Genomic DNA, 57,671 nt, shown 5'->3' on the forward strand with positions numbered 1-57,671 from the left:
ACAATAACTAAGCGTTCGTGTGGCCGGTACGGCCGAACATGAACGCACTGTTGACTAAACCGGTTCTTTGCTGGTTAATTATATATGGGGATTAGCCTGTTTTTGAGAGATTGATTTTTTAGAGTAGAAGACTGAAACCTCTTTCCTGGATTTCAGATTTTGATTATTGAGGGAAGGTGCAACTCCTTTTTGCAATGTTTTCCATAGCACTTTTGGTATTTCATGCTATTTTGATCGTTTTAGGCCATAGGTTTCCTGTTACGCATTGAAGGATCGTTTTTTTATACTCATTTATTTGATTGTTTTCTTAGTTTTTCCATCCAGTATCCAGGTGGGCCTCGTGCCGTAAAAGTAGTAAGGGTCACCAATTTTCCTTTCTTGCACACCGGGCACAGCCGGTGTTGTAATGGTTTTCGTTTTTCGAGTTGTACCCGTCCCAGGCTTTGCCGTAGCTGGGTAAGCGTGATTTTCTTGTGGTAGGAACTCAAGATCCCGTAATGTCGGATGCGAACAAAGCCTTTAGGGAGTACGTGAAGTGCGAACCGCCTGATGAACTCTGCATCGGATAAACGTAGTAAGGATTTTCTTCCCCCGTGGCGGTAGTCCTTTACAGCAAATGTAACGCCTTCATTATCCAGGTTTTTTATCCGATGGTTACTGATGGCGATCTTATGGGTATAACGGCCAAGATATTCCACCACCTGGGCGGGACCTAAAAAGGGACGTTTGCAATAGACTACCCAATCATTTTTAAACAGGCTCTCATAGAATTCAGAAGGCTGTTCCTTTTTCAGGATTTTCCGGAGTGCAGCCACAAAACGTGCCCTGAAGACTTTGCTCATTGCCTTTACAGGAAACAGGTATTTACCTTTGCTTTTTGCAGATTTCCATTTACCGCTTTGGGCAATACCACCGCCGGGAACAATACAATGCAAGTGGGGATGTAAAGACAGGTTTTGTCCCCAGGTATGCAGGATGGCGATCATCCCTGGTTTAGCACCCAGAAATTTATGGTTGGAGGAAAAACCCTGGATCACCTGCCAGGCTATTTTAAACAGTAAACCGTACATGTTTTTAGGTTCATACAGGCATAAGCCGTTGAGCTCTGATGGCAATGTGAAGACCACGTGGAAGTAAGGCACATTTAGGAGTTCTTCTTCCCGCGCCCGGATCCATTCCTCCTTTTTATGTCCCTGGCACTTGGGACAATGGCGGTTCCGGCAACTATTGTAACTAAGGTGAAGCCTATGGCAGGAAGGGTTGTTACAACGGTCGATATGGCCACCCAGGGCAGCAGTGCGGCATTTGCGCAAGGCGTGCAGGGTTCTTGTCTGCCAGCTGTTGTAACAATAGTTGGATAAAGATTCCGTATTCCTTTCCAGCACCTGGGCCACCTCGTGAGCAGCAGGTTTCACGCCTACTCCTTGTAGAGCCGATCCAGAGGACTGAAGGGCTTCTGCCTACCGAGTTGTGCCACGTGTAGGTAGGTGAGGGTAGTCTGGATATCTGCGTGTCCAAGAAGTTCCTTGACACTAATAATATCCAACCCCATCTCCAAAAGATGGGTGGCATAGCTGTGCCGAAGGCTATGGGTAGTGATCTCTTTTTGGATTCCGCTATGTTTACGGGCTTCCCGGACGATCCATTGTACCCCCATTGCCGATAACTGGGATGGATTACCTTTCCTGTCGTAACCATTAAAACACCAGATGGTAGGATTATCTGCAGCGATATATTTTTTTAGGCCACGAATCTGCATCTGGGATAAAGGAACATAACGGTCTTTTCTTCCTTTGCCCTGGCGGATGTGAAGCATCTTACGATCAAAATCCAGATCTTTTAATTGAAGGTTCCGAAGTTCAAAACAGCGAAGGCCACAACCGTAGAGTATCGCCAGCACCAAGCGGTGTTTGAGCAGTTTGGGTGTTTTAAGCAGTTGTTTAATCTCACTACGGCTTAGTACCACCGGGAGTTGGTGGGGTCGTTCTATCGAGGGTAGCACAACCCGCATTTCCTTCATCCCGGAGATTCGATAGGCATAGCGAAGACCATAGACCGTATGCTTGAAGAAACTGTCGGATGGTGTTTTGCGCTGCGATTTCAAAAGGTGCAGGTAGTCCAAAACCTGTTCCTCGTCAAGGTCCAGAGGACTACATTTAAAATGGAGGGACATATGCGCAAGGCAGCGGGCATAGTTGGTAAGGGTACTTTGGCTTTTACCGGCGAGTTCTACCGAACGTTTTAACTTGCGGTACAGCTGATCAAACTCAGGTACAGAATTACAGGCCCTGTCAATGAGGGTACTACTTTTTTTTCATAACTTTAAATATTATAATTAGAGATACTTAAAGGTAGTGAATAGTGATTTAGCGATCTCTTGAAGCTACCTTTAGGTTTAGTTCAACACTATATAAAAACAATGCTTAAATCAGTCTTTAATCGAAACTCTTTGCGCGCTTGCTCAGCGGATTGTCCTGCGGACAATCACGCCCGGCAGCTCGCACAGTTTTTATACGGGACGTTATCTCTAATTTGAAAAAGACATTCAACATATCACTTCTGCTGATGCTAATGCTTATAATTACAAATTGTAGGCATATAGCAAATGATAATTCGGAACGGACAAACAGCGATGACGAGGAAAACGAAAAAATATCGGACGTAATAAATTATCATCGGAAATGGATTGTGATTAAAGACGAAGAAAAAAATCAAAAGCAGCAAATGGAAGTGTATATCTCAGAACTTGGAGATACCATCTACAATCAAAACAAATTTTTTGTCAATGGAAAATTAGATTCTACAAAAAGTAACTTTTATGAACTAGACTTGAGTGCCAAAACCAATGGGGAATATAAAGGAAAAATAAAAATCCATTCTGGCTACATTCACAATATAGAATCCCCAATTACTCGAAGACGATTACAACTATACCTTCTTAATAGAGAGGATTCAATAAACACAGATTTTGAATCAATAAATATGAATAACATTAAGTTTTCTTATTCCAGTTCAAATGACACTCTTATAGGAATACTATTAGATATGATTGAAATTGATACAGTTATTGACGGAGAAAATATGGTACGATTACTTGAGTCAAGATATTACTTGGACAATAAGTCAGAAACCCTAAATACTTTAATAAATGAGTTTGAAAAAAATAAAAACTAGAGATAACAATATATAAAAACAATGCTCAAACCTGTTGCGAATCGAAAGTTCGTGCTCGCTTGCAACGCCTGATTGTTCTGCGGACAATCAAGCTCGCCAGCTCGCACTGTTTTTATACGGGACGTTGTGTAAGCTTCCCTTAAAACCGAACTGTTTAAAAGTAGAATAATTCTTAATTTTAAACAGTATGAAAAAAAGTAAATTTTCCCCTCAGCAGATCTCCAAGATCCTTAAAGAATTCAAGAACGGTAAAACAGTGCCTGGATTTTTGAGATAGAAGCTCAAAATCCATTTGATGTTGCTTTTAAAAATAGGAACAACTTTTCATCCTATTTTATTTCAGATACAAAAACTTATAAATTACCAAGGGTAGTAATGTTCTCTGTTGGATATAATTTGTAAAGTTGGGGCGCTCATGAAATTTGATATCGCAAAAAGTTGCTTGCTGCTCTAAAGGCCCCAAAACCATTCTGGAATTTTAATTACTTTATACACCGATCGAGTTGTAGGCAGGAATGGTTTGACTTCCGACACGATAGATATGTTGAATGGGTAAGAGAACAGATACCTGACAGTTAGAATATTTGGGAAAATCCATTGGCGATTAACATATGAAACCATGCTTTCTATAATTGAAAGTTTAGGCGTTTTTGCTAACCCTAATTTACTTAGAATTTATTTTTAAAAATATAACCCTAAAATTCTAATGTCAATCAAATTACTTGTATTTTTATATAATTGAAGTCACTTAAACATAATTAGGTTCAAAATTGAAGATAGCTAAAAGGTTACTTTTGCCATATTATATTTTGTAAGCCCTTCTAGTTCTAGGACGCGTTTGTCAGGTTTGAATCCTGGCAAGGTCACTTAAAGCAGAAAGTTCGCACGTGAGTGCGGACTTTTTTGTTTTCCGCAAAAGCTGAGCGTGGCTCAAAGCTTTGGAGGAAAACAAAAAAGGTGCAATGCCCCCCCCAAAGGGCGGGGCAACTTTCTATTTTCAGGTGGGAGCTCAAAGGAAGGGCGAAGCCACTCCTGGAAAGGTCACACCAATAATCCGCAATGCGCTAATTTTTATTCGCTTGCGGATTTTTTATATCCTTGTACCGTCCGATATGCGGCCCCGTATTTTTTATAAATTGAATCAGAAGTTGTTTAAAAACTCTCTGAAAGCATTCTGAAATTTTTAAAAAGGAAGTAAAGCTGGTATATCCCGGAAAATTTTCGATTCAATATCCCTGCGTAAATTAGGCAGGAAGTACAATAATCGTAAAAAATAATTACTAACTTACCGTTAGTGTTACGAACAAGGCTAAGAAAAGACAGAGGCAACTTAAACTCAAACAAAATTGTTTGAAATTGTATTCTCAGAATTCTACTAAAAATAATGGAATCAGATATTATTATAGTTTTGATAATTCTAAGTGTAACAGTAATATTGCTGGTACTCGATTTAGTTCGTATTGACATTGTTGCTATTGGCTGTATGCTGGCGCTGGGCTGGACCGGTGTTTTAAATTCGCAAGAGATGTTTTCCGGGTTTTCGAGTAATGCCGTAATAGCCATGCTAAGCGTGATGATACTGGGGCGAGGCATTGCCCGAACGGGTATCATGGATGAATTTTCAAAATTTATTATTAGCAAGGCTGGCAGCCGCAAACGAAATCTGGTTGGATTACTCTCAATTTCGGCAGGTTTACTATCGGGATTAATTCAAAACATTGGCGCAGCTGCGCTTTTTCTGCCCGGAATCATGCAGGTTTCCCGCCGTACGAAGATTCCCGCATCATCGCTTATTATGCCCATTGGATTTGCTGCCATACTGGGGGGGACCCTAACCATGGTTGGTTCGGGTCCGCTCATTCTGGTAAACGACCTGTTAAGAAATGAAGGCCTTGAAGCCTACAACCTATTTAGCGTAACCCCTGTTGGGATTGTACTTCTCTTGTCGGGCATAGGTTATTTTTTGCTGTTTGGAAATAAAGTTTTACCTAAGAAGAAAGGTGGGGAAACAGGAAAAACTGAACAGGAAAAGCTAGTTGAGAAGCTTGATTTGCCAGACAACATCACGCTGTTGACCGTACCCGATGAAAGTTCACTGGCCGGGAAAACAACAGAAGAGGCAGGCTTATGGAAAACATACAATATTAATCTTTTAGGCATCGGGAAAGGGGAGGATGTGGTTTACGCCCCCTGGCGTGAAAATAAGTTTGAGAATGGGCAAACGCTTGCCGTTTTGGGTTCTGCTGAGAACACAGAGCAGTTTTCAAAAGACTTTCAGCTTGAGAATCTCTCTTCATCGGGCAATTTCTCTGATGATTTTGACCCTAATGTAAGCGGTTTTGCAGAGGTAATTATTCCTCCGGATTCAGAACTTGCCAGAAAAAGTATACGAGAATACTCCCTCAGAAAACGCTACGCTGTTGAGCCGGTAATACTATTCAACAAAGGAGAAAGAGTTGGAGGAGATTTTTCTGATGTGGAAATCCGCACGGGTGATGCTCTGATTGTTTACGGCAGGTGGGACAATATAAAAGATTTGAAAGAAAGTGCTGATTTTGTTGTGGTCACTGACTTCGATGTAGATAAAAAAGACAAGTCAAAAACCTGGCCGGCAATAGGCTGTTTTGTATTTGCCATTACCCTGGCAATGTTCGGCTTTCCTATTAGCATGGCTTTTTTGACCGGAGCTCTTTGTATGGTTCTCGCCCGTGTATTGAATATCGGACAGGCCTATGATTCAATTGAATGGAAAGTAGTTTTTCTGCTGGCGGGATTAATTCCTTTGGGGGTGGCCATGCAAAAAACAGGGACTGCTACCTTCCTGGCCGAATCCATCATGAGCGTAGTTATTGATTTACACCCTGTTTTCTTCATACTGATGATCGGAGTGTTATCAACCGTTTTTTCACTGTTTATGTCCAATGTTGGGGCAATTGTCGTGCTGACTCCGCTGGTAATTGGTATGGCAAGTATAGCCGGTATTGACCCCAGGCCACTTGTGCTGATGGCTGCCGTTTGTGCAGCAAACTCCTTTATTCTGCCCACACACCAGGTTAATGCTTTCCTGATGTCATCGGGTGGGTATCGCAATGCTGACTATTTAAAGGCAGGGAGTGGAATGACAATCCTATTTCTGGCCGTTACAGTTACTCTGTTCTACTTTTTCATTATTTAATTAAAAAAAGTCACCTCTCGTTGTTGCAAAATCTTCAGACTTTGAGCCAGAACACCTTTGTTCTTTTAGTAAGTAATTGTAGTCTCTTCACGGTAGAATGAAGGAGGAACTTATCAAACCCTGGATTTTTCAGCAGGGAAGTTTTTATAAAAATACAACTGGTAGTTTAGAAAAGCCACGACAAACCTGCTCCGGCGCCAAAACGATTATCGTAACTGGCGATGAGCCTTATGTTTTTCCCGGCAACATATTCCAGACCCGCCTGCCAGGTTTCTTCGCTTTCAAAATCTGAATTGGCCGGCAAGGTAGTATTCCAACCAAAATCCATTTGATACTCATATTCCCCAAAAATACCTAATCTGGGAAAAACCATTAATCCTCCGCTAAGCGCAATTTTTGGCCTGAGTTTGTTGTCTATAAGCAACTCAGAATTAATTAACATAGGCAGTAAATATCGAATTCCTCCAATAGCCGTAGTCTCGAGTTCGTCAAGATTATCCTCCATTTCATTTTCCACGCTTACCCCTCCAAATAATCTAAAATAATCGTTCAAATAACGCTCATAGGTAAGGCTGGCCTCCAGATTTTCATTCCATCCGTATTCGCCCCGGAATGTGAATTGATTTCGAATGTTGGAAGCCGTGGCATACAATTCAGTCATATGGCTTGCGGCCAGGACTTCTCCCCAGCTAAACATCTCATTGGCTTCTGTAGTTAGGTTGGTTAAAGGAAACTCCTTTAAACGTTCATCACGCGGGGTATCATAGCTAAATGCCCTAGCCATGCCGGCATTCAAATGGTAAAGAACATGACAATGAAAAAACCAATCTCCATATTCATTAGCATCAAATTCTATAACCGTTTTCTGCATGGGAGCAACATTCACTGTATGTTTTAAAGGGGAATATTCACCATGTTCATTGATCACCCTAAAGAAATGCCCATGCAGGTGCATAGGGTGATGCATCATGGTGAGGTTATTAAGGGTGATCCGGACCTTTTGTCCCTGTTCGATTTTAATTTTATCGGTTTCCGAAAGAGGCACCCCATTGATACTCCATACATACCGGTTCATATTTCCTGTTAAGTTGAACAGCATTTCCTTAAGAGGCTGTTCATCAGAAATAGTAGTTTTTTCCGGAGATCTTAAATAATCATAGTTAAATTTAGGGTTTCCTGCGGTCTTCATATTGTCGCCTATAACCACCTCAGCCGGCAAGGGTTTTTGGTCCATATCCATCTTCATTCCTTCCTTCTTATCCGCATCGGCATCCTTCTCCATATCAGTTTTCGAATCATCCATCTTTTCCATATCCATACTTTCATCATTCATATCCATTTTCATTGAATACTTCTCCATGACTTTTATGGAATCCTGATGACCAGGTCTGAATTTAGATGCGGGAGCCCCCATCTTCATATCCATAGACATCATTTGCTTCATAATTTCAATAAGATCTGGTTCCGGAACTTCCGGAGCGGCCACAATGGGCCCCTCACCGAGATAGGTTACAGATTTCCCAGACCCATCCTGAGAAGTTGCCCTAATCTCCAATTTTCCATTTTCGGGAATCGTTACGATAAAGTCGTAGGTTTCAGCTACAGCAATAAGCGTTTTATCCTTTTTTATGGGTACAACATTTAATCCATCAGCAGCAATCAGAGTAGGATCCACACCAAAAGTCAACCAGAAATAGGAAGCAGCAGAGGCATTCACGAACCTTAATCTAACTTTTTCACCCGGTTTGAATTCGGGATATTCCTGTTTAGGTTTACCATTCACCAGAAAAAGATCATGGTAATTATCTGATATCGCAACATCGGGCATACGCTGCCAGCTCATCTTTAACTTTGCTGCAAGCGCATCCTTTTTCAATACTTTATTTAAACTTTGAATCTGACCTTTTTTGATTAGATACCATTCATTACCCCTTTTCAGGTTTTTCAGTTGTTTATGGGGTTTTTCATCCATCCAGTCTGATAGAGTCAATACCAGATCATGGTCATATTCAAATTCAGGTTCTTTGGGGTTTATCTGGATCGCGCCATATACCCCTCTTTGTTCCTGCAATCCGGTATGGGAGTGGTACCAATAAGTTCCTGATTGTTTCAGAGCAAATTCGTAGGTAAAGGTTTCTCCCGGACGAATAGGGGGAGTGGAAAGGTAAGGAACTCCGTCAAAAAAATTGGGGAGTAAAAGACCATGCCAGTGAACTGAGGTTTCCTCATCCATATTATTGGTTACATGAATTTTAGCATATTCCCCCTCGGTGAATTCCAATACGGGACCCGGGATCCCTCCATTAATGGTCATGGCTTTCACTGAATCTCCGGTAAGGTTCACCATTTCTTCATCTATGGTAATATTGTATTCATGAACCGGCCAATTATCTACGTTCCCTTCCACAGAAGCGCTACGATCCTGCTGACCAAAAGTTAAAGTGATCGCACAAAAAAACAATACGCTAAATAGCCATAACCTCCTATTTCCATTCATTATTTTTAATTTTTACTGGTTAATCATTTCACTCTGATTTTATTGTGAGTTTTAAGGCTTACCTCTTTATCAATTTTGATTGAGGGTTTCTTTTTGATTTTCAAATTCCTCCTTGGTTATTTCACCTTTTGCATACCTTTCTTCTAATATATTCATGGGACTCTTAGGTCTTTTTTCAACTGGTCCTTTTTTATTTTTACTCGCATAAAAGAATATCACGAAAAAAAGAAGGCCGAAACCTATTATCCACCACCACATCATCATAATTATTATATTTTAGTATTTATTATTTCTCAGAATTGAAATCCCTTTTCGTCATTTTTGAGGTTTATGAAATGCTAACTAATTGATTTATATTCGATAAGATCCCTAACAAACCTTAAGCTACTCTTTCCATTAATTAATTTTATTTTTCCTCATTCTCGAGACGATAAATTATTTTCTTCATCTGAGCGATCTCTCTTTTTTGGGCCTCGATAATTTCTTTGGCGAGTTCTCTAGTTTCGGGGTCTTTTAGATCTGCTTCCTGACTTGTTAAAATAGCTGAAGCATGATGGGGGATCATCCCTTTCATATACTGAATATCAGAAATGCCGGTTTGAGTTCGCATCATATAATAAACAGAACCAAAACCAACGATGGCAACCACTAATATAATGGTATTCAGCGTTTTATTTTTATACATTCCCAGCATAAATAAGAGCATGATAACCGCCATGGCTGTGATCATTAAAAGCGTCATGTAGGTGCGCATAGTGCTTAACATAACGTATTCAAACTTATCGGCGTTTAAGAACATGATGCCGTACATAACTATAAATGAGACCAACATCATTAGTCCGAATTTTAGATAATTCCCTTTTTGCATAATTTATTTTTTTGGTTTGATTATTTCTTTTACACTGCCACATTTCGGCATTTTTTCCCCTCCGTAAGGGTTTTTGATTTCCTCGATTTCTGCGAACCAGAATGCTCCCTTGTTGTTGAAGGCCATAGGACAGAACTGCTTATAAATGGTCCCTTCAGAAAGGTTCTGCTTAAAGAGCGTTTCTACCTCAATGCTAAATTCAGAAAAACTACTTCTTAGCTGCTCAATATCTTCGGCCTTAGCCATTTTTTCTGAAAGAGACTTTAGTTCCGGAAAGTCTTCATTGAAACTGTTGGCAATATTTTCAGAAGCATCCTGAGCGGTTTTCAGATCATCATTAAACAGGGCGGTTCTCACCATTAAATAGTAATGATATACAGTACCGGTCATGCCATCTTTAAAACTACTGTTGGCGATATCAGGAATTTCCTCTTTCTTTTTTTTAATCTCTTCTGCGGTATCTACTTCTACGCTTTGTTCCTGTTTTTTATCAATACAGGCCGTAAAGACAAAAAATAACAGGGGGAGTAACCAAATTTTTCTGATATGTTTCATAACGTACGTAAATTTTGATTGGTTTAAATCTAAGTTATAGCTTAATAAATGAGTCTTTTCTAAAGTTTTCATAAAAAAATCAGACTAATATTTTGGACATAGATCAGAAGTTTGAAACTGAAGGTGGCGGGTTTGCCAGATTAAAACTAACTGGGAAAATTTAGATCAAATAATAAAAAGCTAGCTAGCTGCAAGGTTTTTTTAAATTTAGAAGAAAAGCATACAATTATAATGGTTTATTCGTGAACCTTATGATTCTTTTTTACAGGCTTCTCTTAATTTGGGGCAGACTCTTTTTGGTCTTTACTTCTAATCCCGAAGCCATCACAAACAGCAGCGGCAGAATTTCAAATCACTGGGAGTGACTTTATTCCTGAATGGGGATAGGCACTTCCACCAATTCCTTTTTGGAAGGATTGTAGGTTTATTAAAAAAACAAGAATTTTAATTTATCTTACCAGCTCATATAAATAATTAGAGTTAAGAATCCAATTTTATTCAAGTCCTTACCTATGACCCTGTTCAAAAAAATAATTTTCTTATTGCTAATTCTGGTTATCTGTTCTTGTGCTTCTGAAACAGAAAGCACCAGTTTTAGAATAGGCTTCTCACAGGCTATGACTACCGATAATTGGCGTAAACAAATGAACAGGTCTATGCAGGTGGAAGCTTCTTTGCACCCCGGTCTGCAGCTGGAAATAAAGGATGCTCAAAACGATGTTCAGCGGCAAATTGAACAAATTGAAAGCTTAATTGAACAGGGGGTAGATGTTTTGATCGTTTCTCCAATTCAGTCACAACCCATCACTCCTGTGATTGAAAAGGCGATGAATACCGGTATACCTACTATTGTAATAGATAGAAAGATAGAAGGCAGTAATTATACCTCATATATCGGAGCCGATAATGTTGAGATAGGTAAAAATGCGGCTAATTTCATCCTGTCTCATTCAAATGGGGAAATAGAAGTGGTTGAAATTACTGGATTGAAGGGGTCTTCTCCCGCTTATGAACGGAGTGAAGGTTTTGCTTCAGTTATTCAAAATGCCAATGAAGTTAAGCTAGCCTCTCAAATTCGTGGGGATTGGGAAAAGGCTTCTGTAAAAAAACAACTTGAAAATATACTTGATTCCATCAAAACCCCTGATTTTATTTTTGCTCATAACGATAGGATGGCACTTGGTGCCTGGGAAGTGGCCAGGAGCAGGAATTTGGAAGATGATATAAAAATTATAGGTGTGGATGGCCTTTTTGGACCAAGTGGAGGTATCCAATTAGTGAAGGAGGGGCTTTTAACAGCTACTATTCTGTATCCTACCGGAGGAGGTGAAGCCATTAAACTCGCCGATCGTATCCTTAGTGGTGAAAATGTCCCTAAAAATAATATTCTCAGTACGGTAATTATAGATTCTGTGAATGTCGATATAATGCAGAACCAGTTCAACAGAATTAATCAGCAGCAATATGATATTGAAAAACAGCAGGAAATCATAGGTCAGCAATTGGCCACTTATAGATCACAGTCTATTCTAATAAAAGTAATGATCGGCCTAAGTATGCTCCTGTTTATTCTTGGGTTATGGGCTGGCTATCTCGTTTATAAATTGAAAAAGAGCAAAAGAAAACTGGAGATAAATAATAAAAAAATAAAGACCCAGCGTAACCAGATCGAAACTTTTGCGGAGAAACTTCAAATTATCAATGAGTCTAAGATCAATTTCTTTACAGCCCTTTCTCATGAGTTTAAAACACCTCTAAGCTTAATCATAAGTTCTATAGAGAGCATCACCGACAGGGAAAATAAGAATATACAGGAATTTTCCTATGAAACCAGTTTAATAGTAAATAACTCCAAACGTTTACTCAGGTTAATTGACGAGTTGCTGGATTTCAGAAAACTGGAAAGTGGAAATTTAAAACCCAGACCTGTAAAAACAGGTATTATTGGTTTTCTTCAGAATATTTACGAGGATTTTAAAAGCGAAGCCTTAAGAAAATCTATACAGCTTGAATTTAAAGCTCCCCGAAATGAGGTCGAGGTATATATAGACAGAAATATGATGGATAAAGTGTTTTATAACATCCTGTCTAATGCACTTAAGTTTACTCCTCACAATGGAAAAATCTTAATCAAAATTGAAGAATCCACAAAAAATAGCGTGGAAATAAGAATTAAAGATTCGGGGATTGGAATTCCCAAAGAAGAGTGGGAGCAGATTTTTGATCCGTTTCGTCAGGCGAGTAATAATGCCCGGCCTAGCTCTGGTTTAGGTTTATATATCAGTAAGCAATATATAGAGTTGCACAAAGGTAAAATTGAAGTTTATTCGCATCAGGGTTCAGAATTTAAAATTACTATTTTGAAAGGAGATGATCATCTCAAAGAATACGAGGTGGAAAAAAATGATCCTGGAAATACCTATCAGAAACAGTTTGAAACTGTAAGTCCGCCGGAAATTGGTGAAGTGACCCTGCCGGAAAATGCTGAGTCAATCTTAATCATTGAAGATAATCCCGATCTCTCTCACCTCTTATCTAAGAAATTCAGTAATCGGTATAAGGTATATTTATCTGACGGAAGAAAAGCGGTAGAAATGGCACTGGACCTTATTCCTGATATCATAATTTGTGATTTAAACCTTCCTGAGAAATCGGGCTTTGAAATTTCAAGGGAACTCAAAAATGACCTGCGCACTTCCCATATTCCTACCATTATTCTTACTGCTCTTAATGATGAGGAATCCCGCTTAAAAGCCCTGAAAGCTGGAGCCGATGCCTATATCACTAAACCCTTTAACTTTGAAATCCTCCTGGAATCCCTGCGTACGGCACTTTATAATCGTGAAAAATTAAGGTATTACTATACGAATAGGATTGATAGGATAGCCGACGAAAACTTTGAAGATTCTGAACAGCAATTCCTCAAGGAACTAAATGAACATATTCAGAATAATTTAAAAGACCCCGATTTCAGTGTTGAGGAATTGGCCCGGCTTCTCAAAATTTCCAGGGTTCAGCTTTACCGGAAAGTTAAGGCTTTGCTGGATATGAGCATAAGTGAATATATTAATGAACAGCGCTTAAGAAAAGCCAGGCATTTGCTTCAGGATACAAGCCTTAATATTTCAGAAATAGCTTATTCTGTTGGTTTCTCATCACCGGGTTATTTCTCCACAAGTTTCAAAAACAAATATGGAGAGAGTCCCAAGCAATTCAGAAAGTAAAATTTCTTCGCAAAGGTTTTCGCTTCAAACCGTTTTATTGTATCCTCATTAGAATTTAAGTATCATAATTAAAACTACAACGTTTTAGCCAACTATAATAAAAGCCTTCAAAAACTTGTTATATAGAGACTTAACAGATATTTTGCATTCAATTAACATTTTTATAAGCTTTTGAGATAAACTTAAAAGGGCGCCTCTCTTTTTAAACATATTTTAGTTACATCTTAATTAAAATGTGATATGAACAAGATTTTCGCCTGGTCGATTAGTGCAGCTTTAGCCGGTTTTTTATTTGGATTTGATACCGTGGTGATCTCTGGAGCCGATAAACAACTTCAGACACTTTGGGGAACCTCCGATGCCTTTCACGGCTCGGTGGTGATGGCTATGGCCTTGTGGGGCACTGTTATAGGCGCTATTTTTGGTGGGATTCCCACCAATAAATTTGGGAGAAAAAACACCCTTTTAATAATAGGAGTGCTATATTTTATTTCGGCACTTGGATCAGCCCTTGCCAATGATCCTATAACTTTTGCTGCTTTACGTTTTATCGGTGGTTTGGGAGTAGGTGCTTCCACTATTGCAGCACCCACTTATATTTCTGAAATCGCGCCGGCCAAACACCGTGGCAGACTGGTTTCTATGTACCAGTTCAATATAGTTTTAGGAATTTTAATCGCTTTTCTTTCTAATTATTTACTAAGAAATACCGGCGAACAACCCTGGCGTTGGATGGTTGGGATTGAAGCAGTTCCGGCTTTTATTTACTTCCTTTTTGTCTTGTTTATTCCCAAAAGCCCCAGGTGGCTTATCTCAAAATCTAAAAATGCTGAGGCTGCTAACATTCTGCAAAAAATAAATCCAGAAACTGACCTTGAGACGAAGATGCAGGAGATAAAACAGCAGTCTGAGACCAAAGTTTCGGGTGAGAACATCTTCATGAAAAAATACCGGTTTCCGCTCATTCTGGCATTTTTGGTAGCGTTTTTCAACCAGCTTTCGGGAATAAATGCCTTCCTTTATTATGCACCAAGAATTTTTGAAGAAGCCGGTCTCGGCGCAAGTACAGCTCTTTTAAGCAGTATTGGAATAGGTGTGGTGAATCTGCTATTTACTTTATTAGGCGTTTTTCTAATCGACAGACTGGGAAGAAAACAGTTAATGTTTATTGGTTCTATAGGCTATATCATTTCCCTTTCACTAGTGGCAGCCGCTTTTTTCCTTAATTGGGGCGGGCTATGGGTGCCAATATTCCTCTTCCTGTTTATAGCGGCACACGCCATTGGCCAGGGCGCGGTGATCTGGGTTTTTATTTCTGAAATTTTCCCTAATCATTTACGCGCCTCGGGACAGGCTTTTGGCTCTTCAACACATTGGGTGCTGGCTGCGATAATACCTTCTTCTATACCCTTTTTGTTTGCCACTATAGGAGCTGGGTATGTTTTCGCCTTTTTCGCCTTTATGATGGTGTTGCAACTACTCTTCGTCATCTTCATGATGCCGGAGACAAAAGGGAAATCCCTTGAAGAACTAAGCGAAGAACTGGCATTAAAGGATACCGGTGAACTTTCATATAAAAATCATTAATCAAACCAGAAGTCATGAAATATATTTATCAAACTTTACTTTTCTTTTTCCTGGGGAGTATTCTTTTTACGTCCTGTAAGGATCGTGAAACAGAAAAGTCTCCTTCAGAAAATGATACCGTAGTGCAGGCCGACGAAGATTTTCGTCCGGATTTCCACTTCACACCAAAATCCGGATGGATGAATGACCCTAACGGCATGTTTTACCTCGACGGGACTTATCATTTATTTTTTCAGCATAATCCCGATGATAATGTTTGGGGACCTATGCACTGGGGCCATGCCACCAGCACTGATATGATAAACTGGGAGGAGCAGCCTATTGCCCTGGAGCCCGATGAACACGGAACTATTTTCTCGGGAAGTGCTGTTGTAGACCACGAAAATACCTCCGGTCTGGGAGATGGCGAAACCCCTCCGGTTATTGCCATTTTCACCTATCACGATGCTGATAGAGAGCAAGAGGGAGAAGATGATTTTCAAACCCAGGGAATCGCCTATAGCCTTGATGCAGGAAAAACCTGGACCAAATATGAAGAAAATCCTGTCCTGGACAACCCGGGGATCAGGGATTTTAGAGATCCGAAAGTAATATGGTATGAAGAAGAAAATAAATGGATCATGTCACTAGCAGTCCAGGATCATATTAGCTTCTATTCTTCATCTAACCTTTTAGACTGGCAGCATGAGAGTGATTTTGGTCAGGCTCTGGGTGGCCATGGGGGAGTTTGGGAATGTCCTGATTTGTTTCCAATGCAAGTAGAGGACACGGAGGAAGAAAAATGGGTGCTTCTGGTAAGCATTAATCCCGGTGGACCAAACGGCGGTTCTGCCACCCAGTATTTCGTAGGTGATTTTGATGGATCCACATTTACTCCCGATGAATCTATTGCAGATCTTGGAGAAGAGCACGACTACTGGATAGACTTTGGAAAAGACAACTATGCCGGGGTAACCTGGTCAAATATTCCGGAAGAGGATGGTCGCCATCTTTTTATCGGTTGGATGTCTAACTGGCAGTACGCCAATGAAGTTCCTACCGAAACCTGGAGAAGTGCCATGACCCTTCCTCGGGATCTAAACCTTACTCAACAGGAGAACACTTACCGAATTGTTTCAACACCGGTTCGTGAACTTAACGAATATAGTTCAGAAAGGATTTCAGAAAGTTCGGTTGAGATTGAGGACAGCACCAGCCTGGCCACTTCAGCAGATCTGGATCTAAGCAAGGCCGAAATTCTTTTTGAAATCCCGCAACTGCAGCAGAACCAGCAATACACATTCTCTCTTAGCAATGATAAAGGAGATGTTTTAAAGTTTGGTTACGACCACGGGAAGGAAGAATTTTTTATCGATAGAAGTAATTCCGGCCTGGTTGATTTCAACGATAATTTTGGGGATAAGATTTCTTCGGCCCCGAGACTTTCCGAGTCTAAAAACCTCAAAGTACGTGCAATAACAGATAATATGTCTATTGAGCTGTTCTTTGACGAAGGCCAGACAGTTATGACTGAGATCTTTTTCCCACAACAGGCCTTTAAGAATTTTTCGGCAGAAAGTGATCAGAGTTTTAAAATATCCGATTTCAAAATAAACCAATTAAAACATAATCAGGAATAACTCCTGTTACCAGAACCAATAGGTTACTGCGAATGACCCTTTATTAATCACACATTTTTAACCCATGAAAAAAATGATTTTTCTCTTACAAATATTCTTAGCCAGCACTTTGTTTGCTTCCTGCTATGATGACGATGTTGTTTTTGTTGACGAAATCGATAGCCTAAGAATCGAAAAACTACTGGAATTTAATTTTGATGAACCATCTGACGATTCCGTTACAGAAACCTCAACCGGGGAGACTTTCCCTATTGAAGGAAAATCGGTAAACCGAATGGAAGGGATATCGGGAAATGCTTTGTTCTTTGACGGATTAAGCAATGAAATAAACGGCGAAATTGATACGAATCTGCTTCCGGATGACGAAGTAACCATTTCGCTTTGGGCTTCCCCTAGATCTTTTCCTGTGGGAACCGCAGCAATGCTAGCCATGACGTCAGAGGGTTCTGAGACAGGTATCATGGTAGGTCTTAATACTTTCGGAAAGATTGTAGTGCAGTATTTTATAAACGGCTCTTTTGAGGAGACCGTGAGTACAACAAGTATCCCAAGGAACCAGTGGAGCCACATCATTGTTGGAATTAGCCCTGCTACCCAATCGGTAGATATTTACCTTAACAATGAACAAATAACCTCTGGTAGTGCCCCATCAGGGTCGCTTACCTGGCCCTCTGGTAGTACCTCTTTCAGTATAGGGAAAAACACCATGGGTGAATCTCTGGGCGATTTTGAAATTGATTTCTATTCCGGGGCTCTCGATGAGATCCAGGTGTACTCCGGAAGTGCCACTCCTGCAGTTGCCGAATTTATTGGCGGGCAGTATGGTACTCCCGGAGAGGTAGATTATAATTTAGGAATCGATTATTCCGGAGATCCACATAGACCAATCTATCACCCTATCCCCGATTATGGATGGACAAATGAATCTTACGGCCTGGTGTATCTTGACGGAACCTACCATATGTTCTTTCAGAAAAATGAAGTTTTCCTGGGAATTGCGCAACAAAACTGGGGACACTTAACCAGCCCTGATCTCGTAGACTGGGAAGAACAGGATGCTGTTTTATGGCCTACTGAAGGATGGGACCAGGCCGGAATATGGTCTGGTGACGCTATAATTCTGGAAGATGGCACTCCTGCCGTGATTTATACCGGTGTAGACGGGAATCGTGCCGGAATGGGGTCTGCATTTTCTTCAGATAATTACCAAACCTTAGAGAAAAATCCTAATAACCCGCTTATTCCCGCTGCCCCGGAAGAGGTGGACCTTGATTTTCGCGATCCTTATGTAATTCATAAAGACGGTTTATACCATATGATCATAGGAAGCGGAATTGCTGCAGAAGGAGGAAACGTGGTTTATTATACCAGCGAAGACTTTGAAGACTGGACTTATGAGGGAATCCTGTTTCAGGGAGATATCAATCAGGGCCAGGGTGAATTCTGGGAAATGCCTGTATTACATGAAGTTTCTGACGGAAGATTTATTCTCCTCGTTCAGAAAACACCAGATAATACTTCTCCGGCAATCACTTTTTACTGGACCGGTAGTTTCGAAGATGGTGAGTTTATCCCCGAATTTGAAGCTCCTAAATACCTGGAGGTAGTAAATGGTTTCCTTTCGCCGGCAGTAGCTATTGATGCAGATGGCAGAACAACAGCTATAGGGATTATTCCCGATGAAGTTTCGCCGGAATTTCAGCAGCAACAGGGCTATGCTCATTTATTCAGCATTCCGCAGGTGTGGACCTTAGACGACGAAGGAACCATATTAATTGAACCTCATCCACACTTAGTTGATTACCGTGGAGAACAGGTGAATATTGGTAATGTTAATCTTGAAGCTGGACAGGAAGATAATATAGACTTCAACGGAAAACATTTTGAAATGAATGCCACTTTCGATACCGGCACTGCCAGCAAATTTGGTTTCGTCTTTGGAAAATCTGAAACCAGTGGTGAGGAATACAGGGTGTACTACGATTTTACCACACAGGAATGGGTGGTGGACGCTTCAGAATCTTCAACATCTGACCTGGTGAGAAGAGATGTACGCAGAGGTTCTTTCAGCTTAAGCCAGGGAAGTACAGTAGACGTGCAGGTGTTTGTAGATGGATCTGTATTGGAAGTATTTATTGATGGGGAATCACACTTTACAGGAAGATTCTTCCCGGAAAGTACTGATGCCAATGGTGTTGATCTTTTTGTTGAAGGAGGATCTGCCTCTGCCGATGTTACCATTTATGAAATTGAAAACAATTAAACCAGCCAGCTCATATATGAAAAATTATATTTTAATATTAACTCTATTTTGTTCCCTTTACGGGTTTGCCCAGGACAGGCAGATCTCCGGAACTGTAACCGATGAAACTGGTTTAACAGTGCCCGGCGCCAGTGTATTGATCAAAGATACCAACCGGGGAACGATGACCGATTTTGACGGAAATTTTGAATTAACCGTAAATGATGGTGAAACCCTTGTGATTTCCTTTATTGGATACCTCACTCAGGAAGTGCCCATCGATAATCGCAATACCTATAATATAGTATTGCAGGAGGATGTGTCTCAACTGGACGAAGTAATTGTGACCGGATATACTGCGGAAAGGAAATCTGACATTGCCGGAGCAATTACAGTGGTAGATGTTTCTGAACTTTCCCAGGAATTCAGTCCCAATATTCTAACCTCTCTGCAAGGACGGGTGCCTGGGATCCAGATAAATTCGGGCGGGACACCGGGAGGTAATGATTCCCAGATCTTAATTCGAGGATTAACTACCGTAAATTCAGGTTCGAGCCCACTTTGGGTAATAGATGGGGTGCAAACTTTTAATCCTTCTTCCCTGAATCCGGATGAAATTGAGAGTATCCAGGTACTAAAAGACGGGGCCTCAGCCGCTTTGTATGGAACCTCTGCCGCAAACGGAGTAATTGTAGTTACCACGAAAAAAGGAAAGGAAGGAATGTCTGAATTTTCAGTTAAGTCGGAAACTACTTTAAACATGCTAAGAGATGACATAGATGTATTAAATGCAAGGCAGTGGGCCGATGTTTATTACCAGGCACGTACCAATGACGGAATTTCAGGAAATTATAATATGCTTACCGATAACGGAAGTGGTTTTGATATTCCTGAATTTCTTGATGAGGAACAATTATTACGTGCTTCCGATACCGATTGGGTAGACGTAATTATTGATAATTCCTTCTCCTATAATACTGATGCCAATTATCGCTTCGGAGATGAGAACATACAGCTATTCACCGGTGTTAATTATACCAAGGATAATGGGATTCAGAAATATACTTATTACGACAGGTTTAATGCAAGGTTAAACACCACCTTTAAACTCTGGAATGACCGTATAACTGTAGGTGAGAATTTTCTTTATTCCAATTTTAATGAAGTACAGGCCAATGAATTTGAAAATGCGATCCTGCAAAATCCTCTTTTACCGGTTTATACTGAAAGTGGAAGCTATATGGCACCTGTAATACAGGATAAAGCTAACTCCCTGGCCAATCTTTGGGCAAACCGAAAAAATCAACAACGTAATAATAGATTTTTAGGTAATGTTTATGCCAACTTTGAGATTCTGGAAGGATTAAATTTTAATACTTCCATAAACTTCGATTATGTGCGGCATAATTTCGATACCCGCACTCAGCCTTTTGTACAAATGAACCAGATCCCAAGTGTTTTTAGAAACATAGATGTAGACCAGGTAGAAAATGAATTCTTTAAAACCATTTTCACCAATTTGCTTTCCTATGAGTTTGAGTATGATAAACATCGTTTTAATGTTCTGGGGGGGATAGAGTTTACAAGAGAAGATGAAGATTTTCTTAATGAAAGAATCAGAGGTGTGGATATTACGGATTACCCGAATTACATCGTAAGAACCGATGCTGAATTTCAAACCCTTCGAGGTGCTATTGAATACCGGAAGCAATCACAGTTTGGATCTTTAAAATATATTTTTGATAATCGTTACATTATTTCCGGAAGTATTCGCCGGGACGGTTCCTCCAGGTTTGGTCCGAACAATAGATTTGGTATTTTTCCGGCAGCATCAGTTGCCTGGAATGTCTCGAATGAAGAATTTCTCATAGATTCTGAAACGATTTCTAACCTTAAATTCAGAGGTTCCTGGGGTGTTAATGGAAACGACCTTATTGGTAACTACCTTTTCCTTAGTGCCTTTCTTAATAATAGTGTAGGCAATGTAATTGAGTTTTCAGATTACGATATTGTGGGGGATGGTTATGGCACTCAAAATGGTATTTTACAGGCAAGACAGGCTAATCCCGATATTCAATGGGAAGAAACTACCCAGTATAACGTCGGTTTTGATGTTGGCTTTTTTATGAACAGGCTTTCTCTTTCTGCTGATTTTTTTGATAAACGAACCAATAATTTAATACTCCAACCTATTGCACAGGCGATAACCGGAGAATCTGATCCGCCAACAATTAATGCCGGAGAAGTTTCCAATATTGGGTTTGAAAGTGTTTTGAGCTTTCAGAGTAAAAGAGACAAAAATTTCACTTTTGGCGCCGATCTTAATTTCTCACATTATAAAAACAATGTAGAGTCTTTAGATACCGATAATAACTTTCTGTTAAACAGTGCGGTTGCCATAACCCAAAAAGGTTCCCCAATTGCTTCTTTCTACGGTCTTATTGCCGACGGCATCTTTAGAACTCCTGAAGAGGTCGCTGTTCATGCCCGCCAATCTGGAAAAGACCTGGGAAGAATAAGATATAAAGATCTTAATAATGATGGGGTGATAGACAACAATGACAGGACAATAATTGGAAACCCACATCCTGATTTCATCTATGGGCTAAACTTAAACGCAGCCTACAAAGGTTTTGACCTAAGTGCTTATTTTGATGGAAAACAAGGTCATGATATTTACAATACCCAAAGAAACCTGGGAGATTTTACATATTTCAGTTTCAATTTCGGGCAAAACACTTTGGATGCCTGGACACCTGAAAGAGCGAATTCCAATATTCCTGCTTTAAGTACAAATAATTCGAATAACGAAATTCAGCCTTCCAGTTATTTTGTTGAAGACGGTTCTTATTTCAGATTAAAAAATATAACTGTAGGTTATACTTTTTCAGAAGATATCACCGGGCAGTTAGGCTTATCGAACTTAAGATTTTATTTATCGGGCCAAAACCTGGTTGATTTTACTTCTTTTTCAGGTTTTGATTACGAAGTATCAGGTTTAGGAGCCGGAGGAATTGGGATAGCTGGTTATGGCATCCCGCATACCAAAACTGTGAGTTTTGGCGTATCTACAAATTTTTAATTCCATCTTATGAAAACTATGAATAATAAATTAAAGCACATTTTAACCGTTTTAGGGTTAATGTTGATCATCGGATGTGTTTCAGAGGATGATCTGAATGTTCAGGAAGCAAATACGATTTCTGAAGAGAACCTTGAGCCCGAAGCCTTGGTAATTGCTGCCTATAGTGCTTTGGATTACCGATATAATACCGGAGATTTTAGAGATCTCTGGCCTTTTGACCACTCGCCTTCCAATTGGGGAACATCAGACATACGTTCTGGAGATGCCTATAAAGGTGGAGGTGGCACCGGAGATAATCCGGGTGGCGGCATGCACCAATTAGAAACTCATGATCTTTTTCCTTCCAGTGATAATGTATATAACCTTTGGAGATCTATCTATTTTGGAGTAAAGAGAGTTGATATCGCTATAAGGTTTTTGACCGAACTGGAAGAAGGGGAATTCGACAAGCGTGATATCAGGCTTGGAGAATTATATGTTCTCCGTGCTCATTTCTACTTCGAAGCAATGAAAAACTTTGGTTCTATTGTTTGGTACGATGAAAATACACCGGTAACCGAACTGAAATCTATCCCGAATACCTTTGATGAGAATTTCATATGGGAAAAAATTGAGGGAGATCTGAATAATGCGATTTCATTGCTTCCTGAAAGTCAGCCTGATCTTGGTCGCGCCAATGCCCTTGTTGCTCATGCATATTTGGCAAAAGCACATTTGTTTCAGGAAAACTGGCAAGGAGTGATCTCTCATACCAATATGGTAATAAATTCCGGTCAGTATAGATTGGTTGAGGATATCGAAAGATTATATTCTGAACCAGGTTATGGAAATCCTGAGAATATTTTTGCCATTCAGTTTTCTATTGAAGACGGGTCGCAATATGGGAATGTGAATTTTGGAGATCTTTTAAATTCGCCAGATAGCCCTAACGATGATCCCAATCATCCTTACCTTAATGGAGACGACTTCCACAAACCTTCACAGAACCTTGCTAATGCTTTTAAAGTTAATGATAATGGACTTCCTATGTTCAACACATTTAATGCAGAAAATGTTAATGAGGAAGATCTGGTAGATCCGCGATTAGATCATACCATAGGTAGACCGGGAATTACCTGGAAAGACTGGACAGCCATGCCTCAACAGCCAAACTGGAGCAGGGATGCCGGAACCTACGGGTTATTGGTGCGTAAGAAAAATATGATCTATCCAACCTCTGATGGAATGGCTTCTAACCCAAATGGTTTTCCCTGGGCTTTAGGGAATCTTGATTTTCCTTTAATCAAGTATTCAGATCTTCTTTTATGGAAAGCTGAAGCCCTTATTGAAACCGGAAGTGTTTCCGAGGGTGTAGAAATCATTAATGAGATTCGTTTGCGAGCAAAAAACTCTCCCTATGTAAAAGATTTTGAGAACCCTACTGAAGATGCCGCTAATTATTTAATAAATACCTATTCAACCTCCTTATCTCAGGAACAGGCTTTATCGGCTCTGCGTTTTGAAAGGAGGCTGGAATTAGCCAATGAGGGACACCGGTTTTATGACCTGGTACGATGGGAAATTGCCGATAGCTACTTAAGTGAATACATAGCTACTGAACAGGCACGAAGACCATATCTGTCGGGAGCAAGTCTTGAACCACACGAATATTACCTCCCTATCCCACAAATAGAAATTGATGCCAGTGGCGGAGTTTACACCCAGAGACCTGGATATTAATAAAATTATTTTAAAAAATTAAAACTGATCAAATGAAATCATTCCAAAAATTAGCAAAAATTACACTTGGGTTATTCCTGATATTGCCTTTTGTAGTACTGTATTCCTGCAGCGATGATGATAATTTTACCGATGTGGTACCGGATTTTTCTGAGGCTATTATTCGGTCTTTCGAGGTAGACGGTGAATTTGCCGATATTGACCATACCTCTGCAACCATATCTATGACTTTACCTGCCGGGACCGACTTAAGTGCCATTCAGGTGGAGCTTCAAACTCCTGAAGGAACAAGCATTGAGCCTGCATCCGGTAGTACTATAGATTTCACTCAAGGGCCTGTTATCTTTAAAACTCAGGCTCAAAACGGTGCCAACCGTGAGTATACGGCAATGCTTGCTGCTTATGGTGAACCAAAATTCCTGAATTTCACTATTGGGGAAAATGCCGGGGTAATAGACCATAATGATAATACCATCACGGTAAATATTGGTAGCGAGGATGGCGATATTACAAGTCTTGCTCCCAATTTTATAATCCCAGATGGCACAAGTGTAGATATTGCTTCAGGAGTTTCAAGGGATTTTTCCAGACCTGTAGTGTATACTATCCAATCGAATGATGGTTTTACAGCAAAAGAATATACAGTAACCGTTAATCAAATTGAAGGTCCTAAAGTTAATAGTTTTGTAATTGAAGAAACGGAAGGAGTTATAGATAATGAAGAAAATACCATATATCTTGCTTTACCTGCAGGAACTGATGTTTCCAGTCTCACTCCTGAAATTTCAATTCCTGAAGGCCAAAGTATTTCGCCGGCATCAGGGGAGGAAGTAGATTTTACAGAGCCTGTGGAATATACTGTTACCAATACTGAGAATATTAAAAAAACCTATACCGTTACCGTTGAAGCCCAGGATGTAGAGGCCACTTTCTATGCTTTTCTTGGGGAGCAAGATGAGATCGATGCTCTGGTAGACGATGATGCTAAAGCAGCGGCAACCTGGATGAGAGACAACTATGGTGATGATTTTAAATACCTCTCCTTCAGCGAAATCACAGCTCAGAATATGGCCGAGGTGAAAGTAGCGATGATTTATTATCTCACACCTGCTGAAGATTTAGGTTATAGTGCAACCCCAGACAATGTTTCAACATTATTACCTACTGGTTTAAGACCTGGAGGAACCAGGGCTCAGGTTCTGAAAAACTGGGTGAAATCTGGTGGTGATATGCTTATTGCCGGAGATGCAACTCCTCTTATCTTTTCGTTAGACAGAGTGCCGGCCGATTTTTCAGCACCAAGAGATCCCGGAAATTATGTGTATTCTGAATTTGGATGTGCCGGATCAACAGGTTGTGTAGATCAGGGAAAACCTGCTGACGATATCTGGGGATTAGGAATGCGACCTGAAAATAATTCAGAAGATCGCAGAAGCCATCCCATTTTTGATGGATTAAGCTTTCAGAATGATGAATTTCTCGCGCTGCAAAATTCAGCAACCAGGGAAGTACGTTTGATATGGTGGCAGCATTTTGATGGAATTCTTGACCCGGGTTGTTGTGGTCAGGATGCTGCTCTTGTATTTGAGCAAACTCTAAGTGCTACGAAGTTTGGAACCTTAGGTCACATTGGTGATGCCTTTGGGTATGGAGCCGTGCTTTGGAACAGGACCGATGAGAACATACACGACAGCTTTGATGACCAAATATCCGAAGATTATAAAGGCTCCATTTTCAGTATAGAAAATACGATTGTAGGTTACGAATGGGATTCTAACGGTACTCAAAATGATTACCAGTCGAACATAGAAACTTTCACTAAGAATATTCTTGATCACTTATACAACCTTGAAGACTAAATCTAAAGCTCATGAGAAATAAATTTAAATATATAATTTTCAGTTTTTTTTCCCTGGCTTTGTTACTGGGGTGTGAAGAAAGAGAAAATTTTGATGAAGATTTAAGTCCGGTTTTAAATATTCTTACCACTTTAGAGGGTAATGGAACCCGGGCAAACATCGATCATTTACAGGGAAGGATAAACCTGGTGCTTCCACCCAGAACTGACATCAACAATGTCGAACTGGATATCTCTGCTCCCCAAGGAGTAGAGGTTAATCCTTCATCAGGTGCAAGTTTAGATCTTTCTGAACGTGTTGAAATTACTACAACCTACGGAAATTCAACAAGAAGTTATCAGTTACTCACGAGAGTTTTACCTAATAAGATTGCCTTTCTTGGAGAACAGGAAACCTTTGAGGAGCTCCTTGAAAATGCCGATGATGACATAGTCGCAGCCGCAGAATGGGTGCAGGAAACCTACCCCGAAGATTTTGAATATCTAAATGCAGCCGAGGTAACTTTTGAAGATCTTCAAAGCGTGAATGTGGTTGTGTTCTATTATGACCAGGTAGGAAGTTCTGATCTACCCGAAGTTTTTACCGAAGGAGGAGCAAAATCTGCTTTTATTCAATATTTGGTTGAAGGCGGGAAACTACTTTTAGGAGGTATGGCCACAAGTTTTGCTGAAACCGTTGGAAGAGATCAAAGCGGCCTTTTAACCATACAAGGCAATGGAGAAGGGTTTGATTCCCCTGATACCTGGGCCATTGATGGTGGAGTGAACTTTGTGAGTTCTAAAAAATCACATCCAATCTATACCTTTAATGAAGGATTGGTAGAAGAAAATGAAGAAGGATATTTCCCCGTTATTGATGCCGGTTTCAGAGAAGATCATAACAACCTTTGGGATGCATCTTCCCTTCTGGAACCCGGAAATCAGCCCGGCCAGTTTAATGAATTTGAGCGTCTTTACGGAGGTGAGGTTTTAGCCGTGTGGAGCGGTGTGTCAGACGAATGTTGCCCGGGAATCATAGAATTCAAACCTAAGACCCCTTATTCGGGAACCATTATCGCTATCGGTATTGGCGGAATTGAATGGAATATGAACGATGGACGCACCAATGAGTATAGAGGAAACATAGAGGGCATATATAAAAATGCTATTGATTACCTAAGTACTCTATAATAATTTAGGCTGTGTTTTCAGGCAGAACATAGAATTTATTTTTTATGTTCTGCTATTTTAATTTTAAATACAAAGAATGATACATAAATATGCAATCTGCTTTGGTGAGATCCTTATCGACGTTTTTCCCGATAAGGAACGGATTGGTGGCGCCCCGCTTAATGTGGCTTCCCGGCTTCAAAAGTTGGGGATAGCAACTCAAATGATAAGCCAGGTGGGAGAGGATGAAAATGGAAAAAAATTGCTATCCTATCTTGAGAATAATGGAGTTAATGCCGATCTGGTTTCGGTGACACCTCATTTTCCTTCAGGGGTGGTACAGGTGCAACTTTCAGCATCCGGTTCGGCGAGCTATGAGATTTCCTATCCCGCCGCCTGGGATAAGATTCAGCTTTCTGAGGAAATGAAAGAGGCAGTTAAAGAAGCCAATCTTATGATCTTCGGAAGTTTGGTATGCCGTGATGAGGTGAGCCGGGATACTTTGCTCGAACTTTTGTCTTATGCCAAATTCAGGGTTTTTGATGTGAATCTTAGACCACCGCATTACGAGAAGGAAATTCTTATTGAGCTAATGCAGAAAGCTGATTTCATCAAATTCAATGATGACGAACTTTTTGAGATCGCCGAAATACTGGGTTCTCCATTTCATTCCCTGGAACAGAATATTCATTTTCTGGCTGAAAAGACCAGCACCAAAGATATTTGTGTGACTAAAGGCCGGCACGGGGCAGTTTTATTGAAAGACGGAAAATTATATTACAACAGCGGATTCAAGATCAGCGTGAAAGATACCGTGGGTGCAGGAGATTCTTTCCTGGCTTCGCTTTTAGCCAAATTGTTTCAGGATGAAGAGCCTCAGCAGGCCTTGAATTTTGCCTGCGCGGTAGGAGCTTTAGTAGCCGGGCGGGAAGGCGCTAATCCCGAATTATCAGAAAAAGAAATAAACGGATTTCTTAGACCGGTTTAAGTCATTGAAATTAGTTCAGGCGATACCAGATTAAATCCATAAAACCCCTTGAGAAATCAAGGGTTTTGTTTTTTAAACGATTCATTTTTGAATTTCGGGCCAGCTTTTAGCCATAAAATTCTAAATTTCAATCTTTTTTTATTTAGTTCCAAAAATAAACGTATTCCAAAATAAGATGGTTTTTCAAATCGTCTAAAGACTATACTTAGAGTGTATTCTCTTTATAGTTGCTGAAAAATTTTTACTTCTAATGATTTCAGAATCCTAATCCGGGATTAGTGAAATTCTTTATACACCTTATAAGGATGTACTATGCAGATGGGAATTCTAATAAGTGGGTTAAGATTTAAATTCTTATTAAAAGATTAAATTCAATATCTTTCAATTCTAAATTTGATTTATTTTTTTGGAAGGTGGATTTTGATTTAATCAACTATTTAGGTTTAAAGTTGGAAAAATGATAACAACATCTTTATTCATATCTTGCCGTTTTCAATTGGAATTTCACGGTATACCCAACTTGAACCGAAATATCTACAGGTATTATCTTTTAAAATCGATAACTTAAAAGGAATATGGTTAAAAAATCCCCCATTTTCTTATTTGCTTTTTTGTGGGCTTTTATCGCCTGTGAGGAAGGAGATATAAAAAATATTGATGCTCCAGATTTAGATAAAGAACTAACTTCTTATGTGGATCCGTTTATTGGAACTGGTGGCCACGGACATACTTATCCGGGGGCGACCGTTCCATTTGGAATGATTCAACTTAGTCCTGATAATGGAATTAGCGGTTGGGACTGGTGTTCTGGTTATCATATTTCTGATGATGTTATTGCTGGTTTTTCACACCTTCATCTAAGCGGAACAGGAATTGGGGACCTGGCCGATTTACTTTTTATGCCGGTAAACAAGGAAATAGATTTGACCACCGAGGTTAACAGTAGGAAAGATATTGTTTATAAATCTAAGTTTAGTCATGAAAATGAAAAATCAAAGCCCGGATATTATCAGGTTTTTCTTGAGGATCATCAGGTAAACGTGGAGCTCACAAGTTCCCGGCGTACCGGCTATTCAAAATACACTTTTGCTGAAGCAGATATACAATCTGTAGTTCTGGATCTCGGGTTTGCAATTAATTGGGATAGTCCTACTGACACAAAGATCATTCTTGAGGATGATAAAACTATTAGTGGTTATAGGCATAGTACTGGCTGGGCCAGAAACCAAAAAGTCTTTTTTATTGCCGAATTTTCTAAGCCTATAACCTCTCATACATTAATTACAGAGGGCAAAAAGATAGAAGGAAAAAAAGCTGAAGGTGTTAAAACCTCTGCTCAATTGTTTTTTGATGAATCAACTGGTAGGGAAGTGCAACTTAAGTTGGCCTTGTCTTCTGTAAGTATCAATAATGCTAGGGAGAATCTCGACAAACAAGGGTTTCAGTTTGAAAAAATAAAAGAAAAAGCGAACAGGCTTTGGGAAGGATCCTTAAAAGATGTAAAAGTCCAAACTCCTATAGATTCTTTAAAAACTATATTTTACACCGCTTTATATCACTCTCAACTCGCTCCGGTAACGTTCAGCGATAAGAATGACGAGTTTAGAAAAGAAAGTGATAGTATTATTAAAGCTGAAGATTTTACAGCCTATTCCACCTTATCACTTTGGGATACTTTTAGAGCACAACAACCCTTACTTACCATAACTCATCCTAACAGGGTTTCAGATATTATTAATTCTATGCTGGAATATTATAAGACCAATGAAATTCTTCCGGTTTGGACGCTCTACGGAAATGAAACAAATACTATGACCGGTTACCACTCCATTCCCGTTATTACTGAAGCTTACTTAAAAGGGATTAGAGGTTTTGATGTTGAAGCGGCCTACGATGCTATGAAAAATACTATGATGCAAGACGATAGGGGCTTGGAATATTATAAAGAGTATGGTTATATTCCCTTCGAGCTGTTAGACGAGTCTGTAACAATTACCCTTGAATATGCATATAATGATTGGTGTGTTGCACGATTGGCCAAGGCTTTAGGCAAAACTAAAGATTACGAATATTTCTCCACCAGAGCTAAAGCCTATGAAAAGCTCTTCGACCCTGAAACCGGATTTATGCGAGGTAAGTCTAAAGATGGTCAAACCTGGAATACTCCTTTTGATCCCAAATTTTCCAATCATCGTGAAAACACTGATTATACCGAGGGCAATGCCTGGCAACATAGCTGGTTTGTTTTACATGAACCGGAGAATTTTATAGAGCTACACGGCGGCTCAGAAAAATTTACTAAAAAGCTAGAGCAGCTTTTTACAGAAAGTTCAGAAATAACAGGAGAAAATGCATCAGCCGATATTTCTGGGTTAATTGGGCAGTATGCTCACGGGAATGAACCCAGCCATCATATCGCTTATTTATTTAATAAAGCTGGTAAGCCCTGGAGAACCCAATATTGGGTTAGGGAAATCTTAAAAACGCAATATAGCACCAAACCTGATGGTTTAAGCGGGAATGAAGATGCAGGTCAAATGTCTGCCTGGTATGTTTTTAGTTCGATGGGACTATACCCCTTTAATCCGGCTTCAGCAGAATATGAAATTGGCAGTCCTTTATTTGAGAAATCTACCATCGATTTAGAAAACGGTAATAGATTTAGTATCCTGGCTAAAAATGTTTCCGATGATAATATTTATATCCAAGCTGCAACTTTAAATGGCGAAATATTCAACCAGACTTCTATTTCCCACGAAGAATTATTAGCAGGGGGAGAATTGATATTTAAAATGGGCAATAAACCCAATAAAAATTGGGGAGTAACAAAAGTAGCAGAATGATGGAGCTTGCGGATGTTCCCGTTATTTTGCGATATTTCAATTTCACACTTTCCATTGGTATTAAGATTTTAAAGAAAGCTTTTATCTTAGTGAGATGGTAGAAATTTTGAAAAATAATAACCTGTAGTTATGAAATTTAAACTCTTGCTAATTTTTAATCTGATACTGATAGCCAAATTTTCGTTTGCTCAGAATCCTCCAAGGTCTTATGTAGCTTATAAAACAATTGATGAGATTGAAATTGATGGGAAGGCTAGAGAAGCTTCCTGGCAAAAAGCTTCCGAGAGTGAAGATTTTATTGATATTGAGGGGGAAAAGGTTCCCAAATTTCAAACGAATATGAAAATAGTATACGATGAAGAATATCTTTATTTCTATGCTAAAATGGAAGAACCTCATATTTGGGCAACGCTTAAGCAACGCGATACTGTGATTTTTTATAACAATGACTTTGAAATTTTTATAGATCCGGATGGCGACACCCATAATTACATGGAGTTTGAAATGAACGCACTTAATACTGTGTGGGATCTTTTTATTGTAAAACCCTATCGTGAACCTGCACCTGTATTGGATAGCTGGGATATTCAGGGATTGAAATCGGCAGTACATATAGAGGGAACTTTAAACGATGCTTCAGATGTAGATCATTACTGGAGTGTTGAGGTAGCCATTCCCTGGGAAGTTTTAAAGGAAGCAAACTTGCATAATGAACTGCCGCAAGAGGAATTCTGGAGGATAAATTTTTCAAGGGTTAACTGGGATCACGATTTAATTGAAGGGAGATATTCCCGAAAAAAGAATGAAAATGAGGATTTTCTACCGGAATATAACTGGGTGTGGTCACCCCAGGGAGTTATTAATATGCACGAGCCTGAACATTGGGGGTATGTGTATTTTTCTTCGAAAGAGGTAGGGGAATTTGATGAATTTATTATTCCGCAGGACGAAAAAATCAGATGGGCCTTATACAGATTGTACCGCGGTCAAAAAGCATATTATAATGAATATAGTGAATGGGCCTCTAACCTAAAAGAAATTCAGAAAAAACCTCTAAAAGTCGATGGTCAGGTTTTAAAACCTAAACTGGAAAATCATCTCACCGGCTGGAACATCTCTGTGGAAAGTCCATTTACCGGAAAGCGCTACATCATTAGAGAAGATGGCAAATTTTTAAACTCCAAAATCTAAATTATATGAAAACTAAACTTTTACTAATTGCTTTATTGGCCTTCGGATTTACTTCCTGCCTGGATAACGTAAGTGCCGCTAAAAAAAACAAACAAAACACTACTGAAGAAAAACAGGACGATTTTAAATTTTGGGTATGGACCACTGCCGATGCGAAAAGAGCAGATTCCTCTTATACTTCAGAATTTAAAAAATACAGCGAAAATGGAATTGAAGCGGTATTAATAAATACGAATACAGATCCTGAATTATTATCCCGTTTAACTCCGTTGGCAAAAAAGGAAGGTCTGGAAGTTCACGCCTGGATCATGACAATGATCCGCCCGGGAGATAGTATAGCCCTTCAGCATCCAGATTGGTATGCCGTAAGTAGGGAAGGCAATAGTACGCACGATACCAGACCTTATGTGGATTATTACCAGTGGTTGTGCCCCACAAGAGAAGAATCACGGAATCATGTGTTAGGTTTAGTTGAAGGCCTTGCGAAGGTTGAAGGTGTAGCCAGCGTGCACCTGGATTATATAAGATTTTCTGATATTTTTCTGCCTATTGGTCTCTTGCCAAAATATGATTTGGAACAGGAAGAAGAACTTCCCGAATTTGATTTTTGTTACTGTGATGTTTGCATCGCTGAATTTGAGAAAATTCATCATAAAAATCCCCGGGATTTTGAAAATCCGGCGATTGATATGGAATGGAAACAATTCCGTTTAAACAAGATAAAAGCAGTGGTTGATGAGGCCTATGAAATTGCACATAGTAATAATAAAGAATTAACGGCCGCTGTTTTCCCCTATCCTGAAATGGCCGATCATATGGTGCGTCAGCGCTGGGATAAATGGAAAATTGACGCCGTTTTACCTATGATCTACCATAATTTTTATAATGAAGAGGTAGACTGGATTGGGTACGCTACAAAGCAAGGAGTGAAAGACCTAAAAGGTAGAAACACCGATTTGCATACAGGAATTTTTCTACCACCTATGAGTGCCGAGGAGGTTACCCGGGCTATTAAACTTGCAAAAGAAAATGGAGCTAAGGGTATTTCATTTTTCGATGGAAATGCTCTTACGGAAGCGCAACTTAAAGCCATAAAAGAAGCCAGTAAATAGTAGAGAGTAATGAGCAGAAGTAAATTGCGGAAATATTAAATGATAAATTTAAAAGCCGCCTGGTTCAGAGATAAGAATCAAAGGCCAATTTTTACTGTTTATTATTAATTCACCCGCCACAAAGAAGCAGTGCCTGGCTTTTTTTAGAGGAAATAATTGTGAAATAAAAATGTATCAAGCCCCCAGAATTTTCAGTAATGAGAAATAGATTAGTATTTTTAGTCCTGTTTATTTTTGTTCAGGGTACATCCGGACAAAACAATCCTGTAGAGTATGTGAATACCCGAATGGGGACAGATTCAGAGTTTAACCTTTCCAACGGTAATACGTATCCCGCTATTGCACTTCCCTGGGGAATGAATTTCTGGACACCCCAAACGGCTGAAATGGGAGACGGATGGACGTATAAATACGATGATTATAAAATCCGCGGAATCAAACAAACTCACCAGCCAAGTCCGTGGTTAAATGATTATGCAGCGTTTTCGCTGATGGCAGTGACCGGGGAGTTGAAATTTAAGGAAGAGGAAAGAGCTTCCTGGTTTTCGCATAAGGCTGAAACTGCAAAGCCGCATCACTATAGTGTCTATTTAGCCGACTATGATGTTATTGCGGAAGTTGCTCCAACCGAACGGGCTGCTCATTTCAAATTTACTTTTCCAGATTCAGATAGCTCCTATGTTGTTTTGGATGCTTTCAATAAAGGTTCTATGGTGAAGATCATTCCTGAGGAGCGTAAGATTATTGGTTATGCCAGGAATAACCATGGTGGTGTGCCTGAAAATTTCCATAATTATTTTGTTGCTGAATTTGATAAGGATTTTGAAGTTAGTCACACCTGGAAAGATGAGTGGGAGTTGCAACAAAATTCTAAAGAAGCAGAAGCCGATCACGTAGGAGCTATTATTGGTTTTAAAACTAAAAAAGGAGAAGAAGTTAATGTAAAAGTTGCCTCTTCCTTTATTAGTGCAGAACAGGCACAATTAAACCTTGATTCAGAAATTGGCGAAAGTGATTTTGAACAGGTAAAAACTAATGCCGAAAAAATATGGAACCAGGAACTTGGTCGAATAAAGGTAGAAGGAGAAAATACAGATCATATTAAAACCTTCTATTCAAGTCTGTATAGGGTTTTATTATTTCCGCGGAAATTCTATGAAATAAATAAAGAAGGAGAAAGGGTACATTGCAGCCCCTATAATGGCAAGGTCTTGCCAGGTTATATGTTTACCGATAATGGGTTTTGGGATACATTTAGAGCGGTATTTCCGTTTTTTAATTTGATGTATCCAGAACTGAATAGAAAAATAATGGCCGGTTTGGCGAATACCTACAAAGAATCTGGCTGGCTTCCGGAATGGGCAAGCCCCGGGCACAGAGATGTGATGATTGGCTCCAATTCTGCACCTATAATTGCCGACGCGTATTTAAAAGGGAATGTATATCCTGAAGACGTTGAGGTACTTTTTGAAGCAGTACTTAAAAACGCCAATGTTGAAGAAGGCCGTCCGGAAGCCTCGGTTGGACGTGAAGGTTTGGATTACTATAATGAATTGGGGTATGTACCATATAATGTAGGTATAAATGAAAATGCAGCCCGAACTCTGGAATATGCCTATGCCGATTGGACCATTGCGAAAATGGCGGAAGATTTGGACAGAAGAAAAGAGGTAAAACGTTTTAACCAGCAAGCCCTTAATTATAAAAAAATATTCGATTCGTCTACCAATTTAATGCGGGGTAAAAATGAAGATGGCAGTTTTCAGGAACCCTTTAATCCGCTTAAATGGGGCGATGCTTTTACCGAGGGAAACAGTTTACATTATACATGGTCTGTTTTTCAGGATATCGAAGGACTTATCAACTTAATGGGAGGTAATGAAGAGTTTACAGCAAAACTCGATGAGGTTTTTGAAATGCCACCAGAATTTGATGATTCATATTACGGATTCACCATTCATGAAATCAGGGAAATGCAAATTGTAAATATGGGAAATTATGCTCACGGAAATCAACCAATTCAGCATATGATCTATTTATACAATTATGCCGGAGAACCCTGGAAAACTCAGCAAAGAATCAGAGAGGTGCTAACTAAACTCTATGCACCAACTCCAGATGGTTATCCTGGGGATGAGGACAATGGGCAAACCTCTGCCTGGTATGTTTTCAGTTCATTGGGTTTTTATCCGGTCACTCCGGGAGCAGATCAATATGTAATGGGTAGTCCTATATTTGATAAGGCGACGCTAAAACTTCAGGATGGCAATGAATTTGAAATTATTGCCAAAAATAACTCAGAAGAAAATTTTTATATCAAAGAGGCTGAATTAAATGGAACTAGCTGGGATAAAACTTATTTGAATTACCAGGATATACAGAAGGGCGGAAGGTTGCAACTTGAAATGACCAATAGTCCTAATAAAAAAAGAGCTACTGGAGAAGAGGCTTTTCCCTTTTCAATGAGTTCTGATAAAAAATAAACGCTGTTTATGAAAAATGTCCTATTACTTGCCCTGGCTATTTTAACTATAGAATTTGGTCTTGCACAACAAGCTCCTGTAGATTATGTAAATCCGTTTATAGGTACTTCTAATTACGGAGCAACCAATCCCGGCGCTATAGCGCCGAGAGGAATGGCAAGTGTTTCTCCATTTAATGTTGCCGGGAGAATAGATCTTAATCCTTTGGAAAAGGACAGCCAATGGTTGTCTAATCCCTATGTTTATGAAAATAAATTTTTGACTGGTTTCTCTCACGTTAATTTAAGCGGAGTTGGCTGCCCCGATCTGGGAGTAATAATTTCCATGCCTACCACAGGAGCCTTAAAAACAAATCATCTGGAATATGGGTCTACTTATTCCAACGAAATCGCAAAGGCAGGATATTATTCCGCAGAATTGACAAAATATAATATTAAGGCAGAGGCTACTGCTTCAACCCGGGTAGGAGTGAGTCGTTATAGTTTTCCTGCCGGTGAGTCGAATATTTTACTAAACCTTGGGCTGGGATTAACCAACGAGCAGGGCGGGATGCTGAAAATTGTCTCTCCTAATGAGGTTGAGGGAATACGCACAGTAGGCTCTTTCTGTTATAATAATCCCGAAGCAGCATATCCGGTTTATTTTGTTGCAAAATTCTCTGAACCTGCCCATGAGTTTGGGGCCTGGAAAACACCTTACAAATATGAAGGTGAAGAAGCGCAATGGATGATTTACAATGGTAAGACCCGAATAAAAGAAGGTTTTACCCGAGAAGTCATTGGAGATAGTATAGGTGCATTCTTTAGTTATAATTTTGAACAACCTACGCAGGTAGAAGTGAAAATTGGAGTCTCCTACGTGAGTATTGAAAATGCTCGTGAGAATTTAGAACAGGAAGCAGGTCAGGCTTCCTTTGATGAGGTTTATAAAAAGACCCGTGATAAATGGAACGAAAAACTGAATAGAATTGAAGTTGAAGGAGGATCAGAAGATGATAAAATTATTTTTTATACCGCACTTTATCATACTCAAATTCATCCCAATATTTTAAATGATGTCAATGGTGAATATCCTGAAGTTTCCACAGGGAAAATTGGAAAAACTGAAGGAACCCGCTATACGGTATTTTCGCTATGGGATACTTATCGAAATTATCATCAGTTGATGAGTCTGGTATATCCGGAAGAACAAATACAGATGGTGAACTCCATGTTAGCAATGTATGATGAAAATGGCTGGCTGCCAAAATGGGAGCTAAATTCAACAGAAACATTCACTATGGTGGGAGATCCGGCAGCAGTGGTTATCTCGGATACCTATTTACGAGGCTTAACTGACTTTGATGTAGAAAAAGCTTATGAAGCGATGATAAAAAGCGCAACAGTTACAGAAAATAATCCTTTGCGCCCGGGTTTAACGGAATATCTTAAAAATGGCTATTTAAGTGTAGATAGCGGTGTGCCGGGACCGGTGTCAATTACATTAGAATATAATATTTCAGATTACGCCATTGCTCAATTGGCAAAAGCTCTGGGGAAAGAAGATGATTACAAAATGTTTTCTGATCGCTCTTTATCCTATCGAAATCTCTATAATCCCAAAACCGGATTTCTTCAGCCTAAACACATTAATGGAGAATGGTATAATCCTTTTAACCCAGAAGCCGGAGCTAATTTTGAAAAGAATGTGGGCTACATAGAAGGTAATGCCTGGCAATACCTGTTTATGGTGCCCCATGATATTGAGGGTCTGAAGAAGCTGATGGGTGGGGCAGAAGCATTTGATAGGAAACTGGATTTGGTTTTTGATGGAGGACACTATGATATGGCTAATGAGCCTGATATACTTTATCCTTACTTATATAATTATATTGAAGACAGTGAATATAAAACTTCAGCAAAGGTTACTGAACTTATAAAAAAATACTGCAAAAACAGCCCTGACGGTCTCCCCGGGAACGATGATACTGGAACTATGAGCGCTTGGGTTGTTTATTCTATGATGGGTTTTTATCCAGTTATTCCTGCAAATCCCATTTATACCTTTACAGAACCGGTTTTTGATATGGTGAAAATTAATCTTAACACCCAATACTACAAAAAGAAATCCATTATAATTGACTTCAGGTCATTGAATGACACTAACCCGACCATCGATTTTCCTACGACTCTTAAGCAGGGGTTTTTTATACATCACAATGCTTTTCTGAAATCAGATTGAGTTAATTTAAAAACTGTTAATAATTAATTAAAATTATAGTTTAAGTATACGTACTTCTTTCTATTTTAGCTTAAACATTTTCGTCTAGGTTTGTTATTTAGCTATTAAAATATGTTGTCGGTCGAAAACATTTCTGAATAGTTAATACTAACCTAAAATTTAACTAAATTTATAATCAAAAACATGCTGAAATGCGTGAAACAACTAATCAAAAACTAATTACACATGGGTAAAAAATTATTATTCCTGTTGGGATTAATGTTTTTTTCATTTAATCAAAACCTAATTGCACAGGAACAAACAGTAACAGGAACAGTAACTGATTCTGAGAACGGAATACCTTTACCAGGGGTTACTGTTTTGGAAAAAGGCACCAATAATGGTACCTCTACAGATTTTGACGGGAATTACTCTATCGAGGTTCCTGAAGATGCTATTTTGGTATTTTCCATGATAGGTTTTGTGAACCAGGAAATCCCGGTTGGCGGGCAAAACACAGTGAACTTATCACTATCCCCCGATATGGAGGCTCTTGATGAGGTGGTAGTAACCTCTTTAGGATTAACAAGAGAGAAAAAATCATTAGGTTACTCAGTAACCGAACTGGATTCAGATGAAGTGAATACGGTTAAAGATTATAACGTAGCCAGTTCCCTGGTGGGTAAAGTTGCCGGTCTGGTTGTTAATCAAGCTAGCGGAGTAGGTTCAGGATCGCGTATTACTATTCGTGGTAATAATACCTTAACAGGAAATAACCAGGCCCTTGTAGTGGTAGATGGTATTCCAATTGATGCCTCTGGAAATGAATCTGGAGGAAGTATATACAACAGTACCGTAACGGGTGGAGGTATTACAGATATTAACCCAGCCGATATCGAGTCTGTTTCTGTTCTTAAAGGCCCTAATGCGGCAGCATTATATGGGTCTCGTGCAGCAAGTGGGGTGATTTTAATTACTACAAAGAGAGGAAAAAGAGGAGCTGGTTTAGGTATCTCGGTAAATTCCAATATTTCATTAGAAGAAACCATGTTTTTACCTGAATTTCAAAATGAATATGGACAGGGAACCAATGGTGCTGTTTATTCAGATTTGGATAATTTCGGGTCTAGTTCCTGGGGACCCCGTTTAGACGGTTCTCAACAATTATATTACACTGGAGAAGAAAGGGCTTATACAGCACAACCCGATAATGTTAAAGATTTCTTTGAAACAGGGGTTAAAAGTATCAATACCATTTCTATGGATCAGGGCGGCGAAAATCATAGCGTAAGATTTTCTTACACAAACAACCAAACGACCTCTGTGATTCCAAATTCCGAACTACACAGTCATAATTTAAATCTTAGAGGTGTCATTGACCTCTCTGATAAATTAACGTTGGATAGTAAAGCCACCTATTTTACACAAGAATTAGAAAATAGAGTAAATGTGGGTACAGAAGGGGTTTTAGCTTATGTTTATAGAATGCCGAGAAACGTAGCTATAGATGACTTAAAAAAATATAAACCATCCTTGTGGAGTAATCCTGAGATGTTCCCCGATGAATATGGGGCTATTAGTTTTGCGGGACAAAATAAAAGTATGGGTAACCCCTACTGGATGTTAAATCAGGACACTAATGATGAACGAAGAGATCGCTTTCTTGGGTTCTCTAAATTAAATTATGAGTTTAATGATTGGCTCTCAGCATTTATTCGAATTGGTGGGGATGTCACCAATGTTAGAAGTGAGTATATCCAGGACTATGGTCACCACTTCTTCTATGATGGAAGACTTAATTTTTCCAATCGTAAGAATGTAGAGATTAACAGTGACTTTTTATTTACAGCAAATAAAGACCTCTCTGAAAAATTAAACCTTGTTGCCAATGTTGGAGGGAGTTTGTCAAAACGAACTTTTGAAGGAATGAGCGTAAGGGGGTCTCAATTTAGATTGCCTACACGTACTTTTCTGAATAATACCAATGTTCAAACCAGTACCCATACACCACTTGGAACCAAAAAAATAAATTCTCTTTACGGATCTTTTAGCTTTTCGTATGACGATTTTATGTACTTGGATCTAACGGCTAGAAATGATTGGTCATCTACCTTAAGCGAAGAAAATAGATCTTTTTTCTACCCTTCTGTGAGTTACTCCTTATTAATTGATCGTTTTCTAGATCCTAATAATGATGTCTTTGATATGCTGAAGTTAAGAGCAAGTTGGGCAGAAGTAGGTAACGATACAGGTGTTTATCAACTTTACCAGACATTTAGTGTGCCTACACAAGGGTATCTTGGACTTACGGTATTAGAAGGGCCAAGTGTGAAATTGAATCCTGATCTACAACCAGAAAGTGTGAAATCGACTGAGTTTGGAGTTGAGTTCAATATGTTTCAGAATAGGTTATATGGTGATTTCTCGGTTTATCAAATTGTTACCACCGATATGATTTTCAATGTTCCTGTGCCTTTTTCTACAGGTTATAGTTATTACAAAGAGAATGTAGGTGAGGTTAAAAATAATGGTATTGAGTTCATGGTAGGAGGTATTCCAATTAAAACAGATGATTTTAGATGGGATGTTTCCGTTAACTTCTCCAGGAATGAAAATGAATTAGTGGAATTGATAGATGGGTTGGATTATACTGTCTTAAATTCTCTTGGAGGCCTTTCAGTTAGAGCTGAAGTAGGAGGTGGAATTGGTGATATCTATGGTACAACCTGGAAGACCAATGAGAATGGGGAAAGACTAGTTAATGCGGAAGGTTTCCCTGTAGCGTCCAATGACAGGGAATTATTAGGGAATGCCCAACCAGATTTCATTGGAGGTCTTACCAATACCTTCCGATACAAAAACTGGAATTTACGCTTCCTGATCGATGGACGATTTGGAGGAGAAATTTACTCTGCAACCTCATCCTACCTGGATGCGGCCGGGGTATCAGAAAGAAGCCTGCAATATCGTGACCAGGGGGTAACCATAGATGCCATTAATGAAGGAACCGGTGAGCAGAATGACACTCAAATAAGTGCACAGCAATACTGGAGTAGTTACTCAGGCATTACCTCAAATTATGTATATGACCAAACAAATGTGCGATTAAGAGAGTTTGCACTTACTTACAGATTACCTAGCGAGATGATCGGAAATACTGGGTTAAATTCTGCTTCAATCGGTCTTATTGGTAGAAACCTTTTCTTCCTTTATAAAGATGCTGAAGATATAGACCCTGATGCTTCAATAGGTACAGGTCTTTCGGGACAGGGTATCTCATTGAACAATGCACCAACTATTCGTAGTCTTGGTTTAAACATAAATATTAATTTTTAATATAAAAGAATTATGAAAGGAATTATAAAGACAATAGGTGCAACATTGTTGTTAGTCTTTTCACTTACAGGTTGTTCGGATTTTGAAGAGATCAACACAAGACCGGATGCCTTTGGATCTGATGAAGTTAGTGCGAAATACTTTCTTACCGGTATCCAGATTGAACTATATGCCCCTAATCGCTTCCCCTATTGGCGGGCACAACTTATACATGCTGATCGGTTTGCTGGCCAATTTACCTTCGGGTACAACGGTTGTTGGTGGTCTGGTTCCCTAGCCTATAATTATAGTGCGGGGTATACAGATGCTGCATATAATTGGATGGCAGGTTATGTAAGTAACTTAAGTGTCTATCAGAACTTCGTGAAAGAAGGCGGGGATCTGGAGAATGAAAACTTTTATGCTATAGGCCTTATTATGAAAGGACTTTATTACCAGATGTATACGGATACCTTTGGTATGGTTCCATATTCTGAGGCTTTGAACCCGGATATTATCACCCCAAAACTGGATGAACAGGCCCAGATTTACCAGGGGGTAATAGAAGAGCTGGATCAGGCTATGGCCATCATTGGAAGTCAATCTGTAACTGGAGAGGGAATTGAGTATTTGGAGGAAAACGATCTTTTCTTCCATGGTAATCTTCAGCAATGGAAAAAACTGGCTAATACCTTAAAATTAAGGATGGCTTTAAGAGCCCAGGGTGCTTCAGGAGCTTCTTTTGCTGAAACCGCAATTTCCGAAGCCCTCCAGGCTCCGCTGTTAAGCACAGAGATGGACAATGCCTTAATGGAGAAGGATACAGAAATCGATCAATTTGGAAATGCCGCTTATGGTGATATATGGCATAATTTCGGTGGGGTTGGTTCTCACTGGAATGTTGGCAAAACCCTGGTGGATTACCTAAGGGATAATAATGATCCAAGGTTATCCAAATATGCTAAACCGATTTTCGGAGGTGATTTTACATTCACCAGACCAGCAGAAGGGTCAGCCGCTTCATTATTTGAAAAACACCTTGACTTTGTTTTGGGGGAATTGGATAATGCAGGAGTACCTTATACCAGAGAAGATTCTGGGGATGAAGTTTTTATCAGTGTGCCCCAGGATGAAGAATATTATGTAGGGCAGCCCTCGCGTTTGAATGCTGAAATTTACCCACATGTTAAGAACGATTTGTTTTCTGAACCTGCAGACTGGATAATCAATCCGAAGAACCAGGGAGAGGAAATATTCCCAGAAGTGGTATTTACTGCTGCAGAAGGTAACTTCTTACAAGCTGAGGCTATCGTGAAAGGATTAAGTTCCGGGGATGCCCAGGCTCTTTACCAGGAAGGAATAAGACAGGCGATGAAAATCTGGAGAGTAGAAGACAGCGAAATAGACGAGTTTCTAGCTAATGAAGAAATGGCTCTGTTAAATGGAACAGATGAGGAAAACCTTGAAAAAATAGCCGTTCAGAGATGGATCGCTGCTTATACTGATGGATTTGAAGCATGGGCCATAGTCAGAGATACTGGATATCCGGTTGAACTGGCTAACGGAGTTTCAGATTATGATATTTATTCTGCAGGAACTCTTAATGGTAAATATCCTCAGCGTATGAGATATGGAAACCAGGAGTATAATACTAACGGTGCAAATGTTGAAGCAGCCATCCAAATACAAGGTCCTGATGAACAGGGAACCGAGTTATGGTGGGCAGAGAATTAGTCAACTTGTTTAAACTTTGATTGTTTATCACAGGGGTCATCTTCTATTAAGAAAGATGACCCCTTATATTTTCTAAAACTAAAACTCAATTCAATTATGAAAAGAAGAAATTTCATAAGAAAGACTGGCTTAACAGGTTTAGGACTTTCAGTAATGCCTACTTCTTATTCAATAAATTCTCTAGAAGAATTTATTGCTCCTGCTTTTAAGCCTGTTTGTATAACCACCTGGAATTTTCACGAAGCTAACAAAAAAGCCGGAAAATTACTGGATAATAAAACTTCGGCTTTAGATGCAGTTGAGCAAGGTGTTCGTGTGGAAGAAAAAAATATTAAAAACCATACCGTAGGAAACGGTGGGACGCCAGACAGAGATGGTTTTGTTACCCTCGATGCCAGTATAATGGGCCCCGATGGGGACTGTGGTAGTGTAGCTTTTCTGCAGAATATAGAGCATCCAATTTCTGTTGCAAGAAAAATTATGGAGAGGACTCCCCATAAAATGCTTGTAGGGAAAGGAGCTTATAGCTTTGCTATAAATAATGGTTTTAAACCTAAAAATCTTCTAAGTCCTGAATCCAGGGAAAAATGGGAGGAATGGTTAGAGCATAAAGATTATAAGCCCATTATTAATATTGAAAATCACGATACGATTGGAATGTTGTGTTTAGACCAAAATGGAGATATGGCAGGAGCATGTACAACTTCCGGTTTAGCTTATAAAATGCATGGTAGAGTTGGGGATTCGCCAATCATAGGTTCCGGATTGTTTGTAGATAATGAAGTTGGCGGTGCTGTTGCCACCGGTTTGGGCGAAGAAATAATGAAGAATGTAAGCAGCTTTCTTATCGTTGAGTTAATGAGACAAGGCAAGTCCCCTCAGGAATCATGTGAAATTGCTATGCAACGTTTAATCTCCAAAAATCCCAGCTATAATGATTTTCAGGTGGCTTTTCTTGCTTTGAACAAAAAAGGCGAGGTTGGGAGTTTCTGCATTCATCAAGGTTTTACATTTATGAAATATGCTAAGACTATAAATGAGAATATTAGCAGCAAATCCCTTTTATAAAAAAATTATACTAGATCCAAGTGTGAAAGCTTAACTCCTGTTTTTATGAAGACTAAAAAATACAAAACTGCCTTTATCTTCTTAACGGCATTATTTTTCCTTTGGGGTTTTATAACCGTATTAGTCGATTCCCTAATTCCAAGGTTAAGAGAGGTCTTTGATCTAACCTATTTTCAGTCGGGAATGGTACAGTTTGCATTTTTTGGTGCTTTTTTCTTACTCTCTATTCCGTCAGGTTATATTCTTTCAAAAATTGGTTATAAAAAGGGTATTATTCTTGGTTTAAGCACAATGGCATTAGGTTGTCTTCTTTTTTATCCTGCCGCCTCTTATCGTATTTTCGGTATTTTTATGTTAGGTTATTTTACTCTTGCCGCTGGAATCACCATCCTGCAGGTTGCCGCTAATCCGTATGTTACTGTTTTAGGGCCGGAAGAAACAGCTTCCAGCCGTTTAAATCTCTCACAGGCCTTTAATTCGCTTGGAACTGCCATTGCTCCTGCTTTAGGCGCCTTATTTATTCTACAGGATAGAGTGAAAAGCACTGCTGAAATCCAGGTTTTAGATTCAATATCCCAAAAAACTTATTATATCGCTGAAGCATCAGCGGTACAATTACCATTTCTTGGGATCGCGGCTTTTATAGCCATAATTGCCCTGATTTTCTTTTTTGTAGATCTGCCAAAAGTTAGTGATAAAGAGGATTCAAATGACTACAGAAAAGTGCTGAAGAATCCAAATCTAATCTTAGGGGCAATAGGGATCTTTTGCTATGTTGGCGCCGAAGTTTCTTTGGGAAGTTATATGGTGAATTATTTTTTAAACCTCGACCTCGCTGAAACGGTACGGACGACTTCCTTTATGCGAACAATTGCAGGGTGGATCCTGACTAGTGGAGTAACAGCTTCCAGTGATATGGCAGTAGTAGGTGTTTTTGTTAGCTTTTACTGGACAGGTGCTATGGTAGGCCGTTTTATTGGTTCTTATCTCACAACAATTTTTAATCCTGCCAGAGTACTAAGTTTTTTTGCCCTGGGGGCGATTGTTATGATTTTAGTATCGATTACCCTGGTTGGTCTTCCCGCAATGTGGGCTATTATAGCGGTTGGATTTTTTAACTCGATTATGTTTCCCACAATTTTTAGCCTCGCCCTGAAAGGTTTAGGGGACGATAGAGCACAGGGCTCAGGAATTCTATGTACGATGATTGTAGGCGGGGCGATTATTCCCCCGGCCTATGGATTTTTAACAGATTCTTTTAATTTTAATATTGCATTTATTTTAATAATATGCTGCTATGCCTACATTCTCTTCTATGCCTTCAGAAATAAAAGGAAAATGGTGTTGACTTAGAACAGGTCTTGATAGCCTGGGTTATGACAATTATTATCCATTGATATGAAAGAAATTCAAAGTGTCTCTAATGATATCTTAGCAGAAATAATAATTTATTTGCAATGTGATAGATAAAACTGCCTGAAAATTCCTTACTCATACACCGAATGCTCTTTCCAGTAAGAAATTTCAGGTGGCCCGGCAAGAAAGGCCTGGGATTCAGTTTTAAACTGTTTGAGGTGTTCCGTTTCCATGTGCTCATTCTTATAGTAGTCTTCGTCGTTCCATACCTCGTAGAGCATAATATTAGAATTATCGTTTTTGTCTACGTGAAGTTTGATCTGAACGAAATGGTCTTCCTTCTCAACATTTTCTATGAGGCGTTCCATACTTGCCAGGGCGTCTATATTCTTATTGGGAAGGGTTTTGTATTTAACCAGGACGATAACTTCTTCGCCCTCTTCTTTGTTACAGGAAGTAAAACCTAGCACAATTAGGCTTATAAATAATAAGAGAATATTTTTTTTCATAACTATGATATTTTAATTGGATGTATCTATCAAAAATACAGCTTTCTACTGAAATAATGAGGGGTTCAATATTTCCTGAAAAAAACAACAATATATTCTAAAACATTCTAAGACCAGAATTTTATAATTTAACTCAACTCAAATCCCACTTTCCTGGTAATTGGAAATCAATTTGGGTGTTTTTATTATCTCCTTTTGGCCCTCTTACTTCTATTACTCACTAAATTCTTATCTTGGGAAAAGATTTAGTATACCCAATTTAGCTGTTCCATGCATAAACTCAATTTCAGAATCCCACATTTTAGATCATTACTTCTTTTACTGTTGGTATGTCTTTTTCTGCCTTTTAATGCTGAGGCTCAAATTCTGGGGGCTCCGGCTGAAAAGGAAGATAAAGAGGAAAAAATTCCGGAAGATCCGTTGGGTCGTAGAAGCCCACGAGGAACGGTAACGGGGTTTATTGATGCTATGGCTGGCCAAAATTATTCACGGGCTGCCAGATACCTTGAACTTTCCAGTATTTCAAATCAAGAGAAACGCGAGGAAATTGTGCAGGTTTTGCTAAGGCTGCTCGACCAGGGAGGGGATATTCTGCCTTATTCTCTCATCAGTAAAAATCCGGAGGGACGCACCGATGACAACCTGGATCAGGATACAGACAGGATTGGGAGCATTTCTGCCGATGGAGAGGTTATAGACATCCTTCTGGTTCAAACAAGGGACGAAAATGCTAATCCTGTATGGTTGTTTTCAGAAGAAAGTTTAAGTCAGATCGCTTCGTTAACGCTGGACCGAAGGGCTCTTGTTAACCGTATAATGCCAGAATTTTTACAGAATCGTATTTGGGGAGGGGTGCCTGCCGGGCAATGGATAATCGCCGTGCTACTTATCTTTTTGAGCTATGCTCTGGCCTGGAGCCTTATAAGTTTTATCACTTTTCTCCTTCCCAGACTATTGAAAGCTGCCAAAGAAGATCCGGTTTCAGGGATTATCGGGGCTCTTAAATTGCCCTTAATGCTTTATGCTGCGGTTTGGATCTTCGTGATTTTCTCTCGAAACCTGGGATTATCTATTATAATAAGACAGAAATTCAGTGTGCTCATCATCATTATTGGCATAGCGGCCTTACTTATACTCTTATGGCGCTTATCTGATTTCCTGGGAAAGTATTCTCAACAAAAGATGATTCTAAGAGGAAATCCTTCCGGGGTCTCAATAGTCTTGTTTCTGCAGAGAGCTGTAAAAATAGCCATAGTGATCTTTGGAGTTATTGCAATTTTAGGAATACTGGGGATTAATGTTACCGCTGGGCTTGCAGCACTGGGGATTGGAGGTATAGCTCTTGCCCTGGGAGCCCAAAAAACAATTGAAAACTTCGTAGGGAGTGTTACCCTTATCGCCGACAGGCCAATACGGGTAGGCGATTTTTGCCGCGTAGGAGAGATTTTAGGAACTGTAGAGAAAATAGGAGTGAGATCTACCCGAATCCGTACACTGGATCGTACCCTGGTGACCATTCCCAATGGCGCCTTTTCATCTGATACTATTGAGAATTATGCTCATCGTGATAAATTTCGGTTTCATAGCATTATTAACTTCCGTTATGAAACCAGTCCCGACCAGCTGAGGTTTCTCCTGGCAGAATTACGGAAGGTTCTGTATGCTCACCCCAAGGTTTTTGAAGATCCTGCCCGAATTAGATTTATTGGTTTTGGGTCCAGCTCCCTGGATATTGAGATTTTTGCTTATTTAAACGCCTTAGATTATAACGAGTTTTTGGAAATTAAAGAAGACCTCATGCTCTTAATGATGGACGTGGTAGAACGCAGTGGTACCGATTTCGCCTTTCCTTCTCAAACACTTTATTTTGCCAAAGATGAGGGGCTCTCCAAAGAAAAAGGAGAAATTGCAGAAAACCAGGTGAAAAAATGGCGGGAAAAAGGCGAAATGCCCATTCCTAAATACAGTGAAGAGCAGATCGAATCGCTGCGATCGTCGCTCGATTATCCGCCTAAAGGATCAGTGGCCCGAAAAGAATCACCGGAAAATTGAGTTGAATCCATTAAGTTTCTTCAGAAGTACCCTGAAATTCCCTGTATTTTAAGACTCGTTTCGAGATAGGAATCAGCATTAATCCGGCAATTAGGAAGAGGCCAAAGGAAACTCTCAGATTAAAAAGATGAGCAATATAACCAACAAGGGGTGGACCCAGTAACATCCCCGCGATAGCGTAAGTTGTCACTATGGAAATAGCCATTCCGGGAGAATATTTTTCCGAAGAACCGGCAAGTAAAAAGGTCATTGGGACAACAGCAGCCACGCCGAGGCCTACCAGGCAAAATCCCACCAGAGCCGCCCAAAAATTGGGGAAAATGGTCATCAATAAAACTCCTGAAATGATAAACACTGAACTTACAATATAGGTTTTTTGCATTCCTAGCCGTTCCATTATCTTATCTGAATAAAATCTGGAAAGCGCCATAAAGATCATAAAGATGAGGTAGCCCAGTGTGAAAATATCCTCGTTCACAACATCCCTGAAGTATACGCCACTCCAGTCAAACATTCCGCCTTCGCATAATGCCGCGAAAAAAACCAGTAAGCCCAGATAGAGTATAAATTTATCGGGTTTTCCCAGTCTTAATTTATTTCCTATCGTAGATCTGTCCTTTTTCAGCAGAAAGGAAAAACTCACGGCTGCCGCCAGAGTCCCTGTAATAGCTACCATCAGGATATGATAAAACATAGGTATTTCCAGTTTTATCATTAAAGTGGAAACCGCAACCCCGGCAACTCCGCCGGTGCTCCATAAGCCGTGAAAAGATCCTATTATCTTTCGGTCAAATTTTTTCTGAAGGCTTAGGGATTGAGTGTTAATGGCGATATTGAAAATACGCATCGCAAAAGCGAAGACGGAGATCGATATCACCAGCATAAACATATTATCTGTAAAACCAATTCCCAGCAGTCCCAATGCCAGTAAAGCGAAGGAGGCCAGCAATGGCAATCGGCTCTCGAACCTGGATACAAGCCAACCAGAAATTGGTAAACCTATCATAGAACTTACCGGCATTGTGATAAGCAAATTTCCCAGTTCAGCCTCATTCAGGTCAAAGAATGTCTTCAGACTGGGGATGCGGGATGCCCAGGTCGAAAAGAAAAACCCCGAAATAAAAAAATAGGTGCTTAATGCGATACGTTGTTTCTTCCTGCTTTCCATAAGTGATTTCAAGCAGCAAATATCTCTGCTATTTTCTTAAATAGAAAATTTTATGATTGGATTATTTTCTGCTAAAGTTCTACCCTTTTTTGATGCTTATTTGCGTTTTAACTTGATCAACAAGGGAGCAGATTTTCCTGCGGGTTTGATCAATAAATTGCCTTCTCCTGCTTTAGAAGCATTTATTTCAATATCGAAACTGGAGTTGGGAGCAATTATGTTGGGCAGATTTTCTTTGTTGGTTATTTCAAAGATTTCAGGGGTATCGATTTGAAGGTAGCTTATTAAAATCGCTTGATTACCGCCTGTGTTTTTAATAGTTATTACTTCTGAAGAATTCTTAAAATCAATATTATCTGCTGAGACTATTAATTTACCTGGTAGGATAGAGTCTGCTTCAAAAGAAACCTTCTCTTCCGAAGAAAATATTTCAAAATTATCCAATTCGGGGCCACCGCCGCGATTTCCACTTCCTGCTCCAATAATTATACTATTATTTAAAGAAATTGCCTGGGTGCCGTGCCTCCCAAATTGCATATCCGGTAAAGAGGTCCAGGTTTTGGTTTCAAGGTCAAATTGTTCTACTTCGCTATGAGCGGATTCCTGCTTTTCACTTTCCCCGCCAAGAATCACCGGTTTATTATCAAGAATAGCTGTAGCAGTTCCCGCCCTGGGAGTGGGAATATCTTCAAAAGTGTTCCATTCTCCTGTTTTAAAATCGTAGATATCGGTTTGCTTTACCGTGCCGGCAAACCCATTATCGGGAACACTACCTGATCTTCTTCCACCGGCAACAAAAAGTTTATCATCTACCACAAGCGATTGAAAATGGTCTCTTGCTCTTGGCGAATCAGGTAAAGTTTTCCAGGTATTGGAATACGGATCATATTCATCAAACCAATTTACCCATCCCGAGCTGTGGCCATTAATAATTCCGTTTGTAACGTATATTTTGTTTTGGTAAACACTTACACCGGCAGCACCGCGTTGGCGATCTTTAGGAATTTCAGGCCCAATACTCCATAGATCTTCTTTTGGGTCGTAAATCAGGATATTGCCTACCGGAGTTTCATAAGGCCAGCCTCCGGTAAAAGCCCCAATAACGTAAACTAATCCGTCTAAAGCTACAGCCTGAAAATGATGAATTTCCAGGGGCGGTTTTGAGGTCTCCGACCATTTCGCTGATTGTATATTGTAGCGGTTCACCGGCTTTTCACCTCTCCCCCCAATAAGAAATAATTCGTCCCCAACTTGAACAAAAGCATTTTCGTGCCTGTTTAAAGCGTGATTTTTAGCGGGTAGTCCTTTCCAGTTTTGAGCTAAAGCCGGGGTGATAAACAAAAGGCAAAAACAAAAATAGAGAAGCTTCATATCTTAAGATTATTTAGCCGAAAGTTAGCTAATTTATAACATAAGTCTAAGCCTTTTTAAGTGGCTTTGGCTGCTAATTTTAATATGATGTTGTTTATGACTCATAATCTGGTGCATCTTGCCAAAACACTGAAAGAAAATCCGTATCCAACCAACGTAAAAAAGCTGGAAAAGGAAGCTGAAAAAATGAACAAATAGGCTTTCCTCTAGTTAGGGAGGTTTCTTATCTTGCGATTATGATAAATCTTGATCAGTACATAAGAGACATCCCCGATTTTCCTAAAAAAGGGGTAGTATATAAAGATATTTCCCCAATGCTTCAAAGTCCCGAGGCGATGCGCTTTGCGGTTAAAACTTTCATTGAAAACCTAAAAGGGGAAAAAATAGATAAAGTTATTGGGGTGGAATCCCGCGGATTTTTTTTCGCAACGCTTTTAGCCGAAAAACTCAATGCCGGGTTTATCCCAATTCGGAAACCGGGGAAACTACCTTATAAAACCCACACCGAAGCTTACGAACTGGAGTACGGCACCGATTCCCTGGAGATCCATCAGGATGCGATTGAAAAAGGGGAGAAGGTATTGGTGCACGACGATGTTCTGGCCACAGGCGGGACAGCGCTCGCTGCCTGCAACCTGGTGGAAAAACTAGGAGGAGAGATCATTCAATGTAATTTCCTTGTAGAAATAGGCTTTTTGAAAGGTCGGGATAAATTGAAGAATTATCAGGTGGAATCTCTGCTTAAGTATTAATCAAGAGCATTCTTCGTGACCCAGAGCTTCCAGCCAATAATCGCCATCTGTACTTTACTGGCTTTTTGCAGGTCGAGTTGCTTTTTTGAGTAGCTCGGTAAAACTTTCTTGTTGAAACGAGAGAGTAATTTGAAGAATTTCTTTTTCATTAGTTCCGGTTGGTTTTACCCAAAGGTATTGAAATTCAAGGAATAGGAAAAGCCCCGGTAACATCCAGGGCCTTATAAAGGGAATTGTTTTTATCTTATTCTTTTAATTTCACTTCAATGGCTCCTCCTGCTGCTTTTTTGCCATATTTTTCAATCGCTGCGGAACCCCTTATAACGTTCATAGACTTTATATCTGTGGGCTGAATCGATCTTTTTAGGTATTCCATGTCCTTTTCCTCACCTTCAACTATTACCATTGGTTGCGCGGTTTTATCTGACTGGAAGTTTGGCTGTGGATTTCTTATTCCAGTTTTAGTTGTTTCAATTTTAGTGGGTTGAAAAGCGATTAGAGAATCGGCAGATATCGGTAAAACGTCCTTTTTATCAAGTTCCCTTATCTTGACCTTTGTTCTTTCTATAGCTCCCTGGCTTTTATTCTCAACATTGGTCTCCTGTCTCTTTTTTGTCTTAACCATGATTACGCCGTTCTTACCTTTTTTCCCTACTTCTTCTATGGCCTTTTTATCTTTTAGCACATTGATTTCAGCTATCAATTCGGGATCAAGCTTGTCTAAAACTTCTTTTTCCACTTCTTTGCCATCGATCATGTACACAAGGTTCTGGGGTAAGTTTTGTTCACTGTCAGGCTTAACAACTTTTTTCACCAATTGTTCTTCCGTTTTTTGCCCTGGTTTTTTATTACCTATAGCAATAAAAGCTACTTTAGCATTTTCATGAAATTTAGCACCGATCTTAAAAGGAATTAAGTGATTGTTTTCATCGGTTTCCGATTTGAAACTACGGGAATCACCGGTTTCAAGCGTGTAAGTGATATGGATTTTTTTTAATTTATTTTCTGAGAACAGAACCTGATCCCAGTCTAGTTTTACATTTTTTTCAGCAAAAGCTTTTTTGTATTTTTCCAAATCCTTTTCAGTAGTTTTTTCTGAAAAATGGGCCTCTAAAATTTGCTGATCTTCTTCAGAAATTGAGCTGTATTTATTGTCTCCGGATTTTAATATTCTTGCTTCTGTCTTTACATTAAAAGAAAGCATAAAGGCTAAAATGAGCGGGAATAACAGCATCATTTTCCATGGTTGCTGGTTAGATTTCTGATTTTTGTTTAACATAAGGATTCGTTTTTTGATTAATGATTGATAAAACTGATTAGTAAGCGGCGGTGGAAAATTTCTGGCCGTTATTTTTACAAGCGTACGTTGATAGGCTGTTTTTTCTCCTGAAGCTGCCACTGTTTCTTTGTCTGCGATAAATTCCAGGTTTTGTTCAATGCTTTTTTTGTAAAACCAGCTTAAGGGATTGAACCAGAGTAGGGCAGTGGTGAGATTTGCAAAAAGTACATCTATAGAATGCTTTTGGCGCGCATGAACCTTTTCGTGGCAAAGAATTAAATCCAGCTCTTTTTTAGAATGAGCGTCAGGATTGTAAATGATAAACCAGAAAAATGAAAATGGGGGAAAGTCTTTTGTGGTTTCAATAAGATAATAACTTTGGTTTCTTTGAATTGGATGGGCTGAAATAAGCTTTATGACAGAAATCAACTGGAAACCGAGCCTTAACAACAAAATAAGGGTGACTATCATATAAATCCAACCTGCAAACTCCCATATATTAAAAATTGGAGAAGCTTCGTTAACGGAAGTTTCAGTAATTCCTGTGGCAGTATAATTTGACACAGGTTCTACCCAGATTTTTCTGGTAAAAGTTATGGCGGGCAATATAGCAGCGGCAACTATACCTCCAAAAAGAAATTTTCTATTAGCCACAAAATCGGTGTCTTTTTTTAGTAAAAGCACATAAACAAGGTAAAACAAGCTTAAAAGAGCAGTACTTTTCAAAAGGTAAATTAAAAATTCTTCCATGGCTATTTATTCTTTTCGATAATTTCCAGGATTTCCCGTAGCTCTTTTGCACTGATTTTTTCTTCCCTGGCAAAGGAACTCACCACGCTTTTAAAGGAGTTGTCAAAAAATCTTTTTGTCGCCAGGTTCATGAAATGTTTGCGGTATTCTTCTTTAGAGATAATGGGATAATACCTGTGGGTTTTTCCAAAAGCTTCGTGGGCTACAAAGCCTTTTTCCTCCAGCTTCCTTACAATCGTTGAAACCGTATTATAATGCAGATTTTGGTCCTTTATCTCAGGAAGGATCTCTTTTACAAAAGCTTTTTCGAGCCTCCATAGAGTACGCATTATCTCTTCTTCCTTGTTGGTTAATTTCTCCATACTACCACGTAATTAATAAAAAAATTAGAATTTGGTTTTTCAAATGTAACGAAAAAAATAGTTAGTAAACTATAAAAATAGTTATTAATTTAAAATTAGATTTCCCATAGCGGCTTACTTCTTTTATCTTCGCAAAAAAAAATATTGATGAGTATACTATTCATTTTAATAGGACTGGCGCTTTTAGTTGTAGGAGGTGAGTTTTTGGTTAGAGCGGCAGTAGCCTTATCTTTTAAATTAAGTGTCTCACGCATGGTGATCGGACTTACGGTCGTATCTTTCGCCACTTCTGCACCTGAATTAATCGTGAGTCTGCAGGCGGCCCTTGAAGGGTTTTCAGATATTTCCCTGGGTAATGTTATTGGTTCCAATATTGCAAACATTGGCCTGGTACTGGGAATCACGGCTATTATATCATCCCTTGCTGTAGACAGAGAGTTTTATCGCTTCAACTGGCCGGTGATGATGCTTTTCTCTTTTGCACTTTATTACTTTCTGAAGTCTGGTGAAAACATTTCCCGCCTGGAAGGGCTGGCCCTGCTTATTGCCCTGGTGATATATCTCATCGTTCTTATCTATCGCTCGAGGAAGAAAGCTGAATTGCCAGTGGAAGGGATTGATGATTCCCTTAAGGAAACCACGAATTTCAAAATGATCATCTGGCTTTTAATTGGTGGCGGTACACTGTGGGGTGGTTCAGAATTATTGGTTAGCGGCGCGGTCGATCTTGCAACAACCTTAGGAGTAAGTGAACGTGTTATCTCGGTGACTATGATCGCCATTGGAACCAGTGTTCCTGAACTTGCGGCATCGGTGATTGCTGCTTTAAAGAAGGAAAAAGCAATTTCCCTGGGGAACCTCATTGGTTCTAATATTTTCAATATCGCCTCGGTTTTGGGGATTACGGCATTAATTCAGCCTATTTATCTACAGTCTGATAAAATCCTGACAAGCGATATTTTCTGGATGATCGCTTTCTCTTTTGTTCTAGTTCCCTTAGCATTTCTTCCAAAAAAATATCTTTTAAGCCGATATAAAGGTATGATATTGTTTGTAGGATATGTGATTTTTATCGGTCTTGCATTTTTGGGATAAAATTAGGGGGATATATTGATAAAAGTTAAAAAATTACATCTTGACCCCTATTTTTTGGAGGGGGTATTTTAAAAATAACTACATTTGGTGCTGAAATTTAAAATTCAAACAGCACAATATGTCAACTTTACGATTTGAAGCCATTAAACAAACTTTTAACCGGAAACCGGTAAAGGTGGAAGAGCCTGCAAGAAGATCTGAAATCTTCGCGACCAATGTTTTTCATGAAGATATAATGCGTCAGTTTCTTACCAAAGAAGCTTACCAGAATGTGAAAGATGCTATAGAAACAGGGGCAAAAATAAGTCGGAATGTTTCCGATCATATTTCAACAGGAATGAAAGAATGGGCTATCTCCAAAGGAGTAACTCATTATACCCACTGGTTTCAGCCACTTACAGGAACTACCGCCGAAAAGCACGATGCCTTTTTTGATACCGTAGGGCCAACCAGTGCAATAGAAAAATTTGGAGGCGGGCAATTAGTTCAACAAGAACCTGATGCTTCCAGTTTCCCTAGTGGAGGTATTAGAAATACCTTTGAAGCCCGTGGATATACCGCATGGGATCCAACTTCTCCTGCTTTTATTTGGGGAACTACCCTTTGTATTCCTACTATTTTTGTGAGTTATACCGGGGAAGCTTTAGATTATAAAACTCCATTGCTTCGTGCCTTACAAGCGGTAGACAATGCGGCCACAAAAGTTGCTAAATATTTTGACAAGAATGTAACCAAGGTACAAGCTACCCTGGGTTGGGAACAGGAATATTTTCTCATTGATTCCGCCCTCGCCAATACAAGACCCGACCTACAACTGGCAGGACGTACTCTTTTAGGACACTCTCCGGCAAAAGGTCAGCAGTTGGACGATCATTATTTTGGTTCTATTCCAACACGGGTACTTTCCTTTATGAAAGATTTGGAGATAGAGTGTATGAAACTGGGAATTCCGGTAAAGACGCGTCATAACGAGGTTGCACCCAACCAGTTTGAGCTGGCACCTATTTTTGAGGAAGCCAATCTTGCAGTAGACCACAATTCCCTGCTTATGGATGTAATGTCTAAGGTTGCTGAAAGACATGATTTTAAAGTTCTGTTTCATGAAAAGCCTTTCGCCGGCATAAATGGAAGTGGAAAACATAACAACTGGTCCCTTAGTACCAATACAGGAACAAACCTGTTAGGACCCGGTTCTACACCGATGAAGAGTCTTCAGTTTTTAACCTTCTTCATCAATACTATTAAAGCGGTACACGATAATGAAGAATTGTTGAGAGCTGCTATCGCCAGCGCTTCCAATGATTACAGACTTGGAGCTAACGAGGCGCCACCTGCAATTATTTCTACTTTTATCGGGTCCCAACTTACCAAAGTTCTGGATGAACTCGAAAAAGTAACCGATGGCAAACTCTCTCCACAGGAAAAAACAGAACTAAAATTGAATGTTGTTGGAAAGATCCCTGAGATCCTTCTTGATAATACCGACAGGAACCGAACCTCACCTTTTGCTTTCACCGGCAATAAATTTGAGTTCAGGGCAGTAGGGTCTACCGCCAACTGTGCGAACCCAATGACCGTTCTCAATACTATAGTTGCCAAGCAGCTTAAGGACTTCAAAAAAGAAGTTGATGAGCTGATTAAGGCCAAGAAGATGAAAAAAGATGATGCTATCTTCAATGTGTTGAGAGAGTACATTAAGAAATCCAAGAAAATTCGTTTTGAAGGAGATGGATATGGCGAAGCCTGGGAAAAAGAGGCTGGAAAACGTGGTTTGAGCAATAATCGCTCTACCCCGGAAGCTTTAAAAGCTTTGGTTTCTAAAAAGACCATAGATCTTTACAAAGAAATGGGAGTGATGAATAAGGTTGAGATTGAAGCGCGTCACGAAATCGAACTGGAAGAATACTCTATGAGAATTCAGATTGAAGGTAGGATTCTGGGTGATATAGCCCGAAACCATGTAATCCCTACTGCGATTCGTTATCAGAATTTACTTATTGAGAACGTAGAAGGTCTTAAGCACATTTACAATGAAGGCTTCAAAGAACACTCCAGAGAGCAACTGGATATCATCGAGAAGATCTCGGCGCATATCGCAAATATCAACAGTAAAGTGAATGAGATGATTGAGGCAAGGAAAGTTGCCAATAAGATCGAAGATCCAGAGAAGCGGGCTTTTGAGTACTGCAATGAGATAAAACCATTCTTTGATGAGATACGATACCACTGTGATAAACTGGAGTTAATGGTAGACGATGAGCTTTGGCCATTAACCAAATACCGCGAACTCCTGTTCACCAAGTAAATTAAATTAGGTTACATCTGTTAACAAACCACGTGCTTTTAGAAGTACGTGGTTTTTTTATGGCTAAAAATTAGTCAGCTTCTGAGGTTCTAAAATTGGTAATCTCCTTATATTTGGGCCTTCAACAACAAAACAATATGAGCCAGGAAACCAGTAAACGCTACGCCCAAAGAGGTGTTTCGGCAGGAAAGGAAGATGTTCACAATGCTATAAAGAATGTAGATAAAGGCTTGTTTCCGCAGGCCTTTTGCAAAATAGTTCCCGATTATCTTACCGGAGATGAGGAATTTTGTCTCATCATGCACGCCGATGGTGCCGGCACAAAATCTTCCCTGGCTTATATGTACTGGAAGGAAACCGGAGATCTTTCGGTTTGGAAAGGTATCGCCCAGGATGCGCTTATCATGAATATTGACGATTTACTTTGTGTTGGTGCTACCGATAATATTATGCTTTCCTCAACTATTGGAAGAAATAAGAACCTGGTTCCGGGAGAAGTGATTTCCGCAATTATCAACGGAACCGAAGAACTCCTTAAAGATCTTAAGGAATTTGGAGTGGAAATTCATTCCACTGGGGGTGAAACCGCTGATGTTGGTGATTTGGTAAGAACCATTATCGTGGATTCTACCGTAACTGCCCGTATGAAACGCAGTGAGGTGATTAATAATGCCAATATAAAAGCAGGAAATGTGATTGTTGGCCTCTCTTCTTTTGGGCAGGCAACTTACGAAAAGGAGTATAACGGCGGAATGGGCAGCAACGGCTTAACTTCGGCGCGACATGATGTCTTCTCAAAAATTCTTGCTGAAAAATATCCCGAAAGTTTTGATAATGGGATTCCTGAAGATTTGATCTACTCCGGATCTAAGAAACTTACCGATAGAGTAGAAGACGCCCCGCTTGATGCCGGGAAATTGGTGCTTTCTCCAACCCGCACCTATGCTCCGGTCATCAAAAAAATACTTTCAAAATTCAGCAATAAGG

Annotated in this window: 38 protein-coding genes (1 of these 38 running past the window's edge); 26 read left to right on the forward strand and 12 right to left on the reverse strand. The window is 39.6% G+C overall.

Features of this window, described 5'->3' with window-relative positions:
* Nucleotides 1-287: 287 nt before the first annotated feature.
* Nucleotides 288-1,415 carry an IS91 family transposase gene (locus tag BM266_RS06155; RefSeq protein ID WP_093407235.1) on the reverse strand — a complete coding sequence of 376 codons (1,128 nt, stop codon included), beginning with the start codon at nt 1,413-1,415 and terminating at the stop codon, nt 288-290.
* Between the two features lie 2 nt (nt 1,416-1,417).
* Nucleotides 1,418-2,173, reverse strand: coding sequence for a tyrosine-type recombinase/integrase (locus BM266_RS06160; RefSeq protein ID WP_093407237.1), 756 nt, complete (start codon nt 2,171-2,173; stop codon nt 1,418-1,420).
* Nucleotides 2,174-2,565: 392 nt separating this feature from the next.
* Between BM266_RS06160 and BM266_RS06165 the strand changes: the two genes are divergently transcribed.
* Complete coding sequence (locus tag BM266_RS06165; RefSeq protein WP_093407240.1) at nt 2,566-3,174, forward strand: hypothetical protein; 609 nt, start codon at nt 2,566-2,568, stop codon at nt 3,172-3,174.
* A 1,384-nt stretch (nt 3,175-4,558) separates the two neighbouring features.
* A complete protein-coding gene (locus BM266_RS06175) occupies nt 4,559-6,349 on the forward strand; it encodes an SLC13 family permease (protein WP_093407245.1) in 1,791 nt (596 codons plus the stop codon).
* A gap of 166 nt (nt 6,350-6,515) precedes the next feature.
* On the opposite strand, the gene BM266_RS06180 is transcribed toward BM266_RS06175, so the two are convergent.
* From BM266_RS06180 to BM266_RS06195, 4 genes are all read right to left on the reverse strand, one after another.
* On the reverse strand, nt 6,516-8,846 hold the full coding sequence (locus BM266_RS06180; RefSeq protein WP_093407247.1) for a multicopper oxidase domain-containing protein: 2,331 nt from the start codon (nt 8,844-8,846) through the stop codon (nt 6,516-6,518).
* A gap of 69 nt (nt 8,847-8,915) precedes the next feature.
* Nucleotides 8,916-9,110 carry an SHOCT domain-containing protein gene (locus tag BM266_RS06185; protein WP_093407250.1) on the reverse strand — a complete coding sequence of 65 codons (195 nt, stop codon included), beginning with the start codon at nt 9,108-9,110 and terminating at the stop codon, nt 8,916-8,918.
* 142 nt (nt 9,111-9,252) lie between these two features.
* Complete coding sequence (locus BM266_RS06190; RefSeq protein ID WP_093407251.1) at nt 9,253-9,714, reverse strand: DUF305 domain-containing protein; 462 nt, start codon at nt 9,712-9,714, stop codon at nt 9,253-9,255.
* A 3-nt stretch (nt 9,715-9,717) separates the two neighbouring features.
* Entirely contained in the window at nt 9,718-10,269 is a 552-nt protein-coding gene (locus tag BM266_RS06195) for a DUF3347 domain-containing protein (protein WP_093407254.1), read from the reverse strand.
* Nucleotides 10,270-10,781: 512 nt separating this feature from the next.
* Here BM266_RS06195 and BM266_RS06200 point away from each other — a divergent pair.
* The 18 genes from BM266_RS06200 (at nt 10,782) to BM266_RS06285 (ending at nt 45,038) form a co-directional block, all read left to right on the forward strand.
* The gene (locus tag BM266_RS06200; RefSeq protein ID WP_093407257.1) at nt 10,782-13,493 is read left to right on the forward strand and encodes a substrate-binding domain-containing protein; all 2,712 of its coding nucleotides are present in this window, start codon (nt 10,782-10,784) and stop codon (nt 13,491-13,493) included.
* A 240-nt stretch (nt 13,494-13,733) separates the two neighbouring features.
* Nucleotides 13,734-15,080 (forward strand): sugar porter family MFS transporter, encoded by a 1,347-nt coding sequence (locus tag BM266_RS06205; protein WP_093407259.1) that lies wholly within the window; start codon nt 13,734-13,736, stop codon nt 15,078-15,080.
* A gap of 14 nt (nt 15,081-15,094) precedes the next feature.
* On the forward strand, nt 15,095-16,699 hold the full coding sequence (locus tag BM266_RS06210) for a glycoside hydrolase family 32 protein (protein ID WP_093407262.1): 1,605 nt from the start codon (nt 15,095-15,097) through the stop codon (nt 16,697-16,699).
* A 73-nt stretch (nt 16,700-16,772) separates the two neighbouring features.
* The gene (locus BM266_RS06215; RefSeq protein WP_175494764.1) at nt 16,773-18,962 is read left to right on the forward strand and encodes a glycoside hydrolase family 32 protein; all 2,190 of its coding nucleotides are present in this window, start codon (nt 16,773-16,775) and stop codon (nt 18,960-18,962) included.
* A gap of 16 nt (nt 18,963-18,978) precedes the next feature.
* Nucleotides 18,979-22,023 (forward strand): SusC/RagA family TonB-linked outer membrane protein, encoded by a 3,045-nt coding sequence (locus BM266_RS06220; RefSeq protein WP_175494765.1) that lies wholly within the window; start codon nt 18,979-18,981, stop codon nt 22,021-22,023.
* Between the two features lie 18 nt (nt 22,024-22,041).
* Nucleotides 22,042-23,745, forward strand: coding sequence for a RagB/SusD family nutrient uptake outer membrane protein (locus tag BM266_RS06225; protein ID WP_175494766.1), 1,704 nt, complete (start codon nt 22,042-22,044; stop codon nt 23,743-23,745).
* 32 nt (nt 23,746-23,777) lie between these two features.
* A complete protein-coding gene (locus BM266_RS06230; protein WP_093407272.1) occupies nt 23,778-25,604 on the forward strand; it encodes a DUF4960 domain-containing protein in 1,827 nt (608 codons plus the stop codon).
* Between the two features lie 11 nt (nt 25,605-25,615).
* Nucleotides 25,616-26,773 (forward strand): DUF4960 domain-containing protein, encoded by a 1,158-nt coding sequence (locus tag BM266_RS06235; RefSeq protein WP_093407274.1) that lies wholly within the window; start codon nt 25,616-25,618, stop codon nt 26,771-26,773.
* Nucleotides 26,774-26,849: 76 nt separating this feature from the next.
* On the forward strand, nt 26,850-27,740 hold the full coding sequence (locus tag BM266_RS06240) for a carbohydrate kinase family protein (protein WP_093407276.1): 891 nt from the start codon (nt 26,850-26,852) through the stop codon (nt 27,738-27,740).
* Between the two features lie 575 nt (nt 27,741-28,315).
* Nucleotides 28,316-30,583, forward strand: coding sequence for a GH92 family glycosyl hydrolase (locus tag BM266_RS06245; protein ID WP_093407278.1), 2,268 nt, complete (start codon nt 28,316-28,318; stop codon nt 30,581-30,583).
* Between the two features lie 129 nt (nt 30,584-30,712).
* Nucleotides 30,713-31,774: a carbohydrate-binding family 9-like protein gene (locus BM266_RS06250; protein WP_093407281.1), complete on the forward strand. Its 1,062-nt coding sequence runs from the start codon at nt 30,713-30,715 to the stop codon at nt 31,772-31,774.
* Nucleotides 31,775-31,779: 5 nt separating this feature from the next.
* A complete protein-coding gene (locus BM266_RS06255; protein ID WP_093407283.1) occupies nt 31,780-32,886 on the forward strand; it encodes a family 10 glycosylhydrolase in 1,107 nt (368 codons plus the stop codon).
* A gap of 197 nt (nt 32,887-33,083) precedes the next feature.
* Nucleotides 33,084-35,369 carry a GH92 family glycosyl hydrolase gene (locus tag BM266_RS06260; protein ID WP_093407286.1) on the forward strand — a complete coding sequence of 762 codons (2,286 nt, stop codon included), beginning with the start codon at nt 33,084-33,086 and terminating at the stop codon, nt 35,367-35,369.
* Nucleotides 35,370-35,378: 9 nt separating this feature from the next.
* The gene (locus tag BM266_RS06265) at nt 35,379-37,589 is read left to right on the forward strand and encodes a GH92 family glycosyl hydrolase (RefSeq protein WP_093407288.1); all 2,211 of its coding nucleotides are present in this window, start codon (nt 35,379-35,381) and stop codon (nt 37,587-37,589) included.
* 225 nt (nt 37,590-37,814) lie between these two features.
* Nucleotides 37,815-40,904, forward strand: coding sequence for a SusC/RagA family TonB-linked outer membrane protein (locus tag BM266_RS06270; RefSeq protein WP_093407291.1), 3,090 nt, complete (start codon nt 37,815-37,817; stop codon nt 40,902-40,904).
* 12 nt (nt 40,905-40,916) lie between these two features.
* Nucleotides 40,917-42,617 (forward strand): SusD/RagB family nutrient-binding outer membrane lipoprotein, encoded by a 1,701-nt coding sequence (locus BM266_RS06275; protein WP_093407293.1) that lies wholly within the window; start codon nt 40,917-40,919, stop codon nt 42,615-42,617.
* Nucleotides 42,618-42,713: 96 nt separating this feature from the next.
* A complete protein-coding gene (locus BM266_RS06280; RefSeq protein WP_093407295.1) occupies nt 42,714-43,685 on the forward strand; it encodes a glycosylasparaginase in 972 nt (323 codons plus the stop codon).
* 45 nt (nt 43,686-43,730) lie between these two features.
* Nucleotides 43,731-45,038 carry a sugar MFS transporter gene (locus BM266_RS06285; protein ID WP_093407298.1) on the forward strand — a complete coding sequence of 436 codons (1,308 nt, stop codon included), beginning with the start codon at nt 43,731-43,733 and terminating at the stop codon, nt 45,036-45,038.
* 134 nt (nt 45,039-45,172) lie between these two features.
* Here the strand turns inward: BM266_RS06285 and BM266_RS06290 are convergent, their stop codons facing one another.
* Nucleotides 45,173-45,550: a putative quinol monooxygenase gene (locus BM266_RS06290; RefSeq protein ID WP_093407301.1), complete on the reverse strand. Its 378-nt coding sequence runs from the start codon at nt 45,548-45,550 to the stop codon at nt 45,173-45,175.
* Between the two features lie 270 nt (nt 45,551-45,820).
* Between BM266_RS06290 and BM266_RS06295 the strand changes: the two genes are divergently transcribed.
* Nucleotides 45,821-47,602: a mechanosensitive ion channel family protein gene (locus tag BM266_RS06295; RefSeq protein ID WP_093407303.1), complete on the forward strand. Its 1,782-nt coding sequence runs from the start codon at nt 45,821-45,823 to the stop codon at nt 47,600-47,602.
* 10 nt (nt 47,603-47,612) lie between these two features.
* Here BM266_RS06295 and BM266_RS06300 read toward each other — a convergent pair whose 3' ends face one another.
* Both BM266_RS06300 and BM266_RS06305 read right to left on the reverse strand, forming a co-directional pair.
* Nucleotides 47,613-48,770 carry an MFS transporter gene (locus tag BM266_RS06300; protein ID WP_093407306.1) on the reverse strand — a complete coding sequence of 386 codons (1,158 nt, stop codon included), beginning with the start codon at nt 48,768-48,770 and terminating at the stop codon, nt 47,613-47,615.
* Between the two features lie 96 nt (nt 48,771-48,866).
* A complete protein-coding gene (locus BM266_RS06305; RefSeq protein WP_093407308.1) occupies nt 48,867-50,141 on the reverse strand; it encodes a Kelch repeat-containing protein in 1,275 nt (424 codons plus the stop codon).
* A 66-nt stretch (nt 50,142-50,207) separates the two neighbouring features.
* On the opposite strand from BM266_RS06305, the gene BM266_RS17480 reads away from it, so the two are divergent.
* Together BM266_RS17480 and BM266_RS06310 are read left to right on the forward strand one after the other, a co-directional pair.
* Entirely contained in the window at nt 50,208-50,339 is a 132-nt protein-coding gene (locus BM266_RS17480; RefSeq protein ID WP_262506697.1) for a hypothetical protein, read from the forward strand.
* A gap of 38 nt (nt 50,340-50,377) precedes the next feature.
* Nucleotides 50,378-50,893, forward strand: coding sequence for an adenine phosphoribosyltransferase (locus BM266_RS06310; RefSeq protein ID WP_093407311.1), 516 nt, complete (start codon nt 50,378-50,380; stop codon nt 50,891-50,893).
* Here BM266_RS06310 and BM266_RS06315 read toward each other — a convergent pair.
* The 3 genes from BM266_RS06315 to BM266_RS06325 form a co-directional block, all read right to left on the reverse strand.
* A complete protein-coding gene (locus BM266_RS06315; protein WP_093407313.1) occupies nt 50,890-51,042 on the reverse strand; it encodes an SsrA-binding protein in 153 nt (50 codons plus the stop codon). The genes BM266_RS06310 and BM266_RS06315 overlap by 4 nt on opposite strands.
* Nucleotides 51,043-51,137: 95 nt before the next feature.
* Nucleotides 51,138-52,922, reverse strand: a complete 1,785-nt coding sequence (locus tag BM266_RS06320; protein ID WP_093407316.1) for a M56 family metallopeptidase — start codon at nt 52,920-52,922, stop codon at nt 51,138-51,140.
* A 2-nt stretch (nt 52,923-52,924) separates the two neighbouring features.
* Entirely contained in the window at nt 52,925-53,284 is a 360-nt protein-coding gene (locus BM266_RS06325) for a BlaI/MecI/CopY family transcriptional regulator (RefSeq protein ID WP_093407318.1), read from the reverse strand.
* 147 nt (nt 53,285-53,431) lie between these two features.
* Between BM266_RS06325 and BM266_RS06330 the strand changes: the two genes are divergently transcribed.
* The 3 genes from BM266_RS06330 to BM266_RS06340 form a co-directional block, all read left to right on the forward strand.
* A complete protein-coding gene (locus BM266_RS06330) occupies nt 53,432-54,379 on the forward strand; it encodes a calcium/sodium antiporter (RefSeq protein WP_093407321.1) in 948 nt (315 codons plus the stop codon).
* A gap of 118 nt (nt 54,380-54,497) precedes the next feature.
* The gene (locus tag BM266_RS06335; RefSeq protein WP_093407323.1) at nt 54,498-56,684 is read left to right on the forward strand and encodes a glutamine synthetase III family protein; all 2,187 of its coding nucleotides are present in this window, start codon (nt 54,498-54,500) and stop codon (nt 56,682-56,684) included.
* Nucleotides 56,685-56,821: 137 nt separating this feature from the next.
* Nucleotides 56,822-57,671 carry the 5' portion of an AIR synthase related protein gene (locus tag BM266_RS06340; RefSeq protein ID WP_093407326.1) on the forward strand. The gene runs 332 nt beyond the window's last position, so only the first 850 of its 1,182 coding nucleotides appear in the window; its start codon is at nt 56,822-56,824; the stop codon falls past the right edge of the window.

Origin of the sequence: Salegentibacter flavus, from assembly GCF_900115145.1 — a bacterium.
Lineage (GTDB): Bacteria > Bacteroidota > Bacteroidia > Flavobacteriales > Flavobacteriaceae > Salegentibacter > Salegentibacter flavus.

Coding starts and splice junctions, on each gene's coding strand:
- BM266_RS06160 (WP_093407237.1), bottom strand. CDS start 2,173: ATGTCCCTCCATTTTAAATGTAGTCCTCTGGACCTTGACGAGGAACAG.
- BM266_RS06165 (WP_093407240.1), top strand. CDS start 2,566: ATGCTAATGCTTATAATTACAAATTGTAGGCATATAGCAAATGATAAT.
- BM266_RS06175 (WP_093407245.1), top strand. CDS start 4,559: ATGGAATCAGATATTATTATAGTTTTGATAATTCTAAGTGTAACAGTA.
- BM266_RS06180 (WP_093407247.1), bottom strand. CDS start 8,846: ATGAATGGAAATAGGAGGTTATGGCTATTTAGCGTATTGTTTTTTTGT.
- BM266_RS06185 (WP_093407250.1), bottom strand. CDS start 9,110: ATGATGATGTGGTGGTGGATAATAGGTTTCGGCCTTCTTTTTTTCGTG.
- BM266_RS06190 (WP_093407251.1), bottom strand. CDS start 9,714: ATGCAAAAAGGGAATTATCTAAAATTCGGACTAATGATGTTGGTCTCA.
- BM266_RS06195 (WP_093407254.1), bottom strand. CDS start 10,269: ATGAAACATATCAGAAAAATTTGGTTACTCCCCCTGTTATTTTTTGTC.
- BM266_RS06200 (WP_093407257.1), top strand. CDS start 10,782: ATGACCCTGTTCAAAAAAATAATTTTCTTATTGCTAATTCTGGTTATC.
- BM266_RS06205 (WP_093407259.1), top strand. CDS start 13,734: ATGAACAAGATTTTCGCCTGGTCGATTAGTGCAGCTTTAGCCGGTTTT.
- BM266_RS06210 (WP_093407262.1), top strand. CDS start 15,095: ATGAAATATATTTATCAAACTTTACTTTTCTTTTTCCTGGGGAGTATT.
- BM266_RS06215 (WP_175494764.1), top strand. CDS start 16,773: ATGATTTTTCTCTTACAAATATTCTTAGCCAGCACTTTGTTTGCTTCC.
- BM266_RS06220 (WP_175494765.1), top strand. CDS start 18,979: ATGAAAAATTATATTTTAATATTAACTCTATTTTGTTCCCTTTACGGG.
- BM266_RS06225 (WP_175494766.1), top strand. CDS start 22,042: ATGAATAATAAATTAAAGCACATTTTAACCGTTTTAGGGTTAATGTTG.
- BM266_RS06230 (WP_093407272.1), top strand. CDS start 23,778: ATGAAATCATTCCAAAAATTAGCAAAAATTACACTTGGGTTATTCCTG.
- BM266_RS06235 (WP_093407274.1), top strand. CDS start 25,616: ATGAGAAATAAATTTAAATATATAATTTTCAGTTTTTTTTCCCTGGCT.
- BM266_RS06240 (WP_093407276.1), top strand. CDS start 26,850: ATGATACATAAATATGCAATCTGCTTTGGTGAGATCCTTATCGACGTT.
- BM266_RS06245 (WP_093407278.1), top strand. CDS start 28,316: ATGGTTAAAAAATCCCCCATTTTCTTATTTGCTTTTTTGTGGGCTTTT.
- BM266_RS06250 (WP_093407281.1), top strand. CDS start 30,713: ATGAAATTTAAACTCTTGCTAATTTTTAATCTGATACTGATAGCCAAA.
- BM266_RS06255 (WP_093407283.1), top strand. CDS start 31,780: ATGAAAACTAAACTTTTACTAATTGCTTTATTGGCCTTCGGATTTACT.
- BM266_RS06260 (WP_093407286.1), top strand. CDS start 33,084: ATGAGAAATAGATTAGTATTTTTAGTCCTGTTTATTTTTGTTCAGGGT.
- BM266_RS06265 (WP_093407288.1), top strand. CDS start 35,379: ATGAAAAATGTCCTATTACTTGCCCTGGCTATTTTAACTATAGAATTT.
- BM266_RS06270 (WP_093407291.1), top strand. CDS start 37,815: ATGGGTAAAAAATTATTATTCCTGTTGGGATTAATGTTTTTTTCATTT.
- BM266_RS06275 (WP_093407293.1), top strand. CDS start 40,917: ATGAAAGGAATTATAAAGACAATAGGTGCAACATTGTTGTTAGTCTTT.
- BM266_RS06280 (WP_093407295.1), top strand. CDS start 42,714: ATGAAAAGAAGAAATTTCATAAGAAAGACTGGCTTAACAGGTTTAGGA.
- BM266_RS06285 (WP_093407298.1), top strand. CDS start 43,731: ATGAAGACTAAAAAATACAAAACTGCCTTTATCTTCTTAACGGCATTA.
- BM266_RS06290 (WP_093407301.1), bottom strand. CDS start 45,550: ATGAAAAAAAATATTCTCTTATTATTTATAAGCCTAATTGTGCTAGGT.
- BM266_RS06295 (WP_093407303.1), top strand. CDS start 45,821: ATGCATAAACTCAATTTCAGAATCCCACATTTTAGATCATTACTTCTT.
- BM266_RS06300 (WP_093407306.1), bottom strand. CDS start 48,770: ATGGAAAGCAGGAAGAAACAACGTATCGCATTAAGCACCTATTTTTTT.
- BM266_RS06305 (WP_093407308.1), bottom strand. CDS start 50,141: ATGAAGCTTCTCTATTTTTGTTTTTGCCTTTTGTTTATCACCCCGGCT.
- BM266_RS06310 (WP_093407311.1), top strand. CDS start 50,378: ATGATAAATCTTGATCAGTACATAAGAGACATCCCCGATTTTCCTAAA.
- BM266_RS06315 (WP_093407313.1), bottom strand. CDS start 51,042: ATGAAAAAGAAATTCTTCAAATTACTCTCTCGTTTCAACAAGAAAGTT.
- BM266_RS06320 (WP_093407316.1), bottom strand. CDS start 52,922: ATGGAAGAATTTTTAATTTACCTTTTGAAAAGTACTGCTCTTTTAAGC.
- BM266_RS06325 (WP_093407318.1), bottom strand. CDS start 53,284: ATGGAGAAATTAACCAACAAGGAAGAAGAGATAATGCGTACTCTATGG.
- BM266_RS06330 (WP_093407321.1), top strand. CDS start 53,432: ATGAGTATACTATTCATTTTAATAGGACTGGCGCTTTTAGTTGTAGGA.
- BM266_RS06335 (WP_093407323.1), top strand. CDS start 54,498: ATGTCAACTTTACGATTTGAAGCCATTAAACAAACTTTTAACCGGAAA.